The organism is Ligilactobacillus sp. JN-6 (Y).1, from assembly GCF_058111525.1.
On sequence record NZ_CM176599.1, the window covers coordinates 2364261 to 2421931 of the forward strand.

58 protein-coding genes and 2 tRNA genes (2 of these 60 cut by a window edge) are annotated in these 57671 nt (G+C 40.7%); 3 read left to right on the forward strand and 57 right to left on the reverse strand.

All coding sequences use genetic code 11. The annotated features are described in order from the left end of the window. The 12 genes from atpD to AC3XNE_RS11195 form a co-directional block, all read right to left on the reverse strand. Positions 1-258, reverse strand: the beginning of a protein-coding gene (gene atpD, locus AC3XNE_RS11140) for a F0F1 ATP synthase subunit beta (protein ID WP_489832141.1). It extends 1149 nt beyond the left edge of the window; the window shows 258 of its 1407 coding nt (coding positions 1-258); its start codon is at positions 256-258; its stop codon lies off the left edge, out of view. Between the two features lie 19 nt (positions 259-277). Then, positions 278-1210 (reverse strand): F0F1 ATP synthase subunit gamma, encoded by a 933-nt coding sequence (locus tag AC3XNE_RS11145; RefSeq protein ID WP_489832142.1) that lies wholly within the window; start codon positions 1208-1210, stop codon positions 278-280. A gap of 18 nt (positions 1211-1228) precedes the next feature. After that, positions 1229-2740, reverse strand: coding sequence for a F0F1 ATP synthase subunit alpha (gene atpA / locus AC3XNE_RS11150; RefSeq protein WP_489832143.1), 1512 nt, complete (start codon positions 2738-2740; stop codon positions 1229-1231). A gap of 20 nt (positions 2741-2760) precedes the next feature. Continuing rightward, positions 2761-3303 (reverse strand): ATP synthase F1 subunit delta, encoded by a 543-nt coding sequence (gene atpH / locus AC3XNE_RS11155; protein ID WP_489832144.1) that lies wholly within the window; start codon positions 3301-3303, stop codon positions 2761-2763. After that, positions 3290-3811 carry a F0F1 ATP synthase subunit B gene (atpF, locus tag AC3XNE_RS11160; protein ID WP_489832145.1) on the reverse strand — a complete coding sequence of 174 codons (522 nt, stop codon included), beginning with the start codon at positions 3809-3811 and terminating at the stop codon, positions 3290-3292. Before atpF ends, atpH begins: the two co-directional genes overlap by 14 nt. Positions 3812-3859: 48 nt before the next feature. Continuing rightward, positions 3860-4090 carry a F0F1 ATP synthase subunit C gene (gene atpE / locus AC3XNE_RS11165; RefSeq protein WP_489832146.1) on the reverse strand — a complete coding sequence of 77 codons (231 nt, stop codon included), beginning with the start codon at positions 4088-4090 and terminating at the stop codon, positions 3860-3862. A 27-nt stretch (positions 4091-4117) separates the two neighbouring features. Continuing rightward, on the reverse strand, positions 4118-4828 hold the full coding sequence (gene atpB / locus AC3XNE_RS11170; RefSeq protein ID WP_489832147.1) for a F0F1 ATP synthase subunit A: 711 nt from the start codon (positions 4826-4828) through the stop codon (positions 4118-4120). A gap of 325 nt (positions 4829-5153) precedes the next feature. Beyond that, positions 5154-5783 carry a uracil phosphoribosyltransferase gene (gene upp / locus AC3XNE_RS11175; protein ID WP_489832148.1) on the reverse strand — a complete coding sequence of 210 codons (630 nt, stop codon included), beginning with the start codon at positions 5781-5783 and terminating at the stop codon, positions 5154-5156. Positions 5784-6071: 288 nt separating this feature from the next. Then, the gene (locus tag AC3XNE_RS11180; protein WP_489832149.1) at positions 6072-7094 is read right to left on the reverse strand and encodes an L-threonylcarbamoyladenylate synthase; all 1023 of its coding nucleotides are present in this window, start codon (positions 7092-7094) and stop codon (positions 6072-6074) included. Between the two features lie 18 nt (positions 7095-7112). After that, a complete protein-coding gene (prmC, locus tag AC3XNE_RS11185; RefSeq protein WP_489832150.1) occupies positions 7113-7961 on the reverse strand; it encodes a peptide chain release factor N(5)-glutamine methyltransferase in 849 nt (282 codons plus the stop codon). Beyond that, positions 7951-9039, reverse strand: coding sequence for a peptide chain release factor 1 (gene prfA, locus AC3XNE_RS11190; protein ID WP_489832151.1), 1089 nt, complete (start codon positions 9037-9039; stop codon positions 7951-7953). The genes prmC and prfA overlap by 11 nt, the downstream gene beginning before the upstream one ends. Positions 9040-9093: 54 nt before the next feature. After that, positions 9094-9669 carry a thymidine kinase gene (locus AC3XNE_RS11195; protein ID WP_489832152.1) on the reverse strand — a complete coding sequence of 192 codons (576 nt, stop codon included), beginning with the start codon at positions 9667-9669 and terminating at the stop codon, positions 9094-9096. Positions 9670-9898: 229 nt separating this feature from the next. Between AC3XNE_RS11195 and AC3XNE_RS11200 the strand changes: the two genes are divergently transcribed. Both AC3XNE_RS11200 and AC3XNE_RS11205 read left to right on the forward strand, forming a co-directional pair. Next, positions 9899-11248 carry a MurT ligase domain-containing protein gene (locus tag AC3XNE_RS11200; RefSeq protein ID WP_489832153.1) on the forward strand — a complete coding sequence of 450 codons (1350 nt, stop codon included), beginning with the start codon at positions 9899-9901 and terminating at the stop codon, positions 11246-11248. Continuing rightward, complete coding sequence (locus tag AC3XNE_RS11205) at positions 11248-11952, forward strand: type 1 glutamine amidotransferase (RefSeq protein ID WP_489832154.1); 705 nt, start codon at positions 11248-11250, stop codon at positions 11950-11952. The genes AC3XNE_RS11200 and AC3XNE_RS11205 overlap by 1 nt, the downstream gene beginning before the upstream one ends. 44 nt (positions 11953-11996) lie before the next feature. On the opposite strand, the gene manA is transcribed toward AC3XNE_RS11205, so the two are convergent. The 9 genes from manA to AC3XNE_RS11250 form a co-directional block, all read right to left on the reverse strand. Continuing rightward, positions 11997-12962, reverse strand: a complete 966-nt coding sequence (gene manA / locus AC3XNE_RS11210) for a mannose-6-phosphate isomerase, class I (RefSeq protein ID WP_489832155.1) — start codon at positions 12960-12962, stop codon at positions 11997-11999. Between the two features lie 173 nt (positions 12963-13135). Further along, complete coding sequence (locus AC3XNE_RS11215; protein WP_489832156.1) at positions 13136-14137, reverse strand: serine hydrolase domain-containing protein; 1002 nt, start codon at positions 14135-14137, stop codon at positions 13136-13138. A gap of 5 nt (positions 14138-14142) precedes the next feature. Then, the gene (locus tag AC3XNE_RS11220) at positions 14143-14805 is read right to left on the reverse strand and encodes a histidine phosphatase family protein (protein ID WP_489832157.1); all 663 of its coding nucleotides are present in this window, start codon (positions 14803-14805) and stop codon (positions 14143-14145) included. Positions 14806-14832: 27 nt separating this feature from the next. Continuing rightward, entirely contained in the window at positions 14833-15099 is a 267-nt protein-coding gene (locus AC3XNE_RS11225) for a LysR family transcriptional regulator (RefSeq protein WP_489832158.1), read from the reverse strand. 87 nt (positions 15100-15186) lie between these two features. After that, entirely contained in the window at positions 15187-15927 is a 741-nt protein-coding gene (locus AC3XNE_RS11230) for an amino acid ABC transporter ATP-binding protein (RefSeq protein ID WP_489832159.1), read from the reverse strand. 525 nt (positions 15928-16452) lie between these two features. Beyond that, positions 16453-16525 (reverse strand) — tRNA-Gln (locus AC3XNE_RS11235). Between the two features lie 108 nt (positions 16526-16633). Continuing rightward, the gene (locus AC3XNE_RS11240; protein WP_489832160.1) at positions 16634-16945 is read right to left on the reverse strand and encodes a hypothetical protein; all 312 of its coding nucleotides are present in this window, start codon (positions 16943-16945) and stop codon (positions 16634-16636) included. 165 nt (positions 16946-17110) lie between these two features. Then, a tRNA-Glu gene (locus AC3XNE_RS11245) sits at positions 17111-17183 on the reverse strand. Positions 17184-17288: 105 nt separating this feature from the next. Next, complete coding sequence (locus AC3XNE_RS11250; protein WP_489832161.1) at positions 17289-17885, reverse strand: XTP/dITP diphosphatase; 597 nt, start codon at positions 17883-17885, stop codon at positions 17289-17291. Positions 17886-18055: 170 nt separating this feature from the next. Here AC3XNE_RS11250 and AC3XNE_RS11255 point away from each other — a divergent pair, with 170 nt between their 5' ends. After that, positions 18056-18538 carry a YslB family protein gene (locus tag AC3XNE_RS11255; protein WP_489832162.1) on the forward strand — a complete coding sequence of 161 codons (483 nt, stop codon included), beginning with the start codon at positions 18056-18058 and terminating at the stop codon, positions 18536-18538. Between the two features lie 100 nt (positions 18539-18638). Here AC3XNE_RS11255 and AC3XNE_RS11260 read toward each other — a convergent pair whose 3' ends face one another. From AC3XNE_RS11260 to AC3XNE_RS11435, 36 genes are all read right to left on the reverse strand, one after another. Next, entirely contained in the window at positions 18639-20999 is a 2361-nt protein-coding gene (locus AC3XNE_RS11260; protein ID WP_489832163.1) for an endonuclease MutS2, read from the reverse strand. A 38-nt stretch (positions 21000-21037) separates the two neighbouring features. Continuing rightward, on the reverse strand, positions 21038-21550 hold the full coding sequence (locus tag AC3XNE_RS11265; RefSeq protein ID WP_489832164.1) for a CvpA family protein: 513 nt from the start codon (positions 21548-21550) through the stop codon (positions 21038-21040). Between the two features lie 11 nt (positions 21551-21561). After that, entirely contained in the window at positions 21562-21813 is a 252-nt protein-coding gene (locus tag AC3XNE_RS11270) for a cell division protein ZapA (RefSeq protein WP_489832165.1), read from the reverse strand. A gap of 184 nt (positions 21814-21997) precedes the next feature. Continuing rightward, the gene (locus tag AC3XNE_RS11275; protein ID WP_489832166.1) at positions 21998-22300 is read right to left on the reverse strand and encodes a DUF1292 domain-containing protein; all 303 of its coding nucleotides are present in this window, start codon (positions 22298-22300) and stop codon (positions 21998-22000) included. Positions 22301-22317: 17 nt separating this feature from the next. Then, a complete protein-coding gene (ruvX, locus tag AC3XNE_RS11280) occupies positions 22318-22758 on the reverse strand; it encodes a Holliday junction resolvase RuvX (protein WP_489832167.1) in 441 nt (146 codons plus the stop codon). Continuing rightward, positions 22758-23021: an IreB family regulatory phosphoprotein gene (locus AC3XNE_RS11285; protein ID WP_489832168.1), complete on the reverse strand. Its 264-nt coding sequence runs from the start codon at positions 23019-23021 to the stop codon at positions 22758-22760. Before AC3XNE_RS11285 ends, ruvX begins: the two co-directional genes overlap by 1 nt. A 124-nt stretch (positions 23022-23145) precedes the next feature. Beyond that, a complete protein-coding gene (alaS, locus tag AC3XNE_RS11290; protein WP_489832169.1) occupies positions 23146-25788 on the reverse strand; it encodes an alanine--tRNA ligase in 2643 nt (880 codons plus the stop codon). A 514-nt stretch (positions 25789-26302) separates the two neighbouring features. Beyond that, positions 26303-27634: a DEAD/DEAH box helicase gene (locus AC3XNE_RS11295; protein ID WP_489832170.1), complete on the reverse strand. Its 1332-nt coding sequence runs from the start codon at positions 27632-27634 to the stop codon at positions 26303-26305. After that, a complete protein-coding gene (locus AC3XNE_RS11300) occupies positions 27624-28589 on the reverse strand; it encodes a DHH family phosphoesterase (RefSeq protein ID WP_489832171.1) in 966 nt (321 codons plus the stop codon). Before AC3XNE_RS11300 ends, AC3XNE_RS11295 begins: the two co-directional genes overlap by 11 nt. A gap of 267 nt (positions 28590-28856) precedes the next feature. Then, positions 28857-29960, reverse strand: a complete 1104-nt coding sequence (gene dinB, locus AC3XNE_RS11305) for a DNA polymerase IV (protein ID WP_489832172.1) — start codon at positions 29958-29960, stop codon at positions 28857-28859. Between the two features lie 109 nt (positions 29961-30069). Continuing rightward, positions 30070-31545, reverse strand: coding sequence for a glucose-6-phosphate dehydrogenase (gene zwf, locus AC3XNE_RS11310; RefSeq protein ID WP_489832173.1), 1476 nt, complete (start codon positions 31543-31545; stop codon positions 30070-30072). Between the two features lie 202 nt (positions 31546-31747). Next, on the reverse strand, positions 31748-32506 hold the full coding sequence (gene fabI / locus AC3XNE_RS11315; protein ID WP_489832174.1) for an enoyl-ACP reductase FabI: 759 nt from the start codon (positions 32504-32506) through the stop codon (positions 31748-31750). 76 nt (positions 32507-32582) lie between these two features. Next, entirely contained in the window at positions 32583-33365 is a 783-nt protein-coding gene (gene accA / locus AC3XNE_RS11320; RefSeq protein WP_489833415.1) for a carboxyltransferase subunit alpha, read from the reverse strand. A gap of 2 nt (positions 33366-33367) precedes the next feature. Beyond that, positions 33368-34228, reverse strand: coding sequence for an acetyl-CoA carboxylase, carboxyltransferase subunit beta (gene accD, locus AC3XNE_RS11325; protein ID WP_489832175.1), 861 nt, complete (start codon positions 34226-34228; stop codon positions 33368-33370). Continuing rightward, the gene (accC, locus tag AC3XNE_RS11330) at positions 34215-35594 is read right to left on the reverse strand and encodes an acetyl-CoA carboxylase biotin carboxylase subunit (protein WP_489832176.1); all 1380 of its coding nucleotides are present in this window, start codon (positions 35592-35594) and stop codon (positions 34215-34217) included. The genes accD and accC overlap by 14 nt, the downstream gene beginning before the upstream one ends. An 8-nt stretch (positions 35595-35602) precedes the next feature. Then, positions 35603-36034, reverse strand: a complete 432-nt coding sequence (gene fabZ / locus AC3XNE_RS11335; RefSeq protein WP_489832177.1) for a 3-hydroxyacyl-ACP dehydratase FabZ — start codon at positions 36032-36034, stop codon at positions 35603-35605. 2 nt (positions 36035-36036) lie between these two features. After that, on the reverse strand, positions 36037-36507 hold the full coding sequence (accB, locus tag AC3XNE_RS11340) for an acetyl-CoA carboxylase biotin carboxyl carrier protein (protein ID WP_489832178.1): 471 nt from the start codon (positions 36505-36507) through the stop codon (positions 36037-36039). A 3-nt stretch (positions 36508-36510) separates the two neighbouring features. After that, positions 36511-37746 carry a beta-ketoacyl-ACP synthase II gene (fabF, locus tag AC3XNE_RS11345; RefSeq protein ID WP_489832179.1) on the reverse strand — a complete coding sequence of 412 codons (1236 nt, stop codon included), beginning with the start codon at positions 37744-37746 and terminating at the stop codon, positions 36511-36513. Positions 37747-38323: 577 nt separating this feature from the next. Further along, the gene (gene fabG / locus AC3XNE_RS11350; protein WP_489832180.1) at positions 38324-39055 is read right to left on the reverse strand and encodes a 3-oxoacyl-[acyl-carrier-protein] reductase; all 732 of its coding nucleotides are present in this window, start codon (positions 39053-39055) and stop codon (positions 38324-38326) included. Then, a complete protein-coding gene (locus tag AC3XNE_RS11355; protein WP_489832181.1) occupies positions 39056-40006 on the reverse strand; it encodes an ACP S-malonyltransferase in 951 nt (316 codons plus the stop codon). A 14-nt stretch (positions 40007-40020) separates the two neighbouring features. After that, positions 40021-40269, reverse strand: coding sequence for an acyl carrier protein (locus AC3XNE_RS11360; protein ID WP_489832182.1), 249 nt, complete (start codon positions 40267-40269; stop codon positions 40021-40023). 57 nt (positions 40270-40326) lie between these two features. Then, a complete protein-coding gene (locus tag AC3XNE_RS11365) occupies positions 40327-41304 on the reverse strand; it encodes a beta-ketoacyl-ACP synthase III (protein ID WP_489832183.1) in 978 nt (325 codons plus the stop codon). Between the two features lie 20 nt (positions 41305-41324). Further along, on the reverse strand, positions 41325-41765 hold the full coding sequence (locus AC3XNE_RS11370) for a MarR family winged helix-turn-helix transcriptional regulator (RefSeq protein WP_489832184.1): 441 nt from the start codon (positions 41763-41765) through the stop codon (positions 41325-41327). Positions 41766-41838: 73 nt separating this feature from the next. Next, the gene (fabZ, locus tag AC3XNE_RS11375) at positions 41839-42285 is read right to left on the reverse strand and encodes a 3-hydroxyacyl-ACP dehydratase FabZ (protein ID WP_489832185.1); all 447 of its coding nucleotides are present in this window, start codon (positions 42283-42285) and stop codon (positions 41839-41841) included. A 409-nt stretch (positions 42286-42694) separates the two neighbouring features. Further along, positions 42695-43186, reverse strand: a complete 492-nt coding sequence (gene tpx, locus AC3XNE_RS11380; protein WP_489832186.1) for a thiol peroxidase — start codon at positions 43184-43186, stop codon at positions 42695-42697. Between the two features lie 142 nt (positions 43187-43328). After that, entirely contained in the window at positions 43329-43730 is a 402-nt protein-coding gene (gene yajC, locus AC3XNE_RS11385; protein WP_489832187.1) for a preprotein translocase subunit YajC, read from the reverse strand. Between the two features lie 80 nt (positions 43731-43810). Continuing rightward, positions 43811-44956 (reverse strand): tRNA guanosine(34) transglycosylase Tgt, encoded by a 1146-nt coding sequence (tgt, locus tag AC3XNE_RS11390; protein ID WP_489832188.1) that lies wholly within the window; start codon positions 44954-44956, stop codon positions 43811-43813. Between the two features lie 399 nt (positions 44957-45355). Further along, a complete protein-coding gene (gene queA / locus AC3XNE_RS11395) occupies positions 45356-46399 on the reverse strand; it encodes a tRNA preQ1(34) S-adenosylmethionine ribosyltransferase-isomerase QueA (protein ID WP_489832189.1) in 1044 nt (347 codons plus the stop codon). A 20-nt stretch (positions 46400-46419) separates the two neighbouring features. After that, positions 46420-47436, reverse strand: coding sequence for a Holliday junction branch migration DNA helicase RuvB (gene ruvB, locus AC3XNE_RS11400; RefSeq protein WP_489832190.1), 1017 nt, complete (start codon positions 47434-47436; stop codon positions 46420-46422). 23 nt (positions 47437-47459) lie between these two features. Next, the gene (gene ruvA / locus AC3XNE_RS11405) at positions 47460-48068 is read right to left on the reverse strand and encodes a Holliday junction branch migration protein RuvA (RefSeq protein ID WP_489832191.1); all 609 of its coding nucleotides are present in this window, start codon (positions 48066-48068) and stop codon (positions 47460-47462) included. An 84-nt stretch (positions 48069-48152) separates the two neighbouring features. Next, positions 48153-50138 (reverse strand): DNA mismatch repair endonuclease MutL, encoded by a 1986-nt coding sequence (mutL, locus tag AC3XNE_RS11410; RefSeq protein WP_489832192.1) that lies wholly within the window; start codon positions 50136-50138, stop codon positions 48153-48155. A gap of 54 nt (positions 50139-50192) precedes the next feature. Further along, on the reverse strand, positions 50193-52829 hold the full coding sequence (mutS, locus tag AC3XNE_RS11415; protein WP_489832193.1) for a DNA mismatch repair protein MutS: 2637 nt from the start codon (positions 52827-52829) through the stop codon (positions 50193-50195). A 22-nt stretch (positions 52830-52851) separates the two neighbouring features. After that, positions 52852-53652 (reverse strand): TIGR00282 family metallophosphoesterase, encoded by an 801-nt coding sequence (locus AC3XNE_RS11420; protein WP_489832194.1) that lies wholly within the window; start codon positions 53650-53652, stop codon positions 52852-52854. Between the two features lie 251 nt (positions 53653-53903). Then, a complete protein-coding gene (gene rny, locus AC3XNE_RS11425; RefSeq protein WP_489832195.1) occupies positions 53904-55469 on the reverse strand; it encodes a ribonuclease Y in 1566 nt (521 codons plus the stop codon). 283 nt (positions 55470-55752) lie between these two features. After that, complete coding sequence (gene recA / locus AC3XNE_RS11430) at positions 55753-56853, reverse strand: recombinase RecA (RefSeq protein ID WP_489832196.1); 1101 nt, start codon at positions 56851-56853, stop codon at positions 55753-55755. A gap of 110 nt (positions 56854-56963) precedes the next feature. Further along, positions 56964-57671 carry the 3' portion of a competence/damage-inducible protein A gene (locus AC3XNE_RS11435; protein ID WP_489832197.1) on the reverse strand. It continues 537 nt past the right edge of the window, so the window shows 708 of its 1245 coding nt (coding positions 538-1245); its start codon lies beyond the right edge, outside the window; its stop codon occupies positions 56964-56966.

Below are 57671 nucleotides of genomic sequence, written 5' to 3' on the forward strand. Positions count from 1 at the left end.
CGTATCTTTCCCGACAGGCACGCTGATCGAAGAACCAGTATCAATAACAGTGGCTCCACGTTTTAAACCATCTGAAGAATCCATGGCGATAGTCCGCATGACGCCGTCCCCCAGTTCAAGGGTGACCTCCATCACTAACTGTGAGCCATTTTCAAGTTCAACGGTCAAAGCATTATTAATATCAGGTAAAGATTCATTAAGAGGGAATTGTACATCAACAACTGGTCCGATAACTTGCACAACTTTACCAGAACTCATTCGTTAATTCCTCCTATTTCTATTCTAAGGCTGCTTGAGCACCAGTGATCTCGGTGATCTCCGTCGTGATAGCACCTTGACGAGCTCGATTATACTGCAACTCTAAACCAGCAATGATATCATCCGCATTATCAGAAGCCGAACGCATGGCTGTAGAACTAGATGCATGCTCAGCCGTTTTGGCATCTAACATAGCACCATAAAGCAGACTTTCAGCATATTGCGGTAAAATCACTTCTAAAATTGCATCTTCAGACGGTTCAGTATCATACTCAAGATTATAACCCGAATCATTTTTATCACTCAAGCCCTCACTACCAAGGTTTTCAGCTGAGATAGGCAACATCTGCTCACCACGAAATGTGGAAGTCATTGAATTGACAAAATGATCATAACATACAAACAATTCATCAAATTTTTCACTTTCAAACATTTTTAGGATGGCACGCACTATCGGACGAGCTTCCCTAAATGTAGGGATGTCACTTAAGTCTCGATATTCATACACGATATCGTAACCACGCTTCTTAAAGAAGTCAGCACCGGTACCGCCAATTGCGATGATCTCAACATCATCTTTAGAATGATGATTTTTTGAGATCAAACTCATAGTCTGCTTGATCACATTACTATTGTAACTGCCAACCAAACCACGATCAGAAGTGATAACAACAAGTCCTGTCTTTTTGACCTGGCGTTGTTGCAACATTGCGAGTGAATTAACTCCGCCTTCTTCAGCAGTTTCATGCGCCTCAACATTGTCCAACAAGTGCGATGCTGCTAGATGGGTAATGACATTGCGGATCTTAGAAGCATAAACCTGATAAGTGGCCGTATGTCTTTGAATCTGATTCAGCTTGGCAGTTGAAACCATCTGCATGGCAGTAGTTATCTGACCTGTCTTTTTTGTTGAGGAAATTTTTCTTTTGACCTCTTGTAAAGATGCTGGCATCAGTTGTCACCGCCCTTTCTATTTTTTCTTGGTTTGAAATGTTTTAGCAAACTCAGAAATTGCTGCATCGAGTTTATCAGTGTCAGGCAATTGCCCTGTTTGTGCGATCTCCTTTAACAGATCTGCATAATTATTATCCATATAATCAAATAATTGATCTTGGTAATCTAAGATGTCGTCAACAACAATAGGATCCAAGAAACCATGCGTCAATGCATATAATATCACGACTTGTTTTTCAACAGCTAGTGGTTTGTGCAAAGGTTGTTTCAAAACTTCCACTGTCCTACGACCACGATTCAATTTAGCCTGCGTAGCTTCATCTAAATCAGAACCAAACTGAGCAAATGATTCCGATTCACGGTAAGATGCCAGATCCAAACGCAAAGTCCCAGCAACCTTCTTCATGGCTTTGACTTGTGCATCGCCTCCAACACGAGAAACCGAAGTCCCAGCGTCAATAGCAGGACGAACACCCGAATAGAAATTATCGCTATCCAAGAAAATCTGACCATCCGTGATAGAGATCACGTTAGTTGGAATATAAGCGGAAACATCCCCGGCCTTAGTTTCAATAAACGGTAACGCAGTCATGGACCCTCCACCAAGTTCATCATTTAACTTAGCAGCACGCTCCAGCAAACGTGAGTGCAGGTAGAAAACATCGCCAGGGTATGCTTCACGACCAGGCGGCCTTCTCAAGATCAATGAAAGTTCACGGTATGCATCAGCTTGTTTGGATAAGTCATCATAAACCACCAAAACATGCTTGCCGTTATACATAAACTCTTCACCTATTGCAGCACCTGCATAAGGAGCTAACCATAACATTGGTGCTGGGGACGATGGGCCGGCTGAAACCACGATCGTATAGTCCATTGCACCATACCTTCTCAAAGTTTCAACCTGTGTCCGAACAGTTGATTCCTTCTGCCCGATAGCAACGTAGATACAAATCATATCTTGATCTTTTTGGTTCAAGATCGTATCAATTGCAACAGAAGTCTTACCAGTTTTACGATCACCGATAACCAACTCCCGCTGGCCCCGACCGATCGGTACCAAAGCATCGATCGCTTTTAGCCCGGTTTGTAAGGGTTCAAAAACTGATTGCCGCTCCATAACACCAGGAGCCTTTTTTTCGATCGGGCGAGTCTTATCTGTTTTGATCTCGCCTTGTCCATCGATTGCTTGTCCTAACGGATTAACAACCCGACCGATCATTTCGTCACCTACAGGAACTTCCATGATACGGCCGGTACGCTTAACTGTTTCACCTTCACGAATATTATCGAATGACCCCAAAATGACGATCCCAACGTCATTGGATTCCAAGTTTTGAGCCATACCAAATGTTCCGTCAGAAAATTCTAACAATTCTCCAGCTAAAGCGTTCTCTAAACCATTGGCCCGTGCAATACCATCACCAACATAAGTAACAGTACCAACTTCGTCAACAGTGAGTTCATTTTGATAATTTGCTAATTGTTGTTTGATCAAAGTACTGATTTCCTCAGCCTTAATGCTCATAAAAGTCTCACCTCTTTAAATCAATTTAGTAACAGACGTTTGATTTTGTCTATTTTGGACTTGACCGAGCCATCATAGACATTATCTTTGGAACGTAGCACGACTCCACCAATAATTTCTTTGTCTACGACCGGCTCAAGGACAACTTTATTAGCACCGACAACTTGAGCAAATTTAGCTGAGAGCTTTGCTTTTTGTTCATCATCCAATTCGATCGCTGTCGTAACTTTTACTCGAACTGTCCCATTCTTTTCGTCATTCAATCTGTTAAATTCATCTATTATATCTGTAACATTTTGCAACCTATCATAGTCAAACAACATTTGTAAGAAGTCATTCACTAATTGGGAAGCACCCCTTTGTAAAACTTGAAGCATTTCGCTTTTTGCTTCTTGAGTGATCTGTGGGCTCGCAAAAAATACGAGCAGGTCAGGTTGCTCTTTGATCACTTTTTCTAATTTAACAAGTTCCGCTGCGGTTTGAGAAGTAATATCTTTTGACTCAGCGACATCGAAAAGTGCCTGACCATAACGACTTGCTATTTCAGCATTACTGAGCGCCATTTTGCTTCCCCAACCCTTCAATATATTTGTCTATTATTTCTTTTTGATCATCTGCTGTAAGCTCTTTTTCAATGATCTTTGAAGCTATTTCAATAGACAACTCTGCAACGTCATTTCTAACACCATCCAAGGCTTCTTGCTTTTGCCGCGAAATATCTTTTTGGGCGTTGCTTTTCAAGGTCGTTGCGTCATTATTAGCTTGTTGTACGATCGCAGTCCGCTGTTGTTCAGCATTATCCTTTGCCCGAGACACGATCTGACTGGCCTCATTATGAGAATCACTTAAAGCATCTTCACGCTGCTTAGCCAGTTTTTCAGCTTTCAAACGCGCCCCTTCTGCAGAATCTAAGTCATTAGAAATTTTATCGGCACGCTTTTGTAGCATATTTTGAATCGGGTTCCACGCAAAGTGACCCACTAACGCCATTAAAATAACAAACAAGATGAGGTAAAACAAAAAGTCACCCCAAGCAACTTGCTGTGCTCCAAGCAAAAACGTTGAATTCATCTATTGACACCTCCTCTATTGACGTCATCTTTAAAAATAATTTTGAAATTATTTTGCGTACAACAAGAAGGCGATAACAACAGCGATGATCGGAACAGCTTCGATCAACCCAACACCAATAAACATAGTCGTCCGTAGTTGTCCAGATAATTCAGGTTGACGAGCCGTTGATTCCATCATTTTGGAAATAACCAAACCATTACCTACACCAGTACCGATAGCAGCTAAACCTGCAGCAATTCCGGCACCTAATAAAGCTAAACCTACACCAAGAGACATATTCAAATTCCTCCTTAAATTATAAAACTATTCTTTTTCAACCTTTTTCGAAATATAAACCATTGTTAAAGTAACAAAAACGTAAGCTTGGATCGCTCCGATAAACACGGAAAAGCCCTGCCAAATCATCTCAAGAGGAACAGAACCAATGGCTCCTAGCCAACCGGCTTTTGCCATAGAACCGATCGTTGTCAATAAAACCTCACCAGCAAAAATATTCCCGTATAAACGAAGAGCCAATGTTAGAAAATTAGTAAACTCCTCTAATAGTTCAATTGGAAATAATGCAGGCATCGGACTTAGAAAAGCGTTTTTGAAATAGCCTTTAAAACCAAATCTTGCCACGCCACAAAAATGAGCGAGAACCATCACAAGCAACGCCAACGTTAAAGTTGTCATTGGTGAAGCAGTAGGACTCTTAAGAAAAGTCACATCTCCAACACTAAATTGAATCATCAACCCGATCTGATTGCTGACAAAAATCAATATAAATAGTGTAAAAGCAAACAATTGATAGTTTCTTCCCTGCTTATCAGGTAAGTTCGCTTTAACGATATTGTTCGTAAAGTCTATCAACCATTCAAGTGCATTTTGCTTCCCTTTGGGCTTCATTTGGATGTTTCTTGAAAACGCGTAAATCAACAGGAAAACAATAATAGTTGTAGCTAAACCCGACAGACAGTTTCCTACATTAAATGGGATCCCCAAAAGTGTGATAACTTTTGTTCCATCATCCACCAAGTCTCACCTCTTTTCAATTGTAATCACTACGGCTGAACATTTACGGTAGAACCATAAGGTTGATTCAAGATGTAGTATCATTGAATACATCTGAAATCATACCACTTTTTGCCATTAAAAATAAAGCTTTTCTTGCATTATTTTCTGAAAAATTCAGACTTATTTGAGAAAAAATTCTTAGATTTTCAAAAACAGTGAAATAATTCACTTGGGAGCGCTTTTTGTTCACAAATCAACCGTTTTCACATTGATGCTAAAAAACCGGATCCAAACACTAAGTTTTACGTATCGATCCGGTCACTGTTACTAAATAAGTATTATATTACTTCGTCCCAAATAAACGGTCGCCGGCATCGCCCAAGCCAGGAACTATATAACCGTCTTCGTTTAAATGATCATCTAGTGAAGCTGAATAAACATCGATATCTGGATGTTTTTCACGCAAAGCCTTTACTCCCTCTGGAGCAGCGACCAAGCAGACAAATTTGATAGTTTTAGCTCCACGTTTCTTCAAGGCATCAACTGCCATGATCGCAGAACCACCAGTTGCTAACATTGGATCAACAACGATCATTTCACGACTTGCTAGGTCCTCAGGCATTTTAACAAAATATTCATGCGGCTGCAAAGTTTCTTCGTCACGGTACATTCCAATATGACCAACTTTAGCTGCAGGGATCAACTCTAAGATCCCATCGACCATTCCCAAACCAGCACGTAAAATTGGAACAATAACTACCTTTTTCCCAGCTAGCCGTTTTTCCGTTGCCTCTTGAACTGGAGTTTTGACCTGCACATCTTCTAAAGGCATATCACGCGAAACTTCATAAGCCATTAGTTCAGCAATTTCATTAACGACTTGGCGAAATTCACGCGTACCGCATTGCTCGTTACGGATGATCGTCAACTTATGCTGGATCAACGGATGATCCAAGATCTCAAATTTTCCCATTACTCATAACACTCCTTTGACTCACTTTTTTAGCTGAGCTTCACAAACAAAGTCTCACCACTGATTCAATCAGCTATTAAGGCATCTAAAAAAACACTAAAATAACTGATTTGTACAATAAACGAGGCTTACAAGTTTGCTGCGCCCTTTTGTAGGACAACTTCATAGCAAAACTCATGCCCATTTTTGACCGCCTTGCTATGTTCCCTCCTTAATTCTAATAGACTTTCCTGCTAAAAACCAGAAAAAAACTATAATATTCTCAATTAAAAGGCTCTGCTCACAAATTTAGGCATGCGGTTCAAAAAATGTGTCGCCAGCTGATTTTTTCAGGCGATTCATATAGGCTGCACCAAGTCCTTCTTCTTTAAATGAACAAGCTAATATCCAATTGACCTGTTGTACATTATCAAAATAACGTAAGCCATCGAACAAACGCTGAGTCGCCGAAGCCAGATCGTCGCCCATGTCATAGGGCAAAACATTAGCAGGCAGTGGCGAACTTAAAGTGCTTGAAAGTGCCATGACACCAATTTTTTCTCCTTGATCACTAGCCCACTTTAAAGCCTGCTCCCAGTCCTTTGGAGCTACGATCAAAACTTGGGCCGTCGGGGCATAATGCTTATATTTCATTCCTGGTGCTTTAGGTGTTTCATTTGCACCGACTTTATGCTGACTAGCATCAACTGACTGACCGATCACTTTTTTGATTTGCTCAGATGTGATACCACCTGGCCGTAAAACCGCAGGCTCTGAAGTACTTAGGTCAAGGATCGTTGACTCGACACCGACCGTGGTCGGGCCGTCATCTAATATCCCCGCGATTTTACCTTCCATGTCATGAAAAACATGTTGAGCCGTTGTCGGACTTGGTTTGCCTGATGAATTGGCAGAAGGCCCAACGATCGGTACTCCTGCTTGCGCGATCATTTGACGAGTTGCCTCATTTTGCGGCATTCTAAAAGCTGCCGTGCTTAAACCACCAGTAACTACTGGCGACAAAGAACCGGGCTTGATTTTAAAGATCAAAGTCAACGGTCCCGGCCAGAATGTTTTGATCAATTTTTCGCCATATGGACCAAAGTCAGCAATATATTCAGCTGCCATTTCCGGGGAAGAAACAGTGACTATCAAGGGGTTGTCAGAAGGACGCCCCTTAGCTAGGTATACACGCTTAACTGCTTGTTCATTGGTGGCATCTGCCCCCAAACCATAAACAGTTTCTGTCGGAAAAGCAACTAATTCTCCCAATTTAAGCTCCTCGGCAGCTTTATTGGTCTCTGCCGGCGAGTATATTTTAGTTATCATCATAAAACAAATGCATCCCTTCTATTTAAAAATAACACGGAGCATTCTATCATGCCCTGTAATATCACGTTTTAACGTAACTTCTGCTTGTGGAAAAGCCTCTTTAAATAATGCAACAACATTTTTCCCCTGGGCATACCCGATCTCCAAGTATAATTTTGAATTGACGTGGATATAACTAGCGATCTCTTTGGCGATCCTGCGGTAAAAAGCCAGACCATTATCAGAAGCAAATAAAGCCAAATGCGGTTCATGCTCAAGCACGCTTTGATCCATTTCTTTTTTTTCACCTTGGCTAATGTAAGGCGGATTGCTGACAATAATGTCATATGGTGCAGTAGTCAAGGGAGTAAACAGGTCTCCTTGCATCAAAGAAACATCCAATTTCAAATTATCTGCATTTTCGCGTGCGACCGCCAGTGCTGGGACTGAAATATCAGTCAGAGATACCTGCCAACCAGGTAGTTGATCCTTTAAGGCTAATCCGATCGCCCCCGTTCCAGTACCAATATCAGCAACCTTTTTATTCGTCCGGTCATTACCTGAAATGATCCAGTCAACTAACTCCTCAGTTTCTGGGCGAGGGATCAAGGTCGCTGGGGTGACCTTTAATTTTAATCCATAAAAGTAGACATTACCTAACAAATATTGGGCTGGCCAACCTTGACAATATAATTCAACATTTCTCTTAAAATGTTGCCAGTTTTTCTCCGGAACTTCGTCTCTAAGATGCATTAAAAATTCAGTAGCTGAGAATTCCATTTCACCGAATAACAGCAAATCAGCAGCAGAAATATCATAACCTGCATTTTTTATAAAAGAAAAAGCCCATTGCTGAGCTTCAAAAAAAGTTCTCTGACTACTCCTCATTTTCTAAATTCTCCAAAGCTTTTGTTTGATCATATAAGATCAAAGCGTCGATCACTTGTTCAAGTTCGCCATTCATGATGCGATCTAATTTGTTTAGAGAAAGGCCAATACGATGATCAGTCACACGGTTTTGGGGGTAATTGTATGTTCTAATACGCTCTGAACGATCACCGGTCCCAACAGCTGACTTTCTATTTTCATCATACTCATTGTGTTCTTTAGAAGCATAGTAATCATAAACACGGGCTTTTAAGATCTTCATCGCTTTTTCACGGTTTTGTTGCTGTGAACGCTGGTCTTGCATGGCAACTACGATGCCTGTTGGCAAATGGGTCATTCTGACAGCAGAAGACGTCTTATTAATATGCTGACCACCAGCACCTGATGAACGATACACGTCAACTCGAATATCCTTTGGATCTATCTCGATCTCAACGTCTTCTTCTTCCGGCATTACAACAACAGTCGCGGTAGATGTATGAACACGCCCAGCAGATTCTGTTGACGGAACACGTTGGACCCGATGAGCTCCACTCTCATACTTCAACTTAGAATATACCTTGCTACCATTGATCAGCAAGGCAATTTCTTTAAAGCCCCCCACTTCAGTCACACTTTTATCAATGACTTCGATCGTCCAGCCTTGTTTTTCAGCATACTTACTGTACATATTAAATAAATCACCGGCAAACAAACTAGCCTCATCGCCACCGGCAGCACCCCTGATCTCCATGATAATATTTTTCTCATCATTAGGATCTTTAGGCAACAGTAAGATCTTGATCTCATCTTCTAAACTTGAACGTTCTTCTTTAGCGTCTGCCAGTTCATCCTTGACCATTTCGTCCATTTCTTCATCATCTAGACCTGCACGCATCATCTCGTCGTCATCATCGATCGTTTTTTGAACCTTTTTTAATTGGCGAAATTTCTCAACTGTTTCGCGCAGATCTGCCATTTCTTTAGATAATGCAGCAAATCGTGAAGTATCAGCGATCACTTCCGGGTCAGAAAGAAGTTCTGCTAATTCAGCATAGCGATCTTCTAAGACTTGCAGTCTTTCAAATAACTTATTCATTAATAACTCCTTTACTATCTTCAACCTAACAATAAAATATTTTGGATAACTTGCTTAATCTTCTTGCGGTGGATCAAAATAATGTTTACGACAAACTGGATAATATTGCTCATTACCGCCAATTAAGATCTGTTCGCCAGAGTAAACTGGCTCTCCATTATTAAATCGCAAATTCATAATAGCTTTTTTATTGCAGAACCAACAGATAGTTTTCATTTCTTCCATTTTATCTGCATATAATAGCAAATACTTAGAACCTTCAAACAGTTCATTGCGAAAATCATTTTTTAAACCAAACGTCATTACTGGTATTTTCATCTGATCAACTATTTTGGTCAGTTCAATAATATGGTGCTTTTTTAAAAACTGAGCTTCATCGATCAGTAGACAAGATATATTTTCATGACCATCTTTAACCAACGAAAAAATATCTGTTTCGTCAAAAACCGGCACAGCCGTTCTTTTTAAACCGACCCGACTAGCGATGTAACCTACACCTTCACGGTCGTCTATTCCACTGGTACAGATCAATACTTTTTTGTTTTGTTCTTCATAATTATGTGCGACTTTCAAGATCTCGATCGATTTGCCGCTGTTCATCGCTCCATAGCGAAAAAATAACTGTGCCACGCTGCTTCATCTCCAACTAAAACTTCATTCTTTAGTATATATGATTTTCAGAAAAATTTCATCTCTCTATTTATAATTCAAACCGGAGTGCTTTTCATATGTAGTTATATCTCAGTTTGAGAAATTTAAAAAAATTATAAGCTCACATTACAAATGCTAATTTATGGTAAGATACCATATGGTAGTTATATTTATAAGATACATTAATTTGGAAGTGGAGGAAATATAAATGACGCTGAAAAGCTCGTTAGCGATCGCAGCCGGTAAATCATCATACTGGTTCTTACACAATTTTATGCATGGAGGAACCTCTTTACCGGGTAAAATAACACTTTCAATCGATCCTGATGTTTTACGTGATCTAGCTAAGGATCACGAGATCGTGATCATCACGGGTACGAACGGAAAAACTTTAACGACCGCGTTAACTGTTAAAGTTCTACAGGCAAAATATGGTAAGGTTTTGACTAATCCGAGCGGTTCTAATATGAAACAAGGGATAGTCACAGCTTTTTTAACTAATAAAAAACAAAAAAACGGTAAAAAAATCGCAGTTTTAGAAACCGATGAGGCCAATGTTCCTATTATTTCGGAATACATTAAACCATCTGCTTTTGTTTTAACTAACCTATTTCGTGATCAAATGGACCGCTACGGGGAGATCTATACAACTTATGAGAAAATATTAAAAGGAATAAAGATGCACCCTACGGCAACTGTAATTGCTAATGGGGACGCACCGATCTTTAACAGTAAGGAATTACCTAACCCTCTGGTCTATTACGGTTTTGATCAGCAAAATGACCAAGAACAAATGGCACCAGCTAACACTGACGGTCTATTGTGTCCTAAGTGCCAACACATCTTGCATTTTAAAAACTTGGTCTATAGTAACCTTGGTAAATATTACTGCCCCAATTGCGGCTTTAAGCGTCCTGAACTGCAACATCAGATCAACAAATTGATCAAACAAACACCACAAACTTCGACTTTTGAGATCGATGGTCATGAGATAACGCTCCACATCGGTGGGACCTATAATATGTACAATGCACTAGCTGCATACACCATCGGTTCCTTTCTAGATGTTGAACCAAATACTGCCGTCAATGCCCTCAGTGATCCGGATAGCAAGGTGTTTGGTCGTCAGGAAGTGATCGATGTTGATGGAAAGGAAGTTACATTGATCCTAGTTAAAAATCCGGTTGGCTTAGATCAAGTCCTCCAAATGGTCAAAAGTGACCAAGAGCCTTTCTCACTGGCAGTCTTGCTTAATGCAAATTATGCTGATGGGATCGACACCAGTTGGATCTGGGACGGTCGCTTCGAAGAATTACCATTTGACAGGATACCTGCAATCTTAACTGGGGGAGAACGGTATAAAGACATCACCTTCAGATTGCGTGTTGCTGGGGTACCAGAAGAAAACTTTGAACAAGAAGAAAACCTTGAAAAAGTCTTGAAAAAAATAAAAGCTATGCCAACAAAACATGTCTACGTATTAGCAACTTATACTGCCGTTTTGCAGTTGCGTAAAATGTTGGCACAACAAGGTTACATCAAAGGAGGAATGGATTGATGGCATACTCACTGAGACTCGCCCATCTATACGGAGACCTTTTGAACACATATGGTGATATTGGCAATATTTTGACATTAAAGTACTATGCTAAAAAAATGGATGTCAAACTCGATGTTGAAGTAGTTTCATTAGATACACCCTTCAAAGCAGATGATTATGACATGTTTTTCTTTGGTGGCGGTCAGGACTATGAACAAATGATCGTTTCCAAAGATATTCAAACTAAAAAACAGGAACTAACTAAATTCATCGAAGACGACGGTCCCGGTTTAGCGATCTGTGGCGGTTACCAATTACTTGGTAAATATTATATTGGAGCCGATGGTCAAAAGATCCCTGGTATTGCCGCTTTACCACACTATACTAACAGCCAAGATAACAACCGTTTTATTGGAGATATCACGATCAAAAACGAAGGATCTGGTGACGTCTACCATGGATTTGAAAATCATAATGGTCTTACTTACCTAGGTAAGAACGAACACCCGCTTGGAACTGTTATTTCAGGACACGGAAATAATGGAAAAGACGGTGGCGAAGGCGCGATTTACCATAACACTTTTTGTTCTTACTTTCACGGACCAATTTTAGCTAGGAATGGTGAACTAGCGAAAAAAATGTTACTCACTGCTCTTAAAAGAAAATATCCCGAAACTGACTTTTCACAACAAGAAGCTTTAGAAATCAAACCAACTTATTGAAAAAAACATGGACCGACCAGTAAAACTGATCAGATCCATGTTTTTTATGCTTCTTGTCCAGGTTCAGATGCGATAATAGTTAAGTCGCCTTGTAACTGCCATTCTTTCACAGCAAACGGAAGGATAAAATGAACTCCTTTTTTGATCGGATAGTCCTGTCCTTCGACTCTGATACTACCTTGACCATCAAGCACTGATACTAAGGTATATGGGGCTTCTTGTCTCTTAAAAACGGCTACCCCGCCTGTCAAAGTCCATTTGTATACCGCAAAAAACTTAGTTGCAACAAAACGAGTGACCTGAGCATCACCAACCGGATAGTCCTCACGGTTTAATTTAGGTTCGTCAAACGGTACGTTGGTACAATCGATCGATTGTTTTAAATGTAATTCACGCTTCTGCCCGGTTTTTTGATCAACACGATCAAAGTCATACAAGCGATATGTGGTATCACTGCTTTGCTGCGTCTCTAAAACCATGATCCCCTTGCCGATGGCATGGATCGTGCCACTAGGAACATACAAAAAATCGCCCGGCTTAACAGGAACATGTCTGAATAACCGATCCCATTCCTGGTTTTCGATCATTTCTGTTAATTCTGCCTTGCTTTTTGCGTGGTGTCCATAAATCATTTCTGCTCCCGGGTCTGCAGCCAAAACATACCAACACTCGGTCTTCCCTAGTTCTCCTTCATGTTCCCGCGCATAGGCATCATCGGGATGGACCTGAACTGAAAGATCTTCACGTGCGTCTAAGATCTTTGTCAGCAAAGGGAAAACATCACCTTTTGCATTGCCAAATAATTCCCTGTGCTGATCCCATAACTCGGTTACCGTCTGATCGCGGTATGGACCATTAATGACAGTCGCTGGTCCATGGGAGTGTCCGGAAATCGCCCAACATTCGCCCGTATGATCACTAGGAATATCATAACCATACTCACTGGCCAAACGAGACCCTCCCCAAATCTTTTCTTGAAAATAAGGTTGTAAAAACAGTGGTTCAGTCAAATTGATCCGCTCCTTTTTTGTATCAACCTTATTCTAACCGTATGTGAAAGCTTTGACAACCTAACTACGCGGTCATGTTCATTTTTGTTTTCCTAGACTTTACTTTCTTCGCTGGTCTTGTTCAATAAAAAACTACTAAACTCCACCAACAACTGGAATTTAGCAGCTCCAATTCATTTTTCTTCCAAATAAACCTGGAGCACGTGATCACAAGCCTGCAAAAACCGACTGTTTTGCTGCCGTGGATGTACTCGGTTAGTTAAGACTATCAAGGCGTCCTGCTTTAGCTTGTCTACCAACAAAAAAGTACCCGTATAGCCTGTATGATATAAACAATGCCTTCCATCAGGAGTATCACGTAATTCAAAACCAAGTGAGCGATGCCCTTTTTTATTTGGCGTATAATCAGCAAACAAAGAAGTAACTGTATTATCTGACAATAACGGCATTGTCCCAAACTGACCAAGAAGCCACAAAGCGTACTTAGTTAAATCATTAAGAGTCATGAATAAGCCGGCGGACGCACAATGCCTACCTAAGACATAAGCTTTAGGATCATGAACTTCTCCTTTGATCAACCCTCTAATAGGATCAATAGCTGTCGGGACACAGTAGTTCGCATCTGGTGTAAAAGTACTTTCGTTTAATCCTAAAGGTTTAAGGACTTCACTTTCAAAAACCCTTTGTACAGGAAGATGGTAAAATGCCTCAATGATCTGGCCCAACAAGATCATGTTAATATCCGTATAAACTACTTTTTCACCCAACCAGTCGCCGACATGCATCTGTTCGTAAATTACCGTTAACAACTCGTCTGCATTCAATTGATCACGGTTTTTGATATAGCCAGTAATTGCCGAAGTGTGCGTCAATAAATGCCGCACCGTTACACGTCCGTCCCTAAATCGAGACAACAGTTGGCAAAGTGGCTGATCTAGAGAAATTTTTCGCTCTGCGATCATCTTCAAAATCAAAGGTGTTGTACAAACAACTTTTGTTAGCGAGGCTACATCGTACAACAATCCAGGTGTCAGCTTCTCATGGCCTGGAAAAATTTTTTTTTTCCCAAATACCTCAGACTGCATCTCGCCTTGGTGGATCATCGCATAAGACACACCAGGTACGACCCCTTCATCAGCTAATTCATGTAATAATTCTGTCGTCCTAGGATTCAAAAGCATCACTTCTTTTTTCCAAGAAAATTCGTAGTCCTTATGTTAAATTTTCCATGTTCATAATCGACGCGAACCACGTTGGTATTGCGGATCAATAACAGCGGTACACTTCCATTCAAGCTTTCAATGAATGAAGATAATATCAAACCATGTGTCACGATCAAAATATTATGCTCGCCTTTGTCAAATGTTTTGGCGATCCCCTCCAATGTTCGTGTCATCCGCTGACTCAAATCGACACTTGACTCCAACGCCACATTGTTAGACATCCGATCGAACAGGTCCACCAGCCCATTTGCATGTTGTTTGCCAAGAGCCGTACGCAAAATTTGAAAAGGGCCCAACGCACGCAACGCATTCGGGATCAAAACCCTTTTTTTAGCTTCCTCGTATTGTCCAAAATCGAATTCCCTAAGATCACTCAAATAAAAGCTGGGCGGATCCGGAAAATTATTCACTTGGATAATATTATTTGCAGTTTCTTGTGTCCGACGTAAATTACTTGCAAAAACTGCACTAAATCTAATGTCTGCTAAACGGCGGCCTAGTTTTCTAGCATCCATGATCCCTTGGACTGTTAACGCAGAATCAGTAGTGCCTTGCAAACGCGCAAGTCGATTTACTTTCGTTTGCCCATGTCGTACTAAATAAAAATGTGTTATTCCCATTTTTTCCTCTTATTATGGATAATAAAATCAATCATCCAGATCTTCTTCGATATCAAGCCCATAAATATGACTAACTGGATCGTCTTCATCGGCAGGGGTAACAACCACCACTGCGATCGCACCCTTACTCGAAACATAGCCTGCAAATGAAACGACTTCTTCAACTAAATAGGCATTTGCATCCGTATTATAAATATACTGTCCAATGACAGGCATACTTTCAAAATATGTCTTGTTCATTCGATAATAATCGTTATGTTTTACATCATGCATCACTAAGATCACTTTCAGCATTTCAATTTCCCTCACTTTGAATAATAACTATACACAAGACCAAGACTATTTATAACATTTGTTAAAGGTACAGTGTCAAAACATTACTTACACGTCGATAACTTTTTCAAGAAATACTCGAGTCCGTTCATTAGCTGGATCCTCAAAGATCTGCTGTGGAGTGCCCTCTTCCATAACACGACCGTCGTCCATGAAAACAACTCGATCAGCCACTTCCTTGGCAAACCCCATTTCATGAGTGACCACGACCATTGTCATTCCATCTTTCGCCAACTTTTTCATAACTGCCAACACATCTCCGACCATTTCCGGATCAAGTGCCGAAGTTGGCTCATCAAATAACATAATATCGGGATTCATTGCTAAAGCACGCGCGATCGCCACTCGTTGCTTTTGGCCCCCAGAAAGCGATGCGGGCATTGCATCAAATTTATCAGATAGACCAACTGTTTCTAGCAAATCTTCAGCTGACTTTTGAGCCTCTGTATTAGTTTGTTTGCCTAACTGCGTTGGAGCCAATTTAATATTTTCACCGACCGTTAAATTATTAAATAAATTAAAGTGCTGAAAGACCATTCCAATATTTTCACGGGCCTTATCAATATCTACTTTGGGCTCACTGATATCCATTCCATCGATCTCTATCGAACCAGAAGTGGGATCTTCAAGTTTGTTTAAGCAACGTAATAAGGTACTTTTTCCCGAACCAGAAGGACCGATCACAACTACTACTTCATTATTTTTGACAGAAAAATTAATTCCTTTCAAAACATGATTGTCTCCAAAACTTTTATTCAAGTCGCTAACATTTACTTTTAAATCTGACATGCAAAACCCTCCTCAAGTGATCTTATCCTGTTACCAAAATTATCTGCTGTAAATCCTTAAAAAGTTGATTCAAAACTAATGTTCCAAGTATACCACATTCTTAAAATCACGACATCGAGATAATTAAATCTACAATGTGAATTAACTATTTTGGCAGCTTTCATTTCTCCTAGTTCCTAGGAACCTACTCCTAGACCACTTCTTTGGCTACTTTTTATATCATGCCTTTTTAAATAGCTATCAAAGTCTGTTTCATTTTGAGCGAAATAAACTGTTAGCCGAACTATAAAGACAAAAATATCTGCTATACCAAACTAGCCTGACCGCCAATCAACCGGTTTAACCAAATCAGATGTACATCTCTCAGGATACCTGTTGACGCATCAGGTGTACTCGCATAGACCCATTTGCAATGGTTATCTTGGTTCACAAACACATTGATTAATGTTGCCGAATCCCCCAGAAAATAAAAAAGCTTCCAAACCTATATTTTACATAGGTTTGGAAGCCGCCATCTATTATCAATTGGGCATACAGGTCTCGAACCTGTAAATTATGGATTCAGAGTCCACTGCCTTACCAGTTTGGCGAATGCCCAATAACTCAACTCCATTAGTTTACTGTAATTATAAAACTTTGTCAAGCTAGATTTAAATTTATCTACAATTAAAAACTAATGAAGAAGAACATATATAATAACTTAGGATCACTTTTTGCCTTGATCGAGCGCTTCAGTCAACTGATCAGTATGCTTCTTGAGATAATGCAATAATTCATGCTCATTTTTAAAAACATGTGGATGAACCTGTCCGTGTAATCTCAAAGTAATTTTATTGATCTTGACCCTACCAGTCCATGTATAGGTATGTTCTACAATAAATCTATTTAAATAATGTCCTTCGTCAGTTTGACCGAAGTTCAAAACATAGACCCTTTCAGGTACCATCAATGGATTAACGTGCTCTTTAGTATACGGGATCTTGTTGGCACGCAAGAAATGTTTTGTTTTTTTGAGCAAGTCTTTACCCTCCTTGTTGATAGTTTCCTGGCAATACATATTTTCGTTGACTATTATAACTCATTGCTAAAAAAATAGTCATTTCCTATATATTTGACGATAAAAAGAAAGAATGCCTGCAAAAATTGATTTACAAGCATCCTCTTAACTTGTATCTTGCCATTATCACCCGTACGGGGATCGAACCCGTAACTCCGCCTTGAGAGGGCGACGTCTTAACCAATTTGACCAACGGGCAAAATTACTCTTTTAATTATACATGATAGTCAGCAATTGTCAAACCAATTTTAAAATATTTTCGAAAAAAGTGTTTTTTAATTGAATTCACAATAAATATAATCGTTTAGTTTTGCCACCACTCATCGAAAGCGTCTTGTAATTTTTCAACAGCATGCCCACGGTGACTAACTTTATTTTTTTCTACCATTGTCAACTTAGCAAAAGATTTTTTTAACGGTGGATAATAAAACAAAGGATCGTAACCAAAACCATCCGTGCCCTGTTCGTCAAATAAGATCAACCCCTCAGCTTCTCCTGCAACGCTTAATGGTTCAACCCCAGGGCGCACCACCACTATTGAGCAATAAAAACGAGCTGTTCTTTGTTCATACGGAACTTCTTGCAACTCTTTTAACAGTTTTTCCTTATTGGCCTCATCATCATGATCTCCAGCATAGCGAGCAGAATGAATACCAGGAGCCCCATTTAAGGCATCAACGATCAATCCGGAATCATCTGCCAAAACGGGCATGCTTAAACTAGACATCAGCGTGTTAGCCTTGATCAAAGCATTTTCTTCAAAACTCGTTCCGTTTTCATTTATGTTATAGTTATTTTCTAAATCGGCCAAAGTCCTCACAGCAACATTCTTCGCTTCAAAAATTCTACGATACTCTGCAGCCTTTCCCGGATTAGCTGTCGCGATCAATATTGTATCCACAAACACCCCTCCACCAGATGATCTTTTATTTCCGAAACAATTATCCCAAAAATTTGTAAAAAATGCTAGCATCAAATACAAGGGCATAAATTTTTCAAAGTTAATTTTTTTGGTTTCAAGTGATAAATGTATGTATAATGGAGATTAGAAAATTAAAGGAGTAAAGATCCATGTCAAAAAATTTTTTCGATATTTCATCAGCCACGAAAAGTTTTCCTACCACACTTTTACGTGACGAATTAATACCAGCTTTAATTGGAAAAGACGGCAATATTTTATACTGGGCAGGCAAAAAAATTGCGCGTGAGTTTGTCTTAGCAAAAGATGAGGAACTCCCTGTCTTTTTCGAGGAAGCTGGTTGGGGAAAACTGACACGCGTCAAATCTAAAAGGGATACACAGATTTTTGAGTTATCTGGGCCTACCATCGAGACACGCCAAAAAGTTGCCGAATCGCCAAATTATTTACTTGAAGCTGGATTTTTAGCCGAAACGATCCAAAATCAGCTGGGACATTTGGCGGAGGCACTAATTTCAGGCACAAAGAAGAATGTGGTTACAATTACCGTCAAGATCGATTTAGATAATTCGGCGCAGCATGAAGAGTTAGAAGAAGATAATATGATCCACCTACTGGATGAACAGACACCCTAAGCTTATGCGACAACGAGCATAAAATTCTCAAACTTACCAAATAAAAACTAGCGGGATAACTTGGTATATCAATCCAAGCTTTCCCGCTGGTTTTTTGTGGTTACTTCAGATGCACAATTGTAGCGCCATTACCTCCCGCGTTAGGAGAAGCATATTCAAAACTTTTGACAGAACTATTATTTTTCAAATACTTTGTGATCCCTTGCCGTAAAGATCCCGTACCCTTGCCATGGATCAACGTGACAGATGAGTAACCAGCTAACTGCGCACTATCCAAATAACGATCAACATTAGACAGTGCTTCCTCATACCGTTGACCACGTAGATCAAGACTAGTAGAAAGCCCGCTACTAGCAGTCCTTTTAACAGAGGTGCGACTGCCTTGATCATTTTCTTCAGAAACAGAGATCTTTTCCAAATCATTTTCATTGATCTTCATTTTGAGGATCCCGATCTGCACCTCCCAATCATGATTGCCGACCTTTTGCAATAAAACACCTTTTTGGCCATAATTTTTAACCAAAACATCATCATTCGGGTGGAGTTCATGCTTTTGTTTAGCACGCTTTAAGACCTTGTTTTTTCGCAAATTTTCAGGCTGGCGCAATTTGTTCAATTGCCCCTTGGCGCTGATCAGTTTATCTTCTTTGACATTCGAGTCCCCATTCAACCTTAGTGAACGTAGATCTGCGATGATCTTATCAGCTTTCTTTGAAGTTTCAGCCACCATATCATTAGATCTTTGTTTGGCTTTTTCTATCAACTGATCGCGTTGCTTATTTAAAGCAGCATACGCCTTTTCAAGGTCTGCGTGTAATTGCTCAGACTCAACTAGGTACTTATGAGTCTGAACCTTATCTTCCTCAGCATCATGTCTTTTTTGAACCAGATCACCGATCATGTTATTTAGATCCTGACTATCCTTTGAGACCAATTGATTAGCCGAATCAATGATCGTCTGTGGCAAACCTAAACGCTGAGAAATGTCTAAGGCATTACTTCGACCCGGGATACCGATCAGCAATTTGTAAGTCGGTTTCAATGTTTTACTATCGAATTCAACAGAAGCGTTAACTGTTTCAGGACGTTCATAGCCGTAAACTTTTAATTCAGGATAGTGCGTAGTCGCCACAACGTAACTGCCCTTAGCAGCTACCTCATCTAAAATCGCGATGGCTAAAGCCGTGCCTTCTTGCGGATCTGTCCCTGAACCCAACTCATCAAACAAAACTAAGGAACTAGGAGTGATTTGACCCAAAAAATCAACGATATTGGTCATATGAGACGAAAAAGTACTAAGATTTTGTTCGATCGACTGCTCATCGCCAATATCTGCAAAGATCTCATCAAAAACACAGATCCGACTGCCTTCATTTGCAGGAATAAACAAACCAGATTGACCCATTAGCTGAATCAGCCCAATAGTTTTTAGAGTGATCGTTTTTCCACCAGTATTAGGACCGGTGATCAACATGGTTTTGAAATCTTTCCCTAGCATAATATCGTTTTTGACAGCCTTCTTATGATCAAGCAAGGGGTGCCACGCCTGCCTGTAATACAGAGAATTATCATCCGCTAGAAAAGGTTCTGTTGCTCCTAAATTCTTAGCATACGCTGCTTTAGCACTAGCCCAGTCCAAGTGTCCCAAGACCTTGGAATTAGCTTCAATTTCTGTGGTATATGGAACGATCAGTTCCGATAATTCACGAAGGATGCGCCGGATCTCTTCTTTTTGAGCTGCTTCTTGTTCTGACAGCTTATTATTAAGTGTCACAATTTGCTTAGGCTCGATAAAAAGTGTTTGACCACTTGTACTTTGGTCATAAACTTGCCCACCAAAAACGTTGCGGTATTCCGCTTTGACTGGTAAGACATAGCGATCTTGACGGATAGTAACTACAGCTTCGCTCAAATACTTCGCAGACTTGCCGCGCGTAAAATCAGACAATGTGTCTCGGATATTTTGTTCAGTAGTATTGACCTGCCTTCTGAGACTTTTTAACAAACTAGAAGCATCGTCCGTTACGTGCCCATCATTTTCAATTGATATTGTTAGCCTTCTAGTGATCTGAGGCAAGGTTTCTAAAGCAAAAGCCGTATCATATAACTCATTCAAAGCCACTTCGTCATCCTGTAAATCATGAAAAAAATGTCGCACCTCATTTGTTGTCCGTAAAACTTTGCCTACGGCGGCTAATTCCTTAGCACTCAAGGAGGCTCCGATGTCTAATCGTTTCAAAAAAGGCTTAACATCGGTGATCTTTGGCAATGGTATTCCGCCTTTTAAACGCAATATATCAGCGGCATCCTTCGTTTCGCTTAACGCCAGTGAGATCTCATCATTAGTCGTAAACGGGTGCAGATCTTGCAATTCTTTTTTACCCATATCAGTGACTAAATACTGCTTAGCCTGTTGTTTGATTTTAAAATATTCTAATGTTGTTAAACTTTTTTCATTCATTTTATCCACCTCTTTTAACTATATAACTTACCCATGACTTAATTTAGCCAATCATTTAATATATGCTTCGAAAAAATAGGTGTCTCTTTGATAATATTTTCCGCAACTGAAGAACTCTCCAAAGATTTTTGTACTTGAGAGGTCGGGCTGGTTGCTAATAGGAGCAAGCCAAAAAATACTACAGTGTATGCAATTACCAGCCAAACAATTCCACCAGCCAGAGAATTTAGTTGAGAGATCACAGGTAGTTTTGTGAGCGAGGTAAAAGTATTTGTTGTGATCCTTAAAACAAGCCCACCCAAGATCGCGATTATCCAAAAAGCCAAAACTCTATAAAATAGAACAGCAAAGGTTCCGGTATTGCCAGAGTCCTTATCTAAGGCTGGCATATATTTTGTCAAAAAATCACCGAGCGGTCCCGAAAGGTATAAAGAGAAAAGCAACACCAGGAGATATCCAATTACACTAAGCAAGGTTTGTAATAATCCTCGCTTGTAGCCATAGCGAAAGGCCATTACTAAAATGAGTAAAATTATCAGTGAAACTAGCATTTACTCACCTACTATTCTCCTTCATGCTGATTTTTGTCACGAATATCATCCAATTCTTTTTGCTTTTTTAGCTGATCAGAAACTGCATTGATCGCTAATAAGACCGCTGCATCCTCCCGATCAACATTAGCTTCCATAATTTCTTTCATTTGTTCATTGACCAATTGAGAAACAGCCCGCATGTGCTCAGAAGTACTTTTACCGATCACTACATAATTTTTATTTGCGATTTGTATCTTAAATCTTTTTTTGTCTGCAGACATTCTAGCTCCTCCATTCACCGATTTAATACACAAATTTTATTTTAGCATAATTTCTCCTTGCATTAAGCTAAATCCAAGATTTTTAAACAAACTACAACCCAAATCATAGACGCTTTAAAAAAGCAACGAAAGCCTTCATCCGGCCTTCGTTGCTTTTGTTGTGATAATCTGCAAAACATAATGATCACTGCATGTTTTCATCATTCAAAAAAGTATCTAAAACATCCTCGACCATTTGCCATTCAGTGTCATCATCGATCTCGATCAGATCAATGTCACCATCTTCTGCTCCATTCGCATTCGGGTCAAAAGAAAAAGCTAACACATCGACCTGTTCTTCTGGCTCCGAATCAGCCGGAACCAAGAGAATATATGACTTGCCGTAATCCTCAGAATCAAAAGTAAATAAGATCTCATATTGCGTCTCATTACCATCATCATCGATTAAAGTAATTTTATTTTCAGCGTTATTTTGTTCTTCACTCATCAAGAACGCCCCATTTCTTAGAGATTTTGTAGTAGATTTCCATGACGGTCCAAGTAATTTTGTAAAATCAAGCTGGCGGCCAACTTATCGATCACCTTTTTTCGTTTCCTACGAGAAGTGTCCGCTTGTTCGACCAACATTCTTTCAGCCTCGACCGTTGTTAAGCGTTCATCTTGATAGTCAACTGGCAGACCAAATTTTTCTTTTAGACGTTCACCATACGCCCGACTAGCATCAACGCGCGGCCCAAGCGTATTATTCATATTCTTGGGTAGTCCAAGGACAAAAGCTGTTACCTCATAGTCTGTAACTAATTTTGCCACTCGCTCCAAGCCAAATTGCTCTTGGTCTTCATCGATCCTAATGATCTCTACACCTTGCGCAGTCCAGCCTAACTGGTCGCTAACCGCTACGCCCACTGTTTTCGAGCCGACATCAAGGCCCATAATCCGTGACACTAACGCTGATCCTCCTTATCTAAATACGAGCGCACTAACTCTTCCACAATTTCATCCCGTTCGTGTTTGCGGATCAAATTTCGTGCATCATTCAATCGTGGAATGTAGGCAGGATCACCCGACAATAAGTATCCAACGATTTGATTTATAGGGTTATAACCCTTTTCTTCCAATGAACGATAAACCGTTTCAAGGGTATCATGCACGTCTTTAGGACCATTGTCATCAAAATTAAAGTATCTCGTTTCGTCCAACGAACTCATTTTCCTGCACCTCCGCGTTTACAGTTACTCTCCTTACGATTTTACTAAAACATGAAGGCTGTAACAATGGTATGTGTAACTTGTAATCAAGACGTAATGATTTAGAGATAAAAATGAAATCTTATTAACTGTTTTTAACCCATTGAATACCCTGCTTTAAAGCGTCAGAAATACCGGCTGATTTCTTACCACCCGCTTGAGCAAGATCAGGACGACCGCCACCGCCACCCCCGACCAAAGGTGCAATATCCTTGATCAGGTCACCGGCTTTAAGTCCTTCTTTCACACAAGCAGCAGACACAGCAGTTAACAAATTAACTTTCCCCTCGGAAGTTTGCGTAGCCAGGACCAAAACATCAGAGATCTCTTTAGCTTTCCACTGATCTGCCAATTGCCGTAACTGGTTCATACCAGAAACATTGACCTGCTCAGCTACTACTGTATGGCTTCCTGCTTGTTGAACATTTCCCCAAATATTTTCAGCCTGCTGGCTAGCAAACTTATCTTCTAGACTCTGAACTTTATTTTCTAATTGCTTTACATTTTCTACTAAGCTTTCAACTTTGGTTGGTACCTCTTCTACTTTGGCGATTTTTAGGTTATTTGCTGTAATTTGCAACAAATCATTTTGGCCTTCAAGATATTCAAACGCCTCACGAGCTGTAACTGCCTCGATTCGACTTGTTCCTGCGCCAATACCAGATTCAGAAACTATTTTAAACAAACCGATCTCACTCGTATTCTCGACATGGTTACCACCACAAAACTCACGTGAGTAGTCACCCGCTGAAACAACACGAACAACATCACCATATTTTTCTGAGAATAAAGCAATAGCCCCCATCTTCTTGGCCGACTCTATATCCGTCACAGTGGTTGTCACTGCAATGTTCTCCCAGATTTTCTCATTAACTATCTGTTCCACTTGTGCTAACTGCTTTGGTGTTACATTTCCCATATTCGTAAAGTCGAAACGTAAATATGTCGGTTCAACCAATGAACCGGCCTGATGAGCATGTTGACCTAAAACGTCGCGCAAAGCTTGGTCTAAAAGATGAGTAGCAGTATGATTTTTTTTGACTTTATTATGGCGTTTAACATCAACTTCTAAACGATACTCTTCACCAGCAACCATGGTTGATTTTACTTTAACAGTATGCAAATTCTGTCCATTTGGAGCATGTTGCACATCGGTGACCTCTGCGACAACTTGACCAGAATGGTCCTTGATCACGCCTGTGTCTGCAACCTGACCACCCATTTCAGCATAGAACGGCGTTTGAGAAAAAAGCATACGAGCGCGGCCGTCAGCGATCTTATTGAGAACTTTATCTTTGACGATAATATCCTTCAAAACACCCGAAGCAGCCAAAGTATCATAACCAATATATTCACTAGGAGTTTTAATATCAGTCAATAAGGCATCCTGTACACCCATCGACTTAGTATCACTCCTTGCTGCACGGGCACGGTCCTTTTGTGCCTGCATTTCTTTTTCAAATCCTGCCTTATCAACTTTCAGACCATTATCATCAGCATATTCTTCCGTCAGCTCAACAGGGAAACCATAGGTATCATAAAGTTTAAAAACAGGTTTACCAGAGATCGTATCTTGCTTCTTTTGTTTTGTTTCCTGAATCAAGTTATCGATCAATTCCATACCATCTTTTAGTGTTTCGTTGAAACGATCTTCTTCATCATGAACGATGTTTCCAATATATTGTGCTTGCTCTAAGACCTCAGGATAAGCAGCTTTCATGATTTTACCGACGATGGGGACCAATTCAAACAAAAAGGCTTTTTCGATGCCTAATTTACGGCCATGCATAACAGCCCTTCTGATCAACCGTCGGATAACATAACCACGTCCATCGTTGCTTGGTAATGCCCCATCACCGATTGCAAACGTAATAGCGCGTATATGGTCAGCTATAACTTTAAACGAAACATCCGTTGTTTTGTCCTGTCCATATTGATATCCATTTGAAAACTCAGCAGTCTTTTGGATCAAAGGCATAAATAAATCAGTCTCAAAGTTTGTTTTAGCATTTTGGAAGACAGATACTAAACGTTCCAGCCCCATGCCCGTATCAATGTTTTTATGTGGCAAAGGTTCATAGGTACCATCAGGTTTATGATTAAATTCAGAAAAGACAATATTCCAAATTTCAAGATAGCGTTCATTTTCTCCGCCAGGATAACTTTCTGGAGCATCTTCAGGCAAGTTATTCATTTCTTGACCACGATCATAAAAAATTTCCGAATCCGGTCCAGACGGTCCTTGGCCAATATCCCAAAAGTTGTCTTCTGCTTCAAAAATATGAGTCGGGGTGACTCCGACTTTTTCCCAGAGTTCTTTAGACTCCTGGTCTTTCGGATAAACTGTGATATACAAATTTTTAGGATCCATGGCATACCAGTCAGGGCTGGTCAATAGCTCCCATGCCCATGCAATTGCTTCTTTTTTGAAGTAATCACCAACTGAGAAATTTCCTAACATTTCAAATAAAGTATGGTGCCGTGCCGTATGCCCAACATTTTCAATATCATTTGTCCTAATAGACTTTTGTGAACTAGTCAGACGATGATTTTTAGGAACGACCGACCCATCAAAATATTTTTTCATCGTAGCAACGCCCGAGTTGATCCATAACAATGTTGGGTCATCTTGGGGAACAAGCGGGGCACTCTTTAAAACATCGTGTCCTTTGCTTTTAAAAAAGTCCAAATACATTTGTCGTATCTGTGCACTAGATAGTTCTTTCATGAATTAAATTCCTTTCTATATCAAAGAACGAAGAGACTCTTTTAGATGATGAGAGCACCATCGGCTTCATTCTTATAGCGTGTTTTTGTGCGCTAAGGCTAAAATTGGGACCGGAGTGTTCCTTACTTGTTGTAATTTATTCAATAAACAAGACAGAGTAAAGCTTTCAAACCAGATACCAACTAGTTAAAAAACTTCCAAATAAATTTGAACAAAAAACACCGTTGCGAACAAGGACGCCTCATGCGCGGTACCACCTTGCTTGCAACGATGTCTATCGTTAACCTCTTTGTGCTTTTAACAGCCATTATTTTAATTTTATCATGGGTAGCATTAGTCTGCCTCACGGAGATCCTTCCACCGAACGGACCCTCTCTTTACCGGATCATCAGAAAAACATATCCCAAAATCATTTACAATTAAAAAGTATAGTTATTTCGAGTTAAAAAGTCAATGAACGAACCTTTAAAAATATCTATTTAAGACTTCTGCATCCTCTGTGATCACTTAGGCATTAGCCCTTCTTTTTTCTGCGTTGCTCACGTTGTGCGATCCGCCGTTTTTGCTGCTCGTCTTTCTTGATCGCCTTTTTGATTCGTTTTTTATAACCTGGCTTATGCTTGGTTTTCTCTTTTTTTGCCATACCTCTTAAAGACGGATCCATTGGGTCATGCCGTTTCTTACGTTTAGTCCTTCGCTGCCGATCATAAGAATCAACGATCTCTCCATTTTTGATCGCCTTCGGAGCGAATTTGATCCCCATCTCTTCAAGTTCAGAAACTTTTTGATCATCATCAGGTCCGAATAAAGTAATGGCTGTACCAGGCATATTGTTCCGACCTGTCCGGCCGACACGGTGGATAAAAAATTCAAGATCATTCGGGATATCATCATTGATCACATGGGAAACACCTTCAATATCTATCCCACGAGCCGCTAGATCAGTTGCAACCACAAACTGATAATCCAAGTTATGGATTTTTTTCATAACTCGCTTTCTTTCCCGCGGTTGTAAACCACCATGGATCTTAGCCACTTCCAAGCCGCATTGGCGCAGATATTCTGTTAATTCATCGACCCTTTCTTTAGTATTGGCAAAAATCAAAACTAAATATGGTTCACCTAGCGTGAGTAACTTATAGATCAATTGGTTGCGGTCTCTTCCTTTAGTTGAAAGCAGCCAGTTATCAACAGTTGGACTAATGATCGCCTGATTTTCAACGATTTCTATCACTGGATCATTCATATATTTTCTTAAAAATGGTTCTAATTTGACAGGTATCGTGGCTGAAAAAACCATCATCTGTAGTTCTTTAGGCAACGCAGACGCAATAGCATCAGTTTCTTTTAAAAACCCCATATCTAAGGTCATATCGGCTTCATCAACTACAAAATATTTTACCAGATGAACGTCCAATTCATGAGTATTGATCATGTCTAAGACCCGTCCAGGAGTGCCGATCACGATCTGCGGCTGCTGCTTCTCCAATTTAGCTGTTTGCCGTTTTTTATCAGTACCACCAACATAATTGACTACTGTGATCTCTTGCTCCGACTCCGCAGCTATTTGTTTAGCTGCATCATAGATCTGGTATGCTAATTCCCGACTAGGAGTTGTGATCACCGCTTGTGCTTCATGTTCTCCTACATTTAGTTTATTAAATATCGGTAACAAAAACGCATGGGTTTTACCGCTACCTGTTTGTGCTTGTCCAACAACGCTCTTGCCGCGCATAATGGGTGGTAAAAGCCTCTTTTGCACTTCAGTCGGTTCGGTAAACTTCAACTTATCTAGTGCTCGTTTCACAAAAGGTTTTAAGTTATAATCAGTAAATCTATTTGTCATTATCTTCTCCTGTATCGCTAGCTGCGATTTGGTCTAACTTGCCCACAAATTCTTTGATAGAAGAATCATCTTTGATCATAGCCCCACTAGCTAAAGGATGTCCTCCACCACCGTATTCCTTAGCCAACTCGTTGATCACCGGCTTTTTTGAACGGATACGTAAGCGATAGGAGCCATCTTTTTGCTGCACAAAAATTGTCCAACATTTGACCGTGGACACTTTTCCTAACAAAGGAACGATCCCTGCAGTTCCGGCATCTTTGAGTTCAAACTTTTCTAAAATATCTGTTGTCAATACTATATAAGCTGCATTATGTTCGGTGATCTGCATGTTTTCCCAAACATACGCAGAAAGTCTAGCAACTGCCGGTTCAATATCATCTAACTGACGGTTGACTTCAGCAGCGTCAAAACCAGTTGCCATCAAAGCAGCAGCAACACGCATGGTATGAGGAGTCGTAGCATCGTACATAAAACGCCCCGTATCTCCAACGATCCCAGCGTACAACATCTTAGCTGCATTTTTTGATACTTTAAGTTTCCCATTAGACGCAGCTGCCAAATCATAAATCAGTTCAGAAGTACTTGACGCTTCAGGAAAGACCCAACTTTCATCACCAAAATCATCATCATTAGGATGGTGATCGATTTTAACCAGTAACTTTCCGTGTGTGTAGCGTTTATCGTCGATTCTTGGAGTATTGGCAGTATCAACCACGATCACCAACGCATCTTGATATACCTGGTCATCAACTTCTTGTTCCTCTGCTATCCAAGCTAAACCATTAGCTTTAGATCCGACCTGATAGACATTCTTGTCCGGAAAACTTTCTCTGATGATCGTCGCCAAGCCGCACTGAGAGCCGATCGCATCTGGATCTGGCCGTTGATGGCGGTGAATAATGATCGTATCATATTTTTCGATCTGTTTAATTATTTTCTCTTGAATCGACATAAAAAGCTCCTTATATTTATTTTTTCTTTTATTTTTACATTGAATAGCAAGTTCAATACGAGAGATGATTTTGTTGTTGTCATAGGCGCGTTACAGCAAGCAAGAAGTTCCGTCTATCAAGTTCTGACATTATATCGCGATTTTTAACGATGTGATGTCAGAACTTGATAGTACTCTCTTCTTCCCACTTCCTTCTACCCAGTATTTTACTATACATTTTTTCACCTTAAGTTTCAAAGCTAACTTTCCCAACCGCTTTTGCTCCCATCACAAACTGTCGCTACTATTGTTCCATAATGGCAACACAATATTTTCGAATTCCAACGGATCAAGGTTGGTGACAGTCAGTCCTAACAGCCTGATGTCGTAATGTTCATTAGGTTGAATCTGTTGGAGGAGCTTTTTTCCATAAAATTGAAATGTCTTACCATCATTAGGAAAATAATCATCTAGTGTAATACGCTTGGTCGTTGTTTCAAAATCAGAATTTCTAACTTTAATGACTAAAGTTTTCCCATGTTTTTGCCGTCTGCTAAGTTCTGCTGCTAATCGATCTGCGCTTTTTTGTAAGGATCCTTCAACTGAAGAAACAGTCGTCAGCGGCCGGTCAAAAGTACGCTCGTTACCAAGTGACTTCCTGATCCTTTTCCACTCTACCGGACGTTCATCTATCCCACGCACTCGCTGATATAAAATATATCCCATTTTACCAAAATGGCTGATCAATTCACCGGAACTTAATTGATACAGATCTTTACCGGTAAAGATCCCAAGTTGATGCATTTTAGGAACTGTTTTCTTACCTACACCACGAAACTTTTCGATCTCTAACGGAAACAAAAAATCCTTGACTTCATCTTGACGTACCAGCGTAATACCCACTGGTTTACGATAATCAGAGGCAAGCTTTGCTAAAAATTTGTTATAGGAAATACCAGCAGAACAGGTCAGATGAACTTTAGCAAATATCTCTTGCTGTATCATTCGGGCGGTTTGAATAGCCGAATCAAGATGCTGCTTATTTGCAGTAACATCCAAATAAGCTTCATCAAAGGCGATTGGCTCGACATAGTCCGTATACTCATGAAAGATTTCATGGATCTGATTAGAAACAGCACGATATTTTTTGAAATCAGGGTCTTTAAAGTAAGCTTGAGAACATAGCTTTAAAGCCTCTTGACTGCTCATTGCTGAGTGAATACCATAGGACCGTGCGACATAATTAGCAGTTGCGACCACACCATGCCCACTAGTCTTCCGTGGATCACGCGCAATCACCAGCGGCAACGAAGCCAGTTTCGGATCATCTCTCATTTCGATCGAAGCATAGAAGGCATCCATGTCAATATGAATTATTTTTCGCTCGTCCATTCGTTATCACTTCCGCCCCAAAAATTAAGTCAAAAAATAACAGCAACAAAACCTTGTCCCTGTTATTTTATCATTGAATATTTAATTATAAAATATTGAGTTTAGCGAACTAAATCTCATCCGGCCGAAAATGCCATTTATAACCGTCTTCTTTTAAAAGGTCAGTTGATGCTTGCGGTCCCATTGAACCACAGGCGTAACTTGGAAAGGCGTCAACTGGAAGTTCTTCTTGATCCCACGCTTGCCGGATCGAATCAACAAATCTCCAAGAATAATAAACTTCATCCCAGTGTGAAAAACTAGCCGTATCTCCTTGTAAGACATCATAAAGAAGCTTCTCATAGCCGACTGGCATTTTTGCTCGGATCTCAGCACCATGTTCGTGTCGCAAATGCATGCTTTGAATACTATATTGGTCAAAGTCAACCTTTTTACCATTCAAACGTAATTCCATCCCTGGATTTGGTTCAACTTTAAATGACAAGATATTACGTTTCAATTCCCCGTGGCCAAAAACATTATATGGTGCATTTTTAAAGACCACATCGATCCTAGTTTCTTTTTTCGTCAGGCGTTTGCCAGTCCGGATATAGATCGGCACACCTGCCATGCTCATATTATCAACAAAGACCCTGCCAGCCACAAAAGTTTCTGTCTGAGAATGCGGGTCGACTTGATTTTCTTCACGATATCCAGCTTGTCCATTGCCTGGTCCATATTGACCTCTGACAAAGTTCTTCTTAACACCATCAGCATCATAAACGCGTAAAGCCTTAAGAGCGCTGATTTTTTCTTTGCGGATATCTTCATCGGTATACATTGTAGGTGCATTCATGGTCAACAAAGCTACAGTTTGCAAAATATGGTTTTGGACCATGTCTCTCAAAGCACCGGCATTTTCATAATACCCTGCCCGCTCTTCAACACCCAGCGCTTCACTTAAAGTGATCTGAATATTAGCAATATAGCGATAATTCCATAAAGAATTAAAAATATTATTACTAAATCTTAGTGCTGGTATGCTTTGGATCATTTCTTTACCTAAATAATGATCGATCCGATAAACATCTTTTTCTGGGAAATATTTGTTGATGCTGTTATTCAATTCACTAGCACTCTTAACATCATGCCCAAATGGTTTTTCAATAACCACCCTATTATAGCCGTTTTCGGTAACTAACCCTTGAGTTGACACGTGTTCACAGATCGTAGCAAAAAATTGAGGCGACATTGCCAAATAAAAGACTCTGTTGCCTTCGAGTTCATATTTACTATCAAGTTCATCTGCCAATTTCTTTAATGTCACATAATGCTCGGTATCATTCACATTGTGCGATTGATAATAAAAATGACTTGAAAATTCATTTGCTTGTTGCGCAGTAACTTCCATACCCGAGATCGAATTACGTACAATTTCTTGATAACGTTCATTATTCCACGGACGACGAGCAGTTCCAATTACCGCAAAATTTTTCTTTAAATATCCTTGCTTATACAAGTTAAACAAAGAAGGATACAACTTGCGTTGGGCTAAGTCGCCTGTTCCGCCAAAAATAATAAACAAAGCCTGTTGTTCATTTGTCATTTTATTGCGCACCACTTTCATTATATTTTACTGACTACTTTTCATTATACCATTGTTTGTTTTACCAAACCCACTCAGACGTTTGTAAATTTTTTGATCGGTGCTACCGACTGTTTACATAACATACTTTCACCAAATGAAAATACCTCACATTTAATAGACCAACTATTAAACACGAGGTATTCTAAGTATTTTTTGCAGATTAGATCAAATGTACTCCCTTATCAACGTAAATCGTATCACCAACAACACCAGTTGCTAGATCACTCATTAAGAAAGCACATGCGCCGCCGATCTCACTAGTTGTCACTGAATTACCATCGACTGTGCGACTCTCTGACTCTGAAAGCAATGTTGAATGATCTTTAACTCCGGTTACGGCAAGCGTCTTTACCGCACCAGCAGAGATCGCATTGACACGGACGCCATATTGACCCATATCACGAGCAAGGTAGCGAACGTTAGCTTCCAAAGCAGCTTTAGCAACGCCCATCACATTATAATTAGGGATTGCCCTTTCTGAGCCGAAATATGTTAGAGTTACGATACTTGCAGGATCATTTAAGATCTCTTTGCCATAACGAGCAACCGCCAACAATGAATACGATGAGATATTTTGCGCCATCGCATAACCTTCCCGGCTCGTATTTTGAATACCCCCGTCGAGTTCTTCCTTCTTTGCAAAAGCAATAGCATGAACGATGCCATCTAGCTTACCAAAGCGTTCTTTGATTTCAGAAAAGGCTTTATCCATGCTTTCGTCAGTTGCTACGTCACATTCGATCATAAGATCTTCATTATCCACTAATTTTTTAACGCTCTTTTTCATGCGTTCATTCTGATAAGTATAAATAACAGTTGCTCCTGCATTTTCTAGTTCAGAAGCACAGCCCCAAGCAATAGAGCGTTTATTAGCAACGCCCATCACCAAAATTTTCTTTCCTTCTAACAATTTCCCCATAAAAATCGCTCCCTTGGTTTTCAGTTGCATTTTAGTCCTTTAGCGCTAAGCGATCAGTACTTAGTCGCTTACTTCACTAAAATTTTCTAAATTTTTCTTTTCTTTGTTCTACCAATTCATCAGGTGATAATTTCTCAAGTTTTTCGAGCTCTGGTCTCAAAATTTGAATGATGTTCTTGCAAAAACGTTTATGTGCGCTAGGTTCGGGAATAACACCCTCAATAACGTCCGCCTTTAACAAAGCTTCGGGAGTTAATTGCATGACTTCAGCTGCTTCGTCAGATTTACTGGAATCTTTCCACAGGATAGAGGCAAATCCTTCTGGTGAAAGCACGGAATACATACTATTCTCGCTCATCCAAACTTCATTCCCGCAGGCTAATGCCAAAGCACCGCCACTGCCGCCTTCGCCATAAATAACGGTCAACAGCGGGACTTTAACGTCCGCTATCTCTAATAAATTTCTCGCAATTGCTTCACCTTGTCCTTGTTCCTCTGCGCTCGCAGCAGGATAGGCACCAGCAGTATTGACGAAAGCCAACACTGGTCGCTGAAATTTTTCTGCTTGTTTTATCAAGCGCAAAGATTTTCTATAGGCTGCAGGCGCAGGGCTACCGAAATGTTTTGCAATTCGATCCTTAGCTGATGTCCCTTTATCGATGATCAATACTGTAACAGCCCGTCCAGCAAAATGAGCCAAACCGCCAATAATAGAAGCATCATCATCATTCAAGCGATCACCATGCATTTCCATAAAATCAGGAAAGATCTCTGCTAATAACTCCTGTCCGGTGATTTTTTGTCCATCTCTTGCGGCTGCGACGATCTCGCCTGCCGTCCGCTGCTTTTTTGAAAACAAACTTACGATGACTGTTCGCCCGCCTTTCCTTGATTCATCTCTAAGAGCCAAGCAATAGTTTTCTTTTCGTCTTCTCGCTTAACGATCGCATCAATAAACCCGTGATCCAAAATGTTCTCTGCATCCTGCAGGTTGTCAGGTATTTTTTGATGCATTGTTTGTTCGATCACACGTTTGCCAGCAAAGCCTATCAAAGCGTGTGGCTCTGATAAAATAACATCACCTTGCATGGCAAAGCTGGCTGTAACACCACCAGTGGTTGGGTCCGTGATTATCGACAGATAAAACAAACCAGCGTTGGAATGTTCTTTTACAGCCTGAGAAACCTTGGCCATTTGCATGAGAGAAAAAATTCCTTCTTGCATCCGAGCTCCACCAGAAGCAGTAAATAAGACAACAGCTTTACGATGTTTGGTTGCGTACTCAAATAAACGAGTTATTTTTTCGCCAGTCACTGTACCCATCGATCCCATAATAAATTTAGGATCCATAATACCCAAGCAAAATTCCTGTTCGCCAATTGTGGCTACACCAGTCAAGACCGAATCATTTAAATCTGTGGTGTTTTGGGCTTTTTTGATCTTCTTAGAATAATCAGGAAAATCAAGGGGGTCCTCGGTCTGCAAATCTTGGTCCATCTCAGAAAAACCGTCCGTCAACCATTCAAGACGTTGCCGGCTGGAGATGCGAAACCCATAGCCACAATTAGGACAGGTAATATAAATACCTAGGTCTTTATGATAGACTGACCGCTTACATTTTGGACAAGCCAGCCAAACACCGCTAGGAACGTTTTGTTGTGCCTGCGTATCGGCCTTGATATGCTTTTGTCCAAGTGTTTTCAGTTCATCAAACAGCTGCATTGCTTTCCCTTCTCTTCCATTCAGGCAAGAATACCCGTTCTACATAGTCCGTGGTAACTGTACCTTTTTTAAACTCTGGATCTTCCAGTAATGCCAAATAAAATTTTTGGTTCGTGGTGATCCCTGAAATAATCATTTCATCCAATAATCTTTTGACTTTTTCGATGGCTTCAGTTCGGTCATGGCCCAATGCGATCAACTTAGCGATCATTGAATCATAGAACGGTGAGATCGAGCAACCAGCATATAAAGCTGTATCCATTCTCATCCCCAAATTGCCTACAGGAACATAAAGATATTTCACTTCACCCGTAGACGGGAAAAAGTTTTTACTTGGATCTTCAGCATTGATACGACATTCAATTGCAGCACCTTCAAGATGAATGTTTTCCTGCGAAAATGGTAATTCTTCACCAGCAGCCACTTTCACCTGTGCCTTAACCAGATCGATCCCCGTAACCATCTCTGTTACAGTGTGTTCCACTTGGATCCGCGTGTTCATTTCCATAAAGTAAAAATTATGTTCTTGATCCATCAAAAACTCGATCGTTCCCGTATTTAGATATTTGATCGCATTTGCTGCACGCAAAGCAATCTCACCCAAATTACGCCGTTGGTCGCTAGTGACCAATGAACAAGGGCTCTCTTCGATCATCTTTTGCTTTCCTCGCTGAACGGAACAGTCACGTTCAGGGAAATAGACCGAATGGCCTTGTTGATCACAAAAGATCTGAACTTCAATATGTTTAACGTTGTCCATGATCTTTTCCAAATACATCCGACCATCACCGAATGCGCTTTGAGCTTCACGACTAGCTTCTTCAAAAGCCGATGTTAAAGTATCTTCATCATCGACTCGTCGAATGCCCTTACCGCCACCGCCTGCTGCTGCCTTCAGCAAAATTGGAAAACCAACTTCTCTAGCAACTTTTTTGGCTTCCTTAGCATCTTTTAAAAATCCTTCACTTCCTGGGATCACAGGCACACCGCTCTTTTGCATTTGAACTCGCGCATTGGCCTTGTTTCCCATTAAGTCGATCGTTTCTGAACGTGGACCAATAAAAGTGACCCCGCAATCCTCACACATCTCAACGAACCGGCTGTTTTCTGAAAGGAAGCCAAACCCTGGGTGGATCGCTTGAGCACCAGTACCCACGGCTGCTGCCAAAATATTTTTCATATTCAGATACGAATCTTGTGGCCGAGCTGTACCCACACATACCGCTTCATCAGCTAACTGCACATGCAAGCTTTCACGATCTGCTGTGGAATAAATAGCTACTGACTTAATTCCCAATTCCTTCAGAGAACGAATGATCCGGACTGCAATTTCGCCACGATTTGCTACTAATACTTTCGAAAACATTCTAATCGCTAATCCCCAATCATAAATGTGATTTCAGCCGTACAGGCCTTTTTGCCATCGACTTTTGCAACAGCTTTGCCCAAGCCTACATTGCCTCTGACCTTTTCCAAGTTAACTTCGATCTGCATTTGATCACCAGGACGAACAACTTTCCTAAACTTGGCAGACTTGATACCACCAAAATATGCGGTCTTACCCTTAAACTCGTCTAGGGTAAATAAAGCAACCGCCCCCGTTTGTGCCATGGCTTCAACAATCAAAACCCCTGGCATCACAGGATTCCCAGGAAAATGCCCTTGGAAAATTTCTTCATGTGCCGTCACGTTACGCAACGAAACCGCTCTTTGTCCCGGCTCTAATTCCTCAATTCGATCGATCAAAAGCATTGGATAACGATGAGGGATTATTTCTTGGATCTGAGTTGAATCTAAAACTGTCATCTCTATGCCTCCTCAACACGAAATAATGGTTGATCAAATTCAACTAATTCTTCATTATCAACCAAAACTTCACTTATTGTACCAGATACTTCACTTTTGATCTCTGTCATCATTTTCATGGCTTCAATGATACAAACCACGTCACCTTTAGAGATCTTTTGTCCAACTGAAACATAGGAAGGTTTTTGTGGTTCAGGTTTTAAATAAACCGTTCCGACCATCGGTGCACTGATCGGAGTTCCTTTTTCTTCGCCTTTTTCTTCAACTTTCTGGTCATCAACAGGGGCCTGTTGTTGAGGAACACTAGCTGCTTGAACTGGAGCAACAGGCGCATTGACAGTCGGAGCTTCAGGCTGAAAAGATGTTTCATTCTTACTCAGATGAATGTGAAATCCTTCTGTCGAAATTTCCATTTCTCTCGTGTTAGAAGAATTGAATTCATCCATCAAATCCTTAATTTCGTTAAATTCCAACTGTTACTCACTCCATTTTTTGAATGTTAATACTGCATTATGCCCGCCAAATCCAAAGGAATTGCTAATGGCATATTCTAAATCTACTTCTTGTTCATCGCCTTTTCTAACAACATTGACTTTACATTCCGGATCTTGATCTGTCAGGCCGATATTAGGAGGTAAAGTTCCCGTTTGTAAGGCAGCGATCGTGGCAATTGCTTCGATCGCACCCGCAGCACCTAACAAATGTCCGGTCATTGATTTAGTACTGCTAACTTTAACAGAACTATCTTCACCAAAAACCTTATTGATAGCGTGAGACTCACTAGAATCATTACTTGGTGTTGCAGTCCCATGGGCATTGACGTAACCAATTTGTGCTGGTGTGATCTGCGCTTCAGCAATAGCTTGCTGCATTGCACGAGCGGCTCCTTCGCCATCAGGGTCAGGAGATGTCATATGATAAGCATCAGAAGTCGAACCATAACCAACAACTTCACCCAAAATTTTGGCACCCCGTTCTTGTGCGTGTTCTAGACTTTCTAAGATCAGTGTTGCTCCACCTTCACCCATTACAAAACCTGAACGATTAGTGTCAAATGGCAAAGATGCTTTTTCCTTATCCGCCTCAGTCGTCAAAGCTGTCAACGCAGCAAAACCGGCGATCCCGATCTCATTGACAGAAGCTTCTGAGCCACCGGTGATCATAACTTGGGCTCTACCCTCTTTAATTTGACGGTAAGCTTCGCCGATCGCATTTGTTCCGGAAGAACAAGCTGTCACGATCGAAGTCGAAATATTTTTGGCGCCGAGACGGATCGAGATATTCCCTGCTGCCATATTAACGATAGAAGTTGGTACAAACATAGGTGAGACCCTTTGTGGCCCCTTATCATGCATCTTAATAACTTGATCTTGAATTGTTGTCAAACCACCAATACCAGAGCCGTAGATGACACCTAATTCATACGGATCAGTGTTTTCTTCGTTAATACCAGCCTGTTCAGCAGCTTCTAAAGCGCTATGAACTGCATATTGTGAAAAGAGGTCCATTCGACGACCTGCTTTTTTTCCAACTCTTTCCTTAACATCGAAATCTTTTACTTCACCCGCAACATGAACACCGGTCTCAGTTGCATCAAACTTAGTGATGTCATCGATGCCGAGCTTTCCTGCCAAGACATTTTCACTAAATGTTTTAGCATCGTTTCCGATCGGAGTTACAGCTCCCATCCCGGTAATTACTACTCTACTCATGCTTCACGCTCCCTTTTATCATACTTTTTGAGCTATCTTTAACGTAATGGCCTTAAAAAATGTATTTGGCATTCTCTTGGCTAAATGACACATGACCAAAGTTATGCCATGTTACACATTGTTTTTATAGAGCCATGTGTGGCAAAAGGTTCAGCCTGGGCAATTTCCCCGCCACATTACTAAAAACGCAACATGACAGGGTGCTTCGCTAGTGTTCACCTTCTGAACGCCACATTCCATCCTGTTTTTATAGTCGGGTTCCGCAAACCTGGACTTTCCGCCTAATCAGCCCCACTATCACGACGTGAAAACCACACGTCATAATAGCAGGTCTCGTTAGTGCTCGAGTCCAACCGGTTTGCTTCACCCTGTTTTATTAGTCGGGTTCCGTGAAGCAGAAAGTTCCGCCTATCCCAGTCAAACCACACAGCGCCAAACCCGCGCTATATGGCTAGACTACGATAGTGCTCACTTTCTCTCACTTCACTTCGCTCTGTTTTTTGACAGAAGACCACCCGACAAACTGATCATCATATACTCGAAGAGTTTGAAGTAATGGCCTCCTTTCTTGGTGCTTTTAAATTGTCATACCACCATCAACACTAATAACTTGTCCGGTAATATATTCATTTTGTGCTAAGAACACGGCAGTTTGTGCAACTTCTTTTGCATTTCCAAAACGATCGAGCGGTATCCCACTTAATAGCTGGTCTTTGACTTTATCACTTAAAACATCAGTCATATCACTTTCGATCATCCCAGGTGCAATTGCGTTACAACGAATATTACGTAAGGCGCCTTCTTTAGCAGTTGTCTTAGTTAAGCCGATAACGCCAGCCTTGCTAGCAGCATAATTTGCTTGACCAACATTGCCGTGTAACCCGACAACACTAGCTAAATTAATGATGACGCCAGACCGTTTTTTATTCATCTTTCGTAAAACCGCACGTGTCATTGCGTAAGTTCCAACTAAATTTACGTCAATAACTGAACGAAAATCATCCTCATTCATACCGATCAACAACTTGTCATTTGTAATACCTGCATTATTGACCAAGACATCAACTTGTGGAGAAGCTTTGTATGCCTCTTTGACCATTCGTTTAACATCATCTGCTTGAGAAATGTCACCGAGGATAGTAGTACATTCTACCCCATATGACTTGATCTCTTCTTCTAAATCAGCAGGAACTTCTTTCCTGGCATTCAAGATCACATTGCACTTAGCTTGAGCAAATGCAAGTGCGATCTGTTTGCCAATGCCGCGTGACGAACCCGTGATAAAAGCTGTCTTCCCCTGTAGATCCATCTAATTACCTCGTATTTCTTCTAAAAGTGCTTGATAAGAGTCGTAGTCTTCCACTTGATAACGAGTAGCCTTACGATCGACTTGCTTTACAAATTGCGTTAATGTTCCACCCGGACCAAGCTCTAAGGTGGTATCGACATCTTCATTCTTAAATAAGTAGGAAATACAATCTGCAAAATGTGTTGGAGAAACAATTTGTTTGACCAATGTTGTCGCGAGCTGTTCTTTAACAAACGGCTGCCCTGTGGTATTACTGATCACTGGCACTTTGGGCTGTGAAAAATCAAGTTGTTCCAAAACGGGACGCATTTTTTCACTAGCATCCTCAAAAAGCTTAGTGTGGAAAGCTCCAGAAACCGGTAACTCGACTGCCCTTTTTGCAGCTTTAGCATCTGTTATCTCAGCAACTGCCTGTGTGACCGCATCAGCTTGACCACCAATAACAATTTGCTTCGGTGAATTATAGTTAGATACAGAAATAATTGAGCCGCTTGCAGCAATTTTTTGGCAAATTTTCTCTATTGCGGAAACATCCGGCTTTAATAGCGCAGCCATCTTGCTTTTGCTACTTTCAGCATCTGCTTGCATGAAACGGGCTCTAGCTTCTAACGCCTTGATGCCATCATTCTCAGAAATGGCATCAGCCGCGATCAAAGCTGCATATTCACCCAGAGACAAACCAACGATCCCACCCAGTGGTAGATCTGGCTGATCACATCTGACCATTGCATTAAGTCCTAAACCTAACGCTACTATCGCTGGCTGTTGATACTTGGTTTGATCTAATTGACCATTTTTATCAGCTAAAGCCTCTAACAGATCAAAAGACTCTATCTCGGAATTGATCCTATCAAGTGTTTCTTTGAATAAGGGATCCTTTTCATAAAGATCAAGCCCCATCCCGCTATACTGGGAGCCTTGACCACTAAATAGGATAGCGAACTTTCCCATTCCGCTCACCTCGCTTATTCAGCTTTTGCGTCTACTTCTTTTTTAACGTAGTTGACAACGTCTTGGATAGTTTTTACATCTTCACTTGCTTCTAACTTGATATCAAGATCATCTTCAAGTTCGTTCATGATCTCAAAAACATCCAAGCTATCTGCATCCAAGTCATCTTTGATATCCGCTTCTAAAGTAACGTCAGCTGCATCTACGTCCAATTCATCCACAACAATATCCTGTACTTTTTTCAAAATTTCTTGTTCATTCATAATAATTTTCTCCTTTTTGATTTAAAAATGTTTTTTATTACAGTTGTTTCTTCTCTATTAAAATTTAATAACCTGTGTTCCGACGGTCAAACCGCCTCCAAAGCCGCTAAGTACAATTATTTGGCCTCGCTTGACCTGCTTGTTTTTCACTAATTCGTCCAATAAAATAGGCTCGCTGGCTGCAGAAGTATTACCATATTCGGCGATGTTGATCGGAAATTTAGCTAACGGTTGCCTTATCCTTTTAGCTATCGCTTTAACTATTCGTGCATTAGCCTGGTGTAAAACAAACAAGTCTACATCCTCTAAAGATATTGATGCTTGTCGGCATGCTTCAATGATCGATTCAGGGACAGCATGAGTAGCAAACTTATAAACGGCTTGTCCATCCATCTGAAATGGGCTAAGTGTCGTGCTTATTTGCGGAGGAAACTCACTAAGTGGTGCCGTTTGACCCGCGGTGAGTTTATCATGTTGCGCACCATATGTTTTTAAGTCACTAGCCAAGAGTGCTGAATCGGCAGTGTGTATATTTTCAAGCAAAACACCTGCAGCTCCATCACCAAAAAGTACGGCTGTTGCTCGATCTTTCCAATCAATAACTTTGGATAAGACCTCTCCGCCGATCACCATAACACGTTGCGGAGCACTATTGGCTAAAAAGCGAGCAGCAACATCGAGGGCATAAACAAACCCAGAACACGCTGCTGAAATATCGAAACAAAAAGCTTCAGAAGCGGCAATATTCCCCTGCACGATTGCTGCAGTCGAAGGAGTATAGTAATCAGGAGACATTGTCGCCACTACGATCATATCCAATGACTTAGCTTCCCAACCACTTTGGTCCAAAAGATTCTTTGCGACTTTAGTACACAAATCAGAAGTATTCTCACCGATACTAATATGGCGCCTTTTGATCCCTGTCCGTGCCGTGATCCATTCATCTGATGTATCCATCAAGTGACTGAGTTCATCGTTGGTGACCATTTTAGTCGGAACATAGCTTGCTGTTTCAACGATCTTCATTTTTTCCATTTCAAGTTTTCTCCCAATAATCAAGAATGATCATCCATAAAGCTTTCTAAATTTTTTAGTGCTCGCTGGATCACGTTGACTTCTTCATCATTGCAGCCTTTTAAAAATTCTTTGACCAACTTTTGATGAAAGGCTGCATGTGCTCGATATTCCACTCGTCCCTTTTTGGTCAAACCAAGTCGAACAATTCGTCGATCATCTTTAGAACGGATCCTTTCCACATAACCCTTTTTTGCCAAACGATCGATGGTCGATGTCAAAGTTCCCGGTGTCAAATGCAATTCCTTAGCCACCTCTGAAGCCGTTTTGTGGTCATACATAGAAATTGCATTGATTGCATGCATCTCTTGAATAGTAAGGTTATTAAATTGGCTTTTGCGCAATTCGCTTTCTTCGATCCGTAAAATATTGGAATAAATTTTAACCAATGAATCACTGATCTGTTGATAATTTTCAAACATTGCCTTACCGTCCTTTTTTGGTTGTCATTCAATAACTTGGCGTTCAAAGCATTCTAACACCAATTCTTAGGCTTTAAACTTTTTGTCCAGTTTCTTCAACGACAAACATCAATTCAGCACTGCATGCAATTTTATCTGCAACGCGGGCCAATGTCTCTACTATACCGACATTCGCACGCTTTTTGATCATTTTGATCTCAAGTTTTAAAACATCACCTGGGCGAACCATTTCACGAAACTTAGCATTCCGGACCGACCCTAAATATGCCGTCTTTCCCTTGAACTCAGGTGATTTTAAGATCAATATCGAAGCTGCCTGCGCTAATGTTTCAATGATCAAAGCACCGGGCATTACCGGATTACCTGGAAAGTGACCTTTAAAAAAAGACTCATTGATCGTGACATTTTTAGTAGCAACGATCCGCTCGCCTGGTTCTAATTCGTCGACATAGTCGATATAACATATCGGGTAGCGATTTGGAATCAAATCAATGATTTCTTGTGCACCCATTATTTTCAAACTTGCCACCTCACTCACAAAATATTTCGAACATCAAATTATTCGATGCAAGAATGATATTACATGATATAAGAAGTGTCAAATTTTCATGGACAAATAACATCTAAGTTTTTAGAAAGTAAAAATATCCTCTAATATTTTGCGAAATTAGTGTATTCTCAGCGCCTACAAATTTACTATATACTATGAACAAGGCTTTTTATACTTTTTCTGCTCTATACTTTACTTATATTAGTATTACCTTTTAGCTTATACAAAAAATGGTGGAAACCTTCTTTACAGAAATTATTTTAGTTTGACGTTCAAAATTCTCATTAAATTATAATCTGAAATATTGAAATTCCGCTTATTTGTAAATAAAAAACGTAAGCCATTTGACTTACGTATCTATTAAACTATTATTATGTTTTTAAAGTGCTGACAAAAAGCCAAGGGCTCCCGCATAATTTGGCTCATTAGTCATTTCAGAAACAAGCTCTTGGTATAAGATCGTACCCGCTTGATCCACGACCCAAATGCTCCTTGCATCCGTCTGATTGTCACTGACAAACAGGCCGGTTTTTTGGCCAAACTCCTTATTCTCATCTGAAAGGAGCTGCATATTTTTAACACCTTCAGCAGCACACCAATCCTTTTGCTGGTCAGGAGAATTTGTAGATATCGTGTAAAAGTTCACCCCATCATACTTGTCGACTTCTTGATTAAACTTCTTAGTAGAAACACTGCAAACACGAGTATTGATATCGGGAACGACACTAAAAAGAGTTGGTTTATCCAACAGCTCGGCTAACTGAACTTGCTTTCCACTAGCTGTTGTAACTGCAAAATTGGGCATCTTTTCCCCTACTTTTTGTGGTTCTCCGCTCGTTTGAAGTGGTTGGTCGTGACGTGTGATCTGCATGCTATCCGTTCCTTTCGTGATTAAATTATTTCCATTAATCATACCAAATTATATTCATTAACTAAAGAAAACTACCCTTTAATTTCATACCATAAAAAAACTCAACGTTAGTTCCTCTTAAGAAACTACGCCGAGTTCTAATTTATTTTTCTGAATTACTTGAATCCTGATCATTGTCAGTATCAGTAGAAGAAACATCATCGTTGGTTGGTGTTTGTTCATTTTCATTCGCTGAAGGTTGTGTTGGTGCTGCTGCATGATCAACAACCCGACCAATAGCAGAACGGTTAAAGACTAAATAAACGCCATCACAATCAAGAGTTACTGACTTATCTGCTTCGTCGATGCTATCGATCACGCCGTGTAAACCACCGATCGTAACTACACTATCGCCTTTTTTCAAAGCGTCCATCATTTTCTTGCGTTGGTCCTGTTGTTTCTTCTGTGGACGGATCATCATGAAATACATCAACCCAATGAAAACAACAAAAATAATAATTGTCGAAAAGCCGCCAGCGCCGCCTCCTGCACCAAGAATATACATTTTTTCTCGCTCCTAACTTAATATACAATACTAACTTTAGCAGAAAAACTTATTTCTGACTACCTATCTTGACCAAAAAATCAAAAGTTTTTCGGATTTACTTTATTTAAACCATATTGTTCAAAAAAACTTTCCTTAAAGTCCAGTAATTCATCATTCATAATTGCTTCTCGCACCTGTTTCATTAGATCCAGCAAGAAGTACAGATTATGGTAACTTGTTAAACGTAAGCCAAATGTCTCATCCGCCTTAAACAAATGACGAACATAGGCCCGAGTATAATTTCGACAAGTATAACAATTACAATTTTCATCTATCGGCCCAAAGTCACGCGCGTATTTTGCATTTTTGACGACTAATCGCCCATGCGAAGTCATGCAAGTCCCGTTACGAGCAATGCGTGTCGGTAATACACAGTCAAACATATCTACACCGTTTATCACACCATCGATCAGTGCATCTGGAGATCCCACTCCCATTAAATAGCGCGGTTTATTTTCAGGCAACAAAGAGGTAGTAAATTCCAAAACATGATTCATTTCAGCCTTGGATTCACCCACAGAAAGTCCGCCGATCGAATAGCCTGCAAAATCAAGGGAGGTTAGATCACGTGCACTTTGCTGACGTAGCTTTTTATGACCTCCTCCTTGTACGATGCCAAATAATCCCTGCGTACTTGGATTTCGGTGAGCTTTCAAACCGCGCTCAGCCCATCTTGAAGTCCGCTCAACCGATTTCTTGATATAATCATAAGATTCAAAAAAAGGTGGGCACTCATCAAAACTCATCATAATGTCCGGACCGAGATTATTTTCGATATGGATCGCTTTTTCTGGCGACAAAAATAATTTTGCACCATTTAAATTACTACGAAAATTTACTCCCTCTTCATTGATATCACGCAGTTTAGCTAACGAAAATACCTGAAACCCACCAGAATCAGTCAAAATAGGCCGATCCCAATTCATAAACTGATGCAAGCCGCCTGCTTCTGCGACCAAATCATCTCCCGGACGCTCCCACAGATGGTAAGTGTTAGCTAAAATGATTTGGGCATTCATTTCTTTCAATTCCTCTGGTGACAGCGATTTAACCGTTGCCTGCGTTCCGACTGGCATGAAAATGGGAGTTTGGATCGTCCCATGTGGTGTTGTGATCTCACCTAATCGTGCACCAGTATGTTTTTCTTTCTTGATCAAACGGTATTTGATTGCCGCTTCGTTCATTAAAAAATCCACCCTATTCATGCACAACTTCTTAGTTGTACAGGCCAAGAAGTTGTGTGCTTTATTTAATTCAGTTCGATACATGACCACTAGAAAACTATTTTGTCTTGTGGCTGACCGTTTACGCTGCTAACTGTACTCTGTTTTTCTTAGTCGGTCTTATACAAGTCTGGACTTTCCACCTAATCAGTCCCACTATCAAGACACGAAAACCGCACGCGATAAAAGTAGGCCTAATTAGTGCTCAAATCCAAACCGACTTGCTGCGCCCCTGGGTTTTTAATCGAGCTGCATGTGGCAGAAGGCCCTGCCTATCCACCTTAGACTTCATCGCGCAAAGAACGTACTATAAAGTCTAAGTCCGATATGCTCACCTTCAGAACACCACGCTGCGCTCTGTTAATAAATAAACATACAATCTCCAAAACTAAAGAAGCGGTACTTTTCTTCTACAGCGTGCTTGTATGCATTTAAGATATTGTCTCTGCCAGTAAACGATGCAACTAACATTACTAAAGTCGATTTTGGCAAGTGGAAATTAGTAATAAAGGCTTGAACTACCTTCCAGTCATAATCTGGTTTTAAGAAAATATCTGTCCACCCACTATCGGCTTTGATCTCTCCGTCAAATTTTGTTCCGATAGTTTCCAAAGTCCGAATAGTCGTTGTTCCTGTTGCAACGATCTTACCCCCATTTTGGCGGACCTCATTCAATGTTTGAGCTGACTCTTCACTTAAACTGTAAAATTCACTATGCATCTTATGATCTTCGATATTTTCTTCTGTTACTGGCCTGAAGGTACCCAGACCAACATGTAAAGTCAAATAGACTAACTTGACTCCCTTTTCTTCGATCTTTTGCAGTAATTCTTTCGTGAAATGTAAACCTGCAGTTGGTGCGGCGGCAGAACCGATCTCCTTAGAATAAACGGTCTGATACATTTCAGGATCATCAAGTTTTTCTTTGATGTACGGAGGAAGCGGAGTCTCACCTAAGCTTTCCAGTACCTCCATAAAAATACCATCATAGTGAAATTCGATCATCCGACCACCATGATCTAATTCTTTGGTTACCGTGGCAGTTAATTCTCCGTTACCAAAGGAGATCTCTGTACCGACCTTAGCTCTTTTGGCGGGTTTAACTAAAGTTTCCCAATTATCTCCTTCCGTGTTATTCAATAACAAAACTTCCAAATGTCCACCTGTAGCGGGCTTGTTACCATATAGTCGCGCAGGCATGACACGTGAATCATTCATTACCAGTGCATCTCCAGGATCCAGACGATCGATCACATTGTAAAAGTGGTTATCTTCGTACTCACCGCTGATATGGTCTAAAACTAACATCCGTGATTCATCACGCTGTTTTAAAGGAGTCTGTGCGATCAATTCTTGTGGTAGTTCATAATCAAAATCTTCTGTAGTTAAATGTTCTTCTGACACTAGTAATACCTTCTTCATTCTTAATTTTTTTCATCATGTACTTCTATCCCTAAATGAGAATACGCAGCTGGTGTTACCATACGGCCACGTGCTGTCCGCTTGACAAAACCGATCTGCATTAAGTATGGTTCGATCATGTCTGCAACCGTATCGGTCTCCTCACCAATATTGGCAGCGATAGTAGTTAAACCAACCGGACCGCCAGAATAGAGCTTGATCATCGTCAATAACATCTTACGGTCGGCCTCGTCCAAACCACGGTCGTCAACTTGTAATAGCTTCAGTGCATAGTTAACGATCTCTTGGTCAATGGTGTCTTTATGAGCAACCTGAGCAAAATCCCGTACCCTTTTCAACAAACGGTTGGAAACTCGCGGCGTCCCTCTTGAACGACGCGCAATTTCATGTGCACCCTCCGGATCGATCTTAGTATTAAAAACCGTGGCTGAGCGTAAAACAACTTCCGTCAGCTCGTTTTGCGTGTAATAATTCATATGCTCGACTATCCCGAAACGAGCTCGCAAAGGGGCAGACAAAAGTCCTGCTCGAGTAGTAGCGCCAACCAGAGTAAATGGTGGCAAGGGAAAATGGACCGGATGTGCAGTTACATCTTGTCCGACCACGATATCGATATAAAAGTCTTCCATTGCAGAATACAAAATTTCCTCAACATTTTTGGGCAAACGATGGATCTCATCGATAAACAAAATATCACCCGGTTGTAATTCATTCAGCAATGCCACAAGGTCACCAGGCTTTTCAATTGCCGGGCCACTAGTCGTTTTGAAATTAACGCCCATCTCAGTTGCAATAACACCAGCTAAAGTTGTTTTCCCTAACCCCGGAGGCCCATATAACAGCACATGATCAAGCGGTTCTTCACGAGCCTTAGCAGCTTCAACATAAATCGAAACTTCTTGTTTAATTTTTTGCTGGCCGATATATTGCTTTAACGTCCGGGGACGCAAACTTAACTCAGTCTGTTCCTCATCCAGGCCGCTGCTTTCGCCAGAAATAATACGCTCATCATCATCCATGATCGCAGACCTCCTCTACTATACTATTTTTTCATTAGCAGTTTCAATGCCTGACGCAGATACTCGTCAGTTGAACTGCCATCGAAGTCACGTAATTTTTTGCCAACCCTCTTAACTTCCGCTTTAGTATATCCTAAAGCCAGCATGGCCTCTAAACTCTCCTTCAAATAAATTGGGTCATCTGTTTGGCTTAGCTGTAATTGATCATCGATCATAGGTGTCTGTGTTGAAAGATCAGACATTTTGTCTTTTAAATCCAAAATGATCTGCTTAGCGGTTTTCTTACCAATACTTGGAAATTTGGTCAAATAAGATTCATCATTCGAATCGATCGCATTTACCAAGCCATCATGATCCTCGGTAGCCAAAATCGCCAGAGCACTTTTGGGGCCGATGCCCGAAACGCTGATCAATTTCAGAAATAACTGTTTTTCTTGAAAATTTTTAAAACCATACAAGCTAACGTCATTTTCTCTAACAGCTTGATAGATATATATCTGTCGCTTCTCTTCATGACCACTTTGATAGCTAAAAGGATTAGCCACGTTTAATTGAAAACCGATCCCATTAACTTCTAAAACGATGTAATGCGGCGTGATGCTGGTGATCGACCCAATAAAATATTCATACATAATAATTCTCCATTTCTAATGGTCAAATTGTTATCTACCTAATAACTGTAACATTTTTGGTCAGAGCATAGATCAAATTGCTTTCTAGTCTAATAACCCATGTCCTTGGTGAGGATCCTGGATCCTTTTAAACATGTGCTCCATATCTGCAGTCGTAAAGTGAACCAACGTTGGCCTGCCATGAGGACAGTTATATGGATTTTCACACTGTCGTAATTGTTCTAAAAGAGAACGTGCCTGTTTTTCATCCAAATGATGATTAGCCTTGATCGACCTCTTACAGCTCATCATGATAGCCGTTTTCTCTCGAAATTTAGCCACAGTCAACTTAGTATCCCTCAACAGATAATCGACCATTTCACGAACTATTGACTCTTCTTGCCCCTTTTTAAACCAGGTTGGGTGTTGGTGGACAGCAAACGTATTTTGCCCAAAGTCCTCCAAGTAGATCCCAAGTTCAGCCAACTTATCTTTGTTCTGTTCGATCTTCAAGGCTTCGTTAACAGGATATGTCAAAATTATCGGCAACAACATATTTTGTTGATCAGTAGAAACTTGGCCGGTCTGTTCACGATAGTATTCATATTTGACTCTTTCTTGAGCTGCGTGTTGGTCCACAATATAAAAGCCATCGTTAGACTCAGCAAACAAAAAGGTACCGTGCATTTGTCCGAAATAGTTTAATTCAGGAAACGAAGCTTTTTGTGCGGTTTCTTTAGCCGCCGTGAACTTCGAACTTTGTTCTACGTCACTTTTTTCTTTTTCCAAATCTTCTGTTTTTTTAGGAATTTGTTGATACTTTTGGTCCCACTGCTTGACAGCTAGGGAATCTAAATCTGCCACATTATTGATCATTACAGGCTCAATATCTTTACCCTCAGACTGCTCAGATCGCGTTGCAGTAGTATTTTTTTCTTCCTTTGAGCCACCTAACAAAGCATCCAATACTTCTTTTTTGCTAGGCCGTGAAGCGCGTTGGGAATTATACGCAGATGAACTTTCATTCAAACCAAAATTAAGCTGCTCGTTTTTTGAAGCGTGCTGTTTACCGCTATGCATGTTCTTCAAAGCATCCGGGATCAAATTCTCTTGTGAGATCCTTGTATAGACACTCTTGGATAACAAATCACATAACTCTTGTTCTTTACTGATCTTAACTTCTTGTTTAGTAGGATGCACATTTACATCTATTAAGATCGGATCAGATCTTACCGAAACAACAGCCACCGGATACCTACCTACCATTAATTTAGATCCATAGCCTTGGACTAAAGCCTTACTTAAATGGTTATTTTTGACATACCTGCCATTCAACAAAAAACTAACGTAGTTGCGTGACGCACGGGTCAATTTTGGCAAGGAGATATAGCCGCTGACCTTAAAATCATTGTTTTCCTGCTCAAAATAAACCATTTGCCTGGCAACGTTGATCCCATATATCGCACTGATGACCTGTTTTAAATTACCGTTGCCTGGTGTATGCAGTAATTCACGTCCATTGCTTAGAAGTGAAAAAGAAATATCTGTGTGACTAAGTGCCAATCTGTTGACTATGTCAGTGATCGCAGATAGTTCTGTTTGTATAGAACTTAAATATTTCAGACGTGCCGGGGTATTAAAAAAGAGGTCATTGACAACAATGTTGGTCCCACGTCGACTTTCAGAAAACTGCTTGTCTAACACCTTTCCACCCTTGAGATGGATCTTCGTGCCAGCCTGACCTTCCGTTGCACTTTCCATTGTGACATCTGACACCGAAACGATACTCGGTAAAGCTTCCCCACGAAATCCTAAAGTAACGATTTGGAAAAGATCTTGCCGATTTACGATCTTACTGGTCGCGTGACGACGAAAAGCCATCTCGATCTCATCAACAGGGATCCCTTGGCCATTATCGATGACTTGGATAGATTTAAGGCCAGAATCTTCTACTGCAATATCGATCTGTGAACTTTTCGCATCGATCGCATTTTCGACCAATTCTTTTACGACTGACGCCGGTCGTTCTACAACTTCGCCAGCTGAGATCTGATCAGCTAAGACCGAATCAAGTTGATGGATTTGAGACATAAATTTCTCCTTTCTATGCAATATTTACACATTTTTCTACTAATTACTTTTCAGTTATCTTTTCTTGTTCAAGCGCCCTTGCCACTTATAAACAGCATTCATTACTTCCATCGGTGTCATGGCCATTAAATTAGCATTCTTTAGCTCACTGACTACTTTTTCACCTACCGGGTCGATCTCAGGCTCTGACACGCCAAATAACGAGAGCTGTTCTTGTGGGTCAATTTCTTCAACAGCTTCAGTAGGTTCTTTTTCTTCAACAGCTTGAGGCTTCTGATCGTTCGACTCACTTGTAGGAGCCGGCAACTGTTGACCGTCATTTTCCAATCTTTCCAAGACCTGGGATGCATTTTTAAGCAAACTGTCTGGCAAACCCGCCAACTTAGCCACATGTACCCCATACGACCGATCGGCAGGCCCTGATTGCATCTGGTGCAAGAATACCAACTCGCCATTTTTTTCGACCGCACCTACATGGATATTTTTCAAATTGGCTAATGCACCATCAAGTGCCGTTAGTTCGTGGTAGTGAGTAGAAAATAGAGTCTTAGCTTGAACTTTATCATGAACATATTCAATGATCGCCTGAGCTAGAGCCATTCCATCGTAGGTTGCTGTCCCTCGACCGATCTCATCAAATAATAAGAGACTGTTTGGAGTCGCATTTTTCAAAGCCTCATTAGCTTCCATCATTTCTACCATAAAAGTTGATTCGCCTGAGATCAGATCATCAGCAGCCCCGATCCGAGTGAATATTTGGTCAAATAATGGCATTTTCGCACTTTGTGCTGGAACATAACATCCAAGTTGTGCCATGATCACAGTCAGCGCCAACTGACGCATGTAAGTACTCTTACCGGACATATTGGGACCAGTAATAAGTAAGACCGTTAAATCTTGCGGCATTGAAATGTCATTTGGAACATAGCTTTGTTTTCCCATCACTTTTTGAACGACAGGATGAAAACCTTGCTTGATATCAATATTATGATTGCTAACAAACTCTGGCCTAACAAAATGACCATCTTCACTCACAACTGCAAAGCTTTGCAACACATCCAACTTGGCGATTGCCCCTGCCAATTTTTGCAAACGTTGAATTCGATCTTTAATTTGTTCTCGAATATCAATAAATAATTGATATTCTAAATCAGCCGCCTTACTTTGAGCTCCAAGGATCATTGCTTCTTTCTCCTTTAACTCAGGTGTAATAAAGCGTTCAGCATTAACGAGTGTCTGCTTGCGTTGATAACGTCCTTCGGGCAGTTTAGAAATATTGCCCTTTGAAACCTCAATGTAATAACCAAAAACTTTATTATATCCAATTTTCAAGTTATTAATGCCTGTTTCCTGGCGCTCTTTTGCTTCCAACTCTGCCAGCCATTTTTGTCCATTATTCAAAGCATCATTATACTCATCTAGCTGTGAATTGTATCCTTCTTTGATCAAATTACCGTCTGTCACCGAAATCGGAGGCTCATCAACTATTGCCGTCTCAACCAAATCAGCGACCTCTTCAACTGGGTCGATCTGACTGATCAAATTGTCTAGCTGTCCATCATTTAATTGCTCTAAAATATACTTGATTTGTGGTATATGGTGCAAAGAAGTCATCAATTGGATCAGGTCACGTCCATTTACGTTTCCAAAGGCCACGCGTCCAGCAAGACGTTCTAGATCGTAAACTGATGCTAATTCTTCTTGTAAACCTGATCTTTCAAAATAATTATCCAATAAAACTTGAATAATATTTTGACGCTCTAAGATATCTCCCTTATTCAACAATGGCCGATCTATCCACTGCTTTAACAAGCGACTCCCCATCGCAGTTTTCGTCTTATCAAGTAGCCACAATAATGTGCCAGATTTTTTGTGAGTCCGCGAATTTTCTAATAGTTCTAGGTTACGTTTGACCCTATGATCTAATTTCAAATATTGTGCTGGCTCATAGTGGATCGCCTTTTGAATATGAGCCAATGCTCTTTTCTGAGTAACTTCTAAGTACGAGACTAAATGACTAACAACATCGATCTCCAGCTCATTAGTCAGATCCTGTGTGGAATAGGCGATCTCAGATTTTTCTTCGATCTCATCTTGATGAGAAAGAAGTATTTTTAAATTTTTAAAAGAATCGATCGTTGCAGCAGTGACACTCTTATCGACTACAACTTCTTTTGTACGCAAGCTCAACATTTCATTGACCAATGAATCGACGCTATCTAACTCTGCAGTTTTTAGTTCACCTGTGGATAGGTCCGTATAAGCAAAGCCAAATTTTCCATTATTTTCATGCACAGCTGTCAAATAGTTATTTTCCTTAGCCTCGCCAGCCTTATCATCGATCAAAGTACCGGGTGTCACTAACTGGATAACTTCTCTTTTAACCATATCTTTAGCCAATTTAGGGTCTTCCATTTGTTCACAAATTGCGACTTTATAACCCTGGTCCACTAAGATATCAATATAATTTTGAGCAGCATGATGCGGAACTCCACACATCGGGATCGGGTCACTGGCGTTTCGATTGCGGGATGTTAGTGTTAGTTCAAGTAACTGCGAACCTTTGATCGCATCATCGTAAAACATTTCATAAAAATCACCCAAGCGATAAAATAAGAAGGCGTCAGGATACTGTTCTTTGACCTTCATATACTGTTCCATCATTGGCGTTTTTTTTGTCTCTTGCGGCATCAACAGTTCCTCCCTCTCACCTTTATTCTATATACGGATGATCCGGATCTACCCGGATATTTTTTATCACTTTTGCTTTACCTGTTTTCTCAGCGACATCGATCACAACAGCTCCCAAAGTTTGTTGTCCATCGGTCTCAACTTCAAATCTTGTCGGCATTTGATTTTTAAACCGGCTGATCACACTATTTCGCCGCATTCCCAAAATACCATCGTAAGGTCCGGTAAAACCAACATCGGATAAAAAGGCCGTCCCTTGCGGCAAAATTCGCGCATCATTAGTCTGGACATGAGTATGCGTCCCAATAACGGCAGAAACACGTCCATCAAAATTCCAAGCGAAGGCTTCTTTTTCACTAGTTGCTTCGCCATGAAAATCAACGAAAATCACAGAAGCCTGCCCTTTCATTTCTGAGATCATTTTTTCAGCCACAGCAAACGGATCATCAGATGGATTCATAAATACCCGCCCTTGGATATTTAAAACACCAACTTTGACCCCATTCACATTAACTATAGTGTGTCCAACGCCAGGAACCTGTCCAGCTGAGAAGTTTTCTGGTCGGATCAGTTTATTTGCAGAGGGGATAAAATCATGGATCTCTCGATTATCCCAAGTATGATTGCCCATGGTGATCACGTCCGCCCCAGCTTTCAATAGTTTTTTATAAACTTTCTCATTGATGCCTCGACCACGTGTCGCATTTTCACCGTTAGCGATCGTAAGCTGGGGGTGTAGACTTCTTTTCAAGACAGGAACGGTTTCTTCAAACATCTCTTGCCCCGATCCCCCCATAACGTCGCCAATAAATAAGATCCGCATTATTTGTCTCCTCTTTTTATTTTTTCACAATTAGTTAAAGTTAATTTTACCATTTTTAGGAAGAAATGTGCAGACTAATAACAGAGAGTGGAATATGGCGGTTAGAAGGTGAGCACTAGCAGACTTTCACGCCATTTTGCGTTTTTCGCAATGTGGTGGACAAGTAGGCTAGGCGCAAACTTCTGTCACACGGGGCTCGACTAAAAAAGCCGAAAGTACCGTATACCGGCAAGCTTTCAGCTTTTAGTGGTTTATTTAGCATATTCAATAGCGCGTGTTTCCCGAATAAGCGTGACCTTAATGTGACCTGGGTATTCCATTTCTTCTTCGATCTTATTCTTGATATTGCGAGCCAAAATGGTTGTTTTGGCATCGTTTATCTTATCAGGCTTAACGATCACACGAACCTCACGTCCTGCTTGGATGGCATAACTCTTCTTAACCCCTTCAAAGTTGTTTGAGATCGATTCGAGTTTCTCCAAACGATGGATGTAGTTTTCTAATGATTCGCTACGTGCACCAGGACGAGCCGCTGAAACAGCATCAGCAGCAGCCACTAGGACCGCGATAGTCGATTCTGGTTCGACGTCACCATGATGAGAAGCAATCGTATTAACAACAGTTTTACTTTCGTTATACTTCTTCGCTAACTCAACACCGATCTCAACGTGAGAACCGTCTACCTCATGGTCGATCGCTTTACCGATATCATGTAACAAACCGGCACGCTTAGCTAGAGTAACATCTTCGCCAAGCTCACTAGCCATCACACTAGCTAATTTTGCAACTTCGATCGAATGGTCCAAAACATTTTGTCCGTAACTTGTACGGTAACTCATGCGACCAATGATTTTTATCAAGTCTGGATGCATTGAATGTAGACCTAAATCAAAAATTGCTTCTTCACCAGTCTCGCGAACTTTGGCATCCATTTCCTTGGTGGCTTTTTCAACCATCTCTTCGATCCGTGCTGGGTGGATCCGACCATCTTGGATCAACTTCTCCAAGGCGATCTTAGCGATCTCACGTCTGATCGGGTCAAAACCACTTAAGACGACTGCTTCTGGGGTATCATCTATGATCAAATCGATCCCAGTTAAGGTTTCAAGCGTCCGAATATTGCGTCCTTCGCGCCCGATGATCCGTCCTTTCATTTCATCATTAGGAAGGTTGACGACGGATACTGTTGTCTCCGAGACTGTATCCGCAGCACTTCGTTGAATTGCTTCTGCGATCAATACTTTTGCTGTTTTATCAGCACTAATTTTAGCCTGTTCTTCGCTATCTTTGATCATCACTGCCATTTCGTGATCCAAACTTGATTTAGTCTGCTCTAAAATCAAATCTTTTGCCTGATCTTTAGACAAAGCTGCAACTTCTTCAAGTTTATCTTGTTGTTTCGAAACCAATGATGAGACTTCTTGATGTTTTTTATCAAGTTCACTCTGCTTAGAAGCCAATTGCTTTTCTTTTTGTTCAAGCACATGCTCACGTTTTTCTAAATTGGTATCTTTATGATCCAAATTTTCTTCACGCGTGAGCATCCGGTTTTCCTGCTTTTGAACTTCTGAGCGTCTTTCCTTGAGTTCACTTTCTATTTCGCTGCGATACTTCTGGCCTTCCTCTTTTGCTTCTAAAAGAGTTTCTTTTTTTTGCGCTTCTGCGTCCTTTTTAGCAGTTGCTACGATCCCTGCGGCCGTCTGTGTCGCATTATCAAGCGCGTCTTCATACGTTTTTTTACGATAAAAAGATCCGCCGGCGAAACCTATCAATAAAGCCAAAATAGCGATGACGAGGATAATAAATATAGGATTCAAATTGCACCTCCGCATCGTTAAATTTTTTATTTAAAATTCAACAATTGCGTCAATTTGCTATCTAATATTCATGCACACAATACCATTTTAATGTTTATTAGCTGTTGCTGTCAATAACTATTCGTCCGACTCCCAATTTTATTTCCGATCAGGGTGACAGCTCACGACATAGGTCAGCCAGATCATAAAAAAAGACAGCTAAGTAAGCTGTTCGTATGCTCGGGATCTCAACAACTGACATAAACAACCCTATTAGCCGTCCACTTTTATATTTTCTTACATATTACTTTTTAGCTGCCTTCTTGGTCTCTTTTTTGGACTCTTTAGTATCATTTTTTAAATCCAAATCAAGCTGATCTTTTTGTTTGGTAGCCTTAGTACCATCACTCTTTTCGTCAGCGATCCCATATGCTTCGCGCACCTTAGAGATGACTTCATTCATCATATCAGAATGCTCTGACATATACTTTTTAGCATTTTCACGACCTTGACCAATTCGTTCTTCCCCATAAGAGAACCACGAACCACTCTTATGAACGATATCTTTTTCGACAGCCATGTCGATCAGTTCACCAGTCTTAGAGATCCCTTCACCATACATAATATCAACTTCGGCTTTTCTAAATGGCGGAGCGACCTTGTTTTTTACAACCTTGATCCGCACACGATTTCCTACGATATCAGAGCCATCTTTGATCTGTTCGGCTCGTCTGATCTCCAAACGAACTGTCGCATAAAACTTCAAAGCACGGCCACCCGGAGTTGTCTCGGGATTACCAAACATCACGCCGACCTTTTCACGGATCTGGTTGATAAAGAGCGCGATTGTCTTTGTTTTGTTGATCGTACCTGAAAGTTTCCTCAAAGCCTGTGACATTAACCGGGCTTGCAACCCAACGTGTGCGTCACCCATCTCGCCTTCAATTTCGGCGCGCGGAACTAAAGCGGCCACAGAATCTACAACAACCATATCAACGGCTCCTGAAGAAACTAAAGCATCAGCGATCTCTAAACCTTGTTCACCTGTGTCAGGTTGTGAAAGCAATAGCTCATCAATATTAACACCCAGAGCTTTCGCATAGACAGGATCTAAGGCATTTTCGGCATCAATATACGCTGTGGTACCTCCTTGGGCCTGAACTTCAGCTACGGCATGCAAAGCAACTGTTGTTTTACCAGAACTTTCTGGGCCGTAGATCTCAACTATTCGTCCCCGTGGGTAGCCGCCTACCCCTAAAGCTTCATCCAAAGCTAATGAACCACTTGGGACTGTTGAGATCTGCGTATCAGCTTTATCGCCCATTCGCATGATCGAACCCTTACCAAAATTTTTTTCAATCTTTTTTAATGCAACATCTAATGCTGCTTGTCTTTCATCAGCCACAATCAAGTTCCTCCTTATTGCTTAACCAGCAACTTTCGATTAATTCCGTACACTTATCATACTGACTTTTTTCTTAAAACGCAAGAAAAATCGAACGAATGTTTGAGATTTTAATTTTGCAACTCTTTATTCAACATCCCAAAAGCGGCCATAACTGCACTGTGACGAACATGTTGTCGATCATACGGAAAATTATATAATTTAGCCTGACTCTCCATATTTTTACCAGCCAAACAGATCCAAACTGTCCCCGCAGGCTGGCCTTCTAACGGCTTCGGGCCTGCTGCACCAGTAAATGAAACCGCAAAATCTGTCTTAAGCAATCTTCTAGTGCTTTCAGCCATCCCGATAGCCGTTTCTTGAGTGACAACACCGTGTTTTTCAATCAGCCCAGCTGGTATCCCTAATAACCGTTCCTTTTGTTCGGCTGCATAAGTGACGAAACCGCCAGAGAAAACATTAGAAGCACCCGGGACCGAGGTCACAGCAGCCTGGAAACTTCCTCCAGTAAAACTTTCAGAAGCAGATAAGGTCTGTCCTTTTTGCCGCAACTTATTGACTACCACTGCTGGCAAACTATTATTTTCACCATAGCCATACAAGTATTCCCCCACACGAGCAGTGATCTTCTTTTCCAAGTCGTCCAATAACTGCTCATCTTCAGCATCTGAATGCCCTGCCGCTGTCAAACGCAATGTAACTTCATTTTCCTTGGCGTAAGGTGCGATCGTTGGATTGACCTGGTTATCGATCAGATCTTCAAGTTTAGTCACTAAGTTCGACTCTCCAATACCAAAAAATCTTAACAGTCGTGAATT

Coding starts and splice junctions, on each gene's coding strand:
- AC3XNE_RS11145 (WP_489832142.1), bottom strand. CDS start 1,210: ATGCCAGCATCTTTACAAGAGGTCAAAAGAAAAATTTCCTCAACAAAA.
- atpA (WP_489832143.1), bottom strand. CDS start 2,740: ATGAGCATTAAGGCTGAGGAAATCAGTACTTTGATCAAACAACAATTA.
- atpH (WP_489832144.1), bottom strand. CDS start 3,303: ATGGCGCTCAGTAATGCTGAAATAGCAAGTCGTTATGGTCAGGCACTT.
- atpF (WP_489832145.1), bottom strand. CDS start 3,811: ATGAATTCAACGTTTTTGCTTGGAGCACAGCAAGTTGCTTGGGGTGAC.
- atpE (WP_489832146.1), bottom strand. CDS start 4,090: ATGTCTCTTGGTGTAGGTTTAGCTTTATTAGGTGCCGGAATTGCTGCA.
- upp (WP_489832148.1), bottom strand. CDS start 5,783: ATGGGAAAATTTGAGATCTTGGATCATCCGTTGATCCAGCATAAGTTG.
- AC3XNE_RS11180 (WP_489832149.1), bottom strand. CDS start 7,094: ATGATGATAACTAAAATATACTCGCCGGCAGAGACCAATAAAGCTGCC.
- prmC (WP_489832150.1), bottom strand. CDS start 7,961: ATGAGGAGTAGTCAGAGAACTTTTTTTGAAGCTCAGCAATGGGCTTTT.
- prfA (WP_489832151.1), bottom strand. CDS start 9,039: ATGAATAAGTTATTTGAAAGACTGCAAGTCTTAGAAGATCGCTATGCT.
- AC3XNE_RS11200 (WP_489832153.1), top strand. CDS start 9,899: ATGACGCTGAAAAGCTCGTTAGCGATCGCAGCCGGTAAATCATCATAC.
- AC3XNE_RS11205 (WP_489832154.1), top strand. CDS start 11,248: ATGGCATACTCACTGAGACTCGCCCATCTATACGGAGACCTTTTGAAC.
- AC3XNE_RS11220 (WP_489832157.1), bottom strand. CDS start 14,805: ATGGGAATAACACATTTTTATTTAGTACGACATGGGCAAACGAAAGTA.
- AC3XNE_RS11225 (WP_489832158.1), bottom strand. CDS start 15,099: ATGCTGAAAGTGATCTTAGTGATGCATGATGTAAAACATAACGATTAT.
- AC3XNE_RS11230 (WP_489832159.1), bottom strand. CDS start 15,927: ATGTCAGATTTAAAAGTAAATGTTAGCGACTTGAATAAAAGTTTTGGA.
- AC3XNE_RS11255 (WP_489832162.1), top strand. CDS start 18,056: ATGTCAAAAAATTTTTTCGATATTTCATCAGCCACGAAAAGTTTTCCT.
- AC3XNE_RS11260 (WP_489832163.1), bottom strand. CDS start 20,999: ATGAATGAAAAAAGTTTAACAACATTAGAATATTTTAAAATCAAACAA.
- AC3XNE_RS11265 (WP_489832164.1), bottom strand. CDS start 21,550: ATGCTAGTTTCACTGATAATTTTACTCATTTTAGTAATGGCCTTTCGC.
- AC3XNE_RS11270 (WP_489832165.1), bottom strand. CDS start 21,813: ATGTCTGCAGACAAAAAAAGATTTAAGATACAAATCGCAAATAAAAAT.
- AC3XNE_RS11275 (WP_489832166.1), bottom strand. CDS start 22,300: ATGAGTGAAGAACAAAATAACGCTGAAAATAAAATTACTTTAATCGAT.
- AC3XNE_RS11285 (WP_489832168.1), bottom strand. CDS start 23,021: ATGAGTTCGTTGGACGAAACGAGATACTTTAATTTTGATGACAATGGT.
- alaS (WP_489832169.1), bottom strand. CDS start 25,788: ATGAAAGAACTATCTAGTGCACAGATACGACAAATGTATTTGGACTTT.
- AC3XNE_RS11295 (WP_489832170.1), bottom strand. CDS start 27,634: ATGACAAATAGATTTACTGATTATAACTTAAAACCTTTTGTGAAACGA.
- AC3XNE_RS11300 (WP_489832171.1), bottom strand. CDS start 28,589: ATGTCGATTCAAGAGAAAATAATTAAACAGATCGAAAAATATGATACG.
- dinB (WP_489832172.1), bottom strand. CDS start 29,960: ATGGACGAGCGAAAAATAATTCATATTGACATGGATGCCTTCTATGCT.
- zwf (WP_489832173.1), bottom strand. CDS start 31,545: ATGACAAATGAACAACAGGCTTTGTTTATTATTTTTGGCGGAACAGGC.
- fabI (WP_489832174.1), bottom strand. CDS start 32,506: ATGGGGAAATTGTTAGAAGGAAAGAAAATTTTGGTGATGGGCGTTGCT.
- accD (WP_489832175.1), bottom strand. CDS start 34,228: ATGCAGCTGTTTGATGAACTGAAAACACTTGGACAAAAGCATATCAAG.
- accC (WP_489832176.1), bottom strand. CDS start 35,594: ATGTTTTCGAAAGTATTAGTAGCAAATCGTGGCGAAATTGCAGTCCGG.
- fabZ (WP_489832177.1), bottom strand. CDS start 36,034: ATGACAGTTTTAGATTCAACTCAGATCCAAGAAATAATCCCTCATCGT.
- fabF (WP_489832179.1), bottom strand. CDS start 37,746: ATGAGTAGAGTAGTAATTACCGGGATGGGAGCTGTAACTCCGATCGGA.
- fabG (WP_489832180.1), bottom strand. CDS start 39,055: ATGGATCTACAGGGGAAGACAGCTTTTATCACGGGTTCGTCACGCGGC.
- AC3XNE_RS11355 (WP_489832181.1), bottom strand. CDS start 40,006: ATGGGAAAGTTCGCTATCCTATTTAGTGGTCAAGGCTCCCAGTATAGC.
- AC3XNE_RS11360 (WP_489832182.1), bottom strand. CDS start 40,269: ATGAATGAACAAGAAATTTTGAAAAAAGTACAGGATATTGTTGTGGAT.
- AC3XNE_RS11365 (WP_489832183.1), bottom strand. CDS start 41,304: ATGGAAAAAATGAAGATCGTTGAAACAGCAAGCTATGTTCCGACTAAA.
- AC3XNE_RS11370 (WP_489832184.1), bottom strand. CDS start 41,765: ATGTTTGAAAATTATCAACAGATCAGTGATTCATTGGTTAAAATTTAT.
- tpx (WP_489832186.1), bottom strand. CDS start 43,186: ATGCAGATCACACGTCACGACCAACCACTTCAAACGAGCGGAGAACCA.
- yajC (WP_489832187.1), bottom strand. CDS start 43,730: ATGTATATTCTTGGTGCAGGAGGCGGCGCTGGCGGCTTTTCGACAATT.
- tgt (WP_489832188.1), bottom strand. CDS start 44,956: ATGAACGAAGCGGCAATCAAATACCGTTTGATCAAGAAAGAAAAACAT.
- ruvB (WP_489832190.1), bottom strand. CDS start 47,436: ATGGATGATGATGAGCGTATTATTTCTGGCGAAAGCAGCGGCCTGGAT.
- ruvA (WP_489832191.1), bottom strand. CDS start 48,068: ATGTATGAATATTTTATTGGGTCGATCACCAGCATCACGCCGCATTAC.
- mutL (WP_489832192.1), bottom strand. CDS start 50,138: ATGTCTCAAATCCATCAACTTGATTCGGTCTTAGCTGATCAGATCTCA.
- mutS (WP_489832193.1), bottom strand. CDS start 52,829: ATGCCGCAAGAGACAAAAAAAACGCCAATGATGGAACAGTATATGAAG.
- AC3XNE_RS11420 (WP_489832194.1), bottom strand. CDS start 53,652: ATGCGGATCTTATTTATTGGCGACGTTATGGGGGGATCGGGGCAAGAG.